The sequence below is a fragment of the Pseudomonas sp. LG1E9 genome, from assembly GCF_003290225.1.
Lineage (GTDB): Bacteria > Pseudomonadota > Gammaproteobacteria > Pseudomonadales > Pseudomonadaceae > Aquipseudomonas > Aquipseudomonas cyclaminis.
In genome coordinates this window covers 3254578-3312248 of the sequence record NZ_CP029983.1, presented here as the reverse complement: position 1 = coordinate 3312248, position 57671 = coordinate 3254578, and the positions used below count along the sequence as shown (strand labels likewise).

Here is a 57671-nt window from a genome sequence, read left to right as displayed (position 1 = left end):
TCCGCTGGCGGCGCCCGCTGCGACACTGGCGCCGGCTTTCACACCACCGCTCACGACACTGCTGACCGAGCCGACCACCAGCACTGCGGTAATCAACGTCGCGACCGCCCAGGCCAGGAAGCCATGGGCCGTGTCACGAAAGTACACCTCGTCGCCATGCATTCCGGACCACTTCACCCGCAAGCGTCCGGCGATATAACCGCCCAACCCGGATGCGACGATCTGGGTAAACGCCAGCCAGACAATAGTGGAAATGCCAAGCCCCTTGGCGCTGATACCGCTATCGGCCCACGGCGACACCGCCGAAAAACCCAGGCCGAAACCCAGCAGTACCAGGATCAACGACAGTGCAGCCGCCGCAGCGGCCCCGGCAAAGATCGCTCCCCAGGAAACCCCGGAGTGCGTGCTCGACGCTTGCAGCGTGGATGAGGATGTGATCATTGTTGTTGTGCTCCCGGCAGGAAAAATAGTGTTACAAGTCTCAAAAGGGACAGTGCAGGCACCATGCCAGGCGGCATAAAAATAAATACCTATATATTTCAACAATTTAAATAAGTTGAACTTACTCAAGCCATGCAAGTTGCAAGAGCGGCGGCAGGAAGGCGTGCGTTATGCATTCCCCTGGAAAAAGTATCGGTTTTGCCAACATGAAGTTTTATTTAGGAAGCGTTCAGCCATTTCTTGGCAAAATGCCCCCACTTCTAGTGTGAATCGCTCACCAGGTAATCCTATGACCCGCATTTTGACCATCGAGGATGACGCCGTAACGGCCCGCGAGATCGTCGCCGAGCTGAGTAGCCATGGACTGGACGTAGACTGGGTGGACAACGGCCGCGAAGGCCTGGTCCGCGCCGTGAGTGGTGATTACGATCTGATCACCCTCGACCGCATGCTGCCCGAACTGGATGGGCTGGCCATCGTCACCACCTTGCGCACCATCGGGGTGTCGACGCCGATCCTGATGATCAGCGCCCTCTCCGACGTGGACGAGCGCGTGCGCGGCCTGCGCGCCGGCGGTGATGACTACCTGACCAAGCCATTCGCCTCCGATGAAATGGCCGCCCGCGTCGAAGTGCTGCTGCGGCGCAAAAGCACGGTCAAGGAATTCGAAACTGCCCTGCGCGTGGCCGACCTCGAACTCAACCTGATCAGCCGCGAAGCCAGCCGCGCCGATCAGCCTCTGAGCCTGTTGCCCACCGAGTACAAACTGCTGGAGTTCCTGATGCGCAACACCGGGCAGATCCTGTCGCGGATGATGATCTTCGAGGAAGTCTGGGGCTATCACTTCGACCCGGGCACCAACCTGATCGACGTGCACATCGGTCGCCTGCGCAAGAAAATTGATCCACCGGGCCTCACGCCGTTGATCCGCACGGTACGAGGTTCGGGTTATGTCATTGCTGAACCCCTCTAAAGGCTGGCGTTCTTCCAGCAGCCGTTTGCTGGCGCTGTACAGCTCGCTGTTCGTAGCCTGGAGCTGCATCCTCATGGGGGTGCTGTATTACGAAGTGTCCGGTTACCTGAGCGACCTGTCGCGCCATTCGCTGATGCAGCGCCAGCATCTGTTCCAGCGCTTTGACGGCGAAGAGCTGGTGGAAGCGTTGACCACCAGCATGACCTTCGACATGAAGGGCGTGGACGCCTACGGCTTGTTCGACGAGCAATTTCGTCCTTTGAGCGGGCCGATCCGTGCGATCCCGCCGGACCTGCCGCTGGACGGCAAGATCCACGCCCTGTCCAACTGCGTCGACTCCGACGACCCCAAACTGCCCAAGGACAGCTGCGACGCCGTGGCCACCCACACCGACGACGGCCGCTGGCTGGTGCTGGTGCGCGCCAATGGCTCGTTGTTTGGTGTGACGCGGATCATCTGGCATGCCTTGCTGTGGGCGCTGTCACTGACGATCATCCCCGGCGCTGCAGGCTGGCATTTACTGCGCCGACGTCCGCTGCGGCGGATTCGCGGGATCCAGGCCAGTGCCGAAGCGATTGTCGCCGGCGACCTCACCCATCGCTTGCCGCTGTCCAACCGGCGTGACGAGCTCGACATGCTCGCGGCCATCGTCAACGCCATGCTCGACCGCATCGAGAAGCTGATGAACGAGGTCAAGGGCGTGTGCGACAACATCGCCCACGACCTGCGCACCCCGCTCACCCGCCTGCGGGCGCAGTTGTACCGCATCAAGCAGCAGGCCGAAGCCGAGTCGGCCCATGCGCTGCAACTGGACGACGCCATTGCTGAAACCGACACCCTGATGGCGCGTTTTCGCGGGCTGTTGCGTATCTCGGAACTGGAAGATCACCAACGTCGCTCAGGCTTTCTGGTGATGGACCCGCTGCCATTGCTGCGCGAGTTGCACGACTTCTACCTGCCCCTGGCCGAAGAAGGCGAGTTGCAGCTTTTACTGCAAGTACCAGACTCCCTGCCGTGGATCACCGGCGACCGCGCGTTGCTGTTTGAAGCCCTGGCCAACCTGCTGAGCAACTCGATCAAGTTCTCCCCGGCGGGCGGCGAAGTGATTTTGCGCGGGGTCAACGACGGCGGCAGCACACGCATCGAAGTCCATGACTCCGGGCCAGGCATACCGGCGGCGGAACGCAAAGCGGTGTTCCAGCGGTTTTATCGCGTGGATGAGAGCGACCAGCAAGGTGGGTTCGGCTTGGGCTTGTCGATTGTGGCGGCGATTATCAATTTGCACGGGTTCAAGTTGGACGTCGGCACCAGCGAGCAAGGCGGTGCGAGGCTAGTGCTGGAATGTCGCCAGCAACTGATGCCCGAAGCCTAAGGCGACTGGGTTCCAAATGTGGGAGGGGGCTTGCCCCCGATAGCAGTGTGTCAGTCACCTGATCAATAACTGAAAAACTGCCATCGGGGGCAAGCCCCCTCCCACATTGGCCCTGCGGTGCGTAATAGATCTGATCAGCTCAGAAATTCGGCCGCAGCGCCTCAACCCCTCCCTTGTATAACCCAGCGAACAGCTCTTCCACCGCTGCATCCGTAGTGCCGGCCGACGGCGTAAACACACCGGACCATGTCACCTTCGCCGACGATTCGCTCAACGCCTCAACCTGCAACGTCGCCAGGTAGGCCGTCACCGGAAATGGCGATGCCCCCTCAATGGTGTAGCTGTAGGTGCGCGCCACGTTATCAAAGGTCTGCAAACGCTCGACGATCGAACCACCGTCGGCGGTGGTCAGGTGGCGCAAGCGGCCGCCTTCGCCCGGTTCGCTCTTGGCGATCAGCGGCAACCAGTCCGGCAGGCTGTTGAAGCCGCCTACCAATCGCCAGACCGTGTCGGCCGATACCGGGATTTCAATCACTGCAGATGCTGTTGGCACGGTAAATCTCCAAAAGTCGTAGGAAAACGTCGTTCAGCCTGCCACGCAAAGCCGGTCAATGCATCAATTCCCGCAGTCGATACCACAACATCCCCAACGCCAGCAGCGGCGAACGCAGCGCCTTGCCGCCGGGAAAGGTCATATGCGGCACCTGGCTGAAAACATCCAGACCCTGACTGTGACCCGCATGAATCGCCTCGGCCAGCAGTCGCGCGCACCAGTGGGTCACATTCAGCCCGTGGCCGGAATAGCCTTGGGCGTAGAACACATTCGGGTACTGCTGCAACCGCCCGACCTGAGGGAAACGGTTGGCGGTGATGCCGATCTTGCCGCCCCACTGAAACGCGATGGCGGTGTCGGCCAGTTGCGGGAACACCTTGAGCAGCTTGGGCTGCATATACGCGGCAATGTCCGCCGGGTCGCGCCCGGAATAATGGCAGGCACCGCCGAACAGCAGGCGACGGTCGGCCGACAACCGGTAGTAATCCAGGCCGACTTTCTGGTCGCACAGCGCCAGGTTCTGCGGGATGAGTTGGTTGGCCAGCGCCTCCGACAGCGGCTCGGTGGCGATGATATAGCTGCCCGCCGGCAACACCTTGCCGCTCAGGCGCGGTTCCAGTTCTTCGAGGTGCGCATTGCAGGCCAGCACCAGGCTGGCGGCGCGCACCGTGCCAGCGGCGCAGCGCACGTGCACGGTGTCGCCGTGGATCAGCTCCAGCACTTCGGTGTGCTCGAAGATTTTCACGCCGAGGGACTCAGCCATCTGCGCTTCACCCAGCACCAGGTTCAATGGGTGCAAATGCCCGGAGCCCATGTCCACCAGGCCGCCGGCATACACGGTCGAGCCCACTACCTGCGGCATATCCTGCGGCCCAACCAGGCGGGTTTCATGGGTGTAACCCAATCGCCCAAGGCCCTCCTGCTCCGCCTTGAACGCCGCGAACTGCGCCGGGGTGTTGGCCAGCTCGCAGAAACCCCAGCGCAGATCACAGTCGATGCCATGCTCACGAATGCGCTCGCCCACCAGCGCCACCGAGTCGATGCCGGCGCGCTGCAGGTAATGCACACCCTCCTCCCCCACGTATTTGGCGAACCCCGACACATCGTGGCCGATCCCGCGGATCAACTGCCCGCCATTGCGCCCGCTGGCGCCCCAACCGACGCGCCGGGCCTCCAGCACAATCACCGAGAGCCCGCGCTGAGCCAGTTCGATGGCGGTGTTGATGCCAGTAAAACCGGCGCCGATTACGCACACATCGGCACTCAGGTCGGCGTCCAGGCTCGGCCGCTCAGGCATGGCATTGGCTGTGGCCCGGTAATAGGAGCGGGCGTGGTCGTTGGACTGGATCATTTATGGGCCTTCACTTTGCTCCAGGCGCGGTCATCAGGCGCATGGTTGCCGGGGTCGGTGGAATCGCCAGCAGCTCGAACCACAGGTTGGAGCCTTCCTTGGGAATCGAATAGGCGATATTCAAGGGCCAGCGGGAGAAGCTTGTTCACAAGACGCATTGAGGTCTATCTTGGGCCAGCCTTCGAACGGCATCTATCCACTTTGCACGCAGCACAACGCACCAATAGAGTGCGCACGGATTCTTCATGACACTGGCAACCGCTTCGCGCGTACAGGCCTTCGCCACTGGTGATGTGGCCGCCCAATGCAATGCAACACCTGGCTGGGTGCAGCAGTACCAGCAGATGTCCCCGGGGCACTTTGCCGGGCGCATCCGCTACCTCGATCTGCAGGGCGTGCAGGTGTACGAAGAGTGCATGAATACTCGCGTCGAGCAGCATTTCAATGCGCCCCCGGGCTCGCTGGCGTTCTGTTTCGATGGCAGTGACAACGCGCTGTACCTGCTCAATGGCGAAAGCCGCAATACCTGGATCACCCCGGAAAACTACCGCGAAGTGGCGGTGGTGTTCGGCCCGCAATTCGTGCAGCGCCATGGCTTGGATGTGACGAAGCTGGAAGGCCTGTTCATGGCCCCGCTGACCTGCCAGCAGAACGCGCTGTTCAGCCGCTGGCTCAGTGGCACGCTGACGCGCTTGTCCACAGTCGCCGACCCGGTCTCCCTCACCCGGCAACTGCTTGACGACTGCCTGTTCATCCTCGACAACGCCTGTGTCTGCCTGGATCGCAGCTCATTGCGAAGACGCAGTGAAGAACGCCAGTTGATGGCGCGCATCGGTGAGTGGGCGGCGGATGCGCCGGATGCAACCGTCAACCTGCTGGAACTGGCACAGATCGCCGGCGTGTCCTTGCGCCAGCTGCAGCAAGGCTTCAAGACTTACACCGGGATGAGCCCGGCGCAGTGGATGAGGTTGCGCCGCTTGAATGGCGCACGGCGGGACTTGCTGACCGCAGTCGACCGCACCGTGGCTGAAGTGGCGATGAACTGGTCGTTCTGGCATTTGGGGCGGTTCTCGCACAGCTACCGTGCGCTGTTCAACGAGCTGCCAAGCGAGACCCTCAAGCGCTCCTGAGGACATCAGGTTTTGATGGTGAGCGGACTTCTGTGATGTCTGTGCGGCCATTCTCAATAACTTGTAAAACCGCGCCGTTATGCCTAGCTTATGCGCCCCACGCCCTGCGCTTTAAGGCCTTGCCCCCATGGTTTTGCGTTTTCGTCCCGTCGTCACTTCCCGTTTCGCCCTCGGCCTGCTGCTCAGCGGCGGTATCGGCAACAGCCTCGCGGCAGAGATCGAACTGCCGGCGGTGAAGGTCCAGGGCCAGGATGAGGCCGGTTATCGTGCCGATACCGCCTCGGTCGGTGGCTTCAGCGAAACACCGCTGCTGGACACCCCAGCCTCGATCACCGTGCTCAACGCCGCCCTGATCAAGGACCAGCAAGCGCGCCTGCTCAGTGAAGTGCTGCGCAACGACGCCTCGGTGGGCGACAGCTATGCGCCGATTGGCTACTACGAAAACTTTGTGGTGCGCGGCTTTTCGCTGAACGCGGCCAGCAGCTACAAGATCAACGGGCGCACCATCACCGGCGAGCAAAACGTCGCCCTGGAAAACAAGCAGCAGGTCGAAGTGCTCAAGGGCCTGGCGGGCCTGCAAAGCGGGATTTCCGAACCCAGCGGCGTGATCAACTACGTGACCAAGCGCCCGGAGGATGTACGTTCGGTCACGGTCTCCACCGATGATCGTGGCAGCGGCTACATCGCCACCGATGTCGGCGGTTGGTTTGGCACTGAGCAGCAATTCGGCCTGCGCGCGAACGTGGCCCACGAAGACCTCAACTCCTATGTCGAGCACGCCAATGGCCAGCGCGACTTTGTGTCCCTGGCCTTCGACTGGAACATCAGCCCCGACGCCGTGCTGCAACTCGACGCCGAGTACCAGAACAAGCAACAACGTTCGGTACCGGGTTATCAATTGCTCGGCGGCACCGAGGTGCCCCACGACGCCTCGCCGAAAAAACTGCTCGGCCATCAGAGCGGTTCCAGGCAGGTCGGCATCGACTCGCTGAACCTCAACGGCAAGTTTGAATACCGCTTCAGCGACCAGTGGCAAGGCAGCGTCAGCGCGGCGCGCAGCAAGGTGGTGATCGACGACTACAGTTCGTTTGCCTGGGGCTGCTACGGCTCGACCAGTTGCACGGCCAAGGTGCCAAACACCTTCAGCCCCGAGGGCAGCTACGACGTCTACGACTACCGCAGCCCCGACGACACCCGCCGCGACGATGAAGTCCAGGCGGCCATGACCGGGCTGTTCGACACCGCAGGTATCGGCCATGAGCTGACCGTCGGCACCAGTGCGTTCCGCCGGGTGGTCGACAAGCGCAAGCCGGTCAACGAGTACATCGGCACCAGCAACATCGACGAAGACACGCCGACATTCACCCCCACCGACAAACCGCTGAATGACAGCCACCGCAACCTCGACAGCCGCCAATACGGCGTGTTCGTCACCGACCGCATCCGCTTCAACGAGCAATGGCAAACCATCCTCGGTGGTCGCGAGGTGCGCCTGGATGAAAAGGCCTTCGACGGCGAAACTGGCAACCAGACCCGCCATACCCAGCAATACGTGTTCCTGCCCCAGGCGTCGCTGATCTACAAACCGATTGAAAACGTCTCGCTCTACACCAGCTACAGCAAGGGCCTGTCCCTGGGCGGTACGGCGCCGTGGTTCGCCACCAACGCCGATGAAACCCTCGCCCCCACCACCTCCCGCCAGATCGAAGCCGGCGTGAAATACGACTGGCGCCGCATCAGCTTCGCCGCCGCCGTGTTCCAGACCCGCCAGGCCTATCAGTACGCCAAGCCCGACGCTGCCGGCGACTTCACCTATGTGCAGCAGGGCGAGCAGAAAAACACCGGCGTGGAACTCTCGGCCAACGGCTGGGCCACTGAGCGCCTGCAAATCTCCAGCAGCGTGGCAGCCATTCGCGCGCGGGTGACCGGCAGCGGCACGCCGGAATACGAAGCGCACCAGGCGATCAACGTGCCGAAGCTGCGCGCCAGTGTCTACGCCGACTATGCGTTGCCGTGGGTGAATGGGTTGGCGGTGCTGGGCGGTGTGCAATACAGCGCCAAGAAGTACGCCAACCGCAGCGGCAATGTGGAGGTGGGGGATTACGCGGTGGTCAACGTCGGCAGCCACTACACCACCAAGGTGGACGGCTATGAAACGGTGTTTCGCCTGAGCGTCGACAACCTGTTCGACAAGCGCTACTGGCGCGACGCGGGCGAGTACATGGGCGATGACTACCTGTTCCAGGGCGCGCCTCTGACGGCGCGGCTGAGTGCGTCGGTCAACTTCTGAGGCTTACTTGGGCATCTTGCGAAAACCCACTGCCAACCGGTTCCAGCTGTTGATGGTGGCAATCGCGACGCTCAGGTCGATCTGTTCCTGGGCGCTGAACTCGGCCGCCAGTGCATTGAAATCTTCATCCGGGGCGTGGGTCTGGCTGATCAGCGTCAGGCTTTCGGCCCAGGCCAGCGCCGCACGTTCGCGCGGGGTGAAGAACGGCGTTTCACGCCAAGCCGACAGGGTGTACAGGCGCCGCTCGGTCTCGCCGCCCTTGCGGGCATCGGCGGTGTGCATGTCGAGGCAGAAGGCACAGCCGTTGATCTGCGACACGCGCAGGCGGATCAGCTCCAGCAACGGCAACTCGATGGAGAGTTTGCCGACCGCCGCTTCCAGGGCAAGCATGGCTTTCATGGCGTCTGGGGATGCGGTGTAGAAATCGGTACGGGCTTGCATGGTGGAACTCCAGGACGGTGGGATTGGTGGCTAGGTTAGTCACCGTCGCAGCCGCGAGAAATATCCAATTGTGGAGAAGATCAGGTAGCCAATGCGTCAGCCCGGCAATGGAATCACCCGCAACGGCCGCACCGACTTATAGGAAAAACTCGAATAGATCTCCTTGACGCACGGCAGCGTCTGCAACACCTCCCGCGCAAACTCGCCAAACGACTCCAGGTCCTTGGCCACCACTTCGAGCAAAAAGTCATAGCGCCCGGACACGTTGTGACACGCCACGATTTCCGGAATCTCCAACAAGCGCTGCTCGAACGCCCGGGCGATGTCCTGGGTGTGGCTCTCCATCATGATGCTGACAAACGCCGTCACCCCATACCCCAGCGCCTTGGGCGAAAGAATCGCCTGGTAACCGCTGATCACCCCGCTCTCTTCCAAGTTACGTACGCGACGCCAGCACGGTGAGGTGGTCAGGGACACGCGGTCGGCCAGTTCGGCCACGGTGAGACGGGCATTGCCTTGCAGGGCGTTTAACAACGCCTTGTCGGTGCGGTCCAGAGTGACGGGCATGATGTGCCTCTGTTTGTTGTTTTTAGGGGTTTTTCATCCCTTAAAGCGGGATTTGTCGGCAAAGTTTGCAAAATCCATCTGTGGTTATGAGCATAGCATTGTAGGAAATAAGGAGCGCCCGACATGAACAATAAACACCATGCATTCGGCTTTTCCACCCGCGCCATCCACCACGGCTACGACCCCAAGGACCACCATGGCGCGCTCGTGCCACCGGTCTACCTCTCGGCTACCTTTGCCTTCCCGACTGCCGAATATGGCGCCGCGTGTTTTGCCGGCGAAGCCAGCGGCCACTTCTACACACGCATTTCCAACCCGACCCTGGCGCTGCTGGAGTCGCGCATGGCCACCCTGGAAAACGGCGAGGCGGCGGTAGCGTTCAGTTCCGGCATGGGCGCGATTGCCGCGACATTCTGGACCTTGCTGCGGCCAGGCGATGAAGTGATCGTCAGCCAGACCCTCTACGGCTGCACCTTCGCCCTGTTGCACCACGGCATTGGTGAGTTCGGCATCAAGGTGCGCCATGTGGACCTCACCGACCTGGCCGCCCTGCAAGCGGCGCTCAGCCCCGCCACCCGCATGATCTACTGTGAAACCCCGGCCAACCCCACCCTGCAATTGGTGGACATCGCCGCCGTGGCCGCCCTCGCCCATCAACAGCCGAATGTCACGGTCGTGATCGACAACACCTACTGCACGCCGTACCTGCAACGCCCGCTGGAACTGGGCGCGGATGTGGTGGTGCACTCGGCCACCAAATACCTCAGCGGCCACGGCGATATCACCGCCGGCATCGCCGTGAGCAACCTGGCCACGGCCCAGCGCATTCGCTTGCAAGGCCTCAAGGATCTGACCGGCGCGGTAATGTCGCCCCAGGACGCCGCGCTGCTGATGCGCGGCCTCAAGACCCTGGCCCTGCGCATGGACCGCCATTGCAGCAACGCCCAGGCGGTGGCCGACGCCTTGCAGGCGCACCCGGCGGTGGAGTGGGTCACGTATCCGGGGCTGCGCACTTTCGCGCAGTACGAGCTGGCAGCGCGGCAAATGAGCCAGGCGGGCGGCATGATTGCGTTCGAACTCAAGGGGGGGATCGACAGCGGTCGGCGCTTTATGAACGCCCTCAAGCTGTTCACCCGTGCGGTCAGCCTCGGGGACGCCGAATCCCTGGCCCAGCACCCGGCGAGCATGACCCACTCCACCTACACCCCCGAAGAGCGTGCGCACCATGGCATCAGCGAGGGGTTGGTGCGTTTATCGGTCGGGCTGGAGGATGTGGCCGACCTGCTGGCGGATGTGCAACAAGCGCTGGCCAAATGTGCTCGCGCCGTGCCACGCCAAACGCTGATGGCGGCGCATGCCGTGAGATAAGTGCCGTGCTCCCCTCGCGGCGGTCGGACAGCTCCGGCCGCCGTTGGCCGTGGTTAATCTGGTTTTTTTGGCAATTGGATCCCCATGCGGCCGCCAGGCTGTACTAGCATACGTCCTGCACTCGACATTCATGGACGAACTGATGAACTCACACCTGTTCCCACATATAGGCAAGGTCATCGCCAGCACCGGCAGTCGCCATTTCCCACGCATGCTGCATGACCTGATCCTCACCCAACTGGCAGTGGACGCCACCCATATCACCCAATTGCACGTGAGCCCCGACGGGCACACCCGCCGCAAGATCAGCCCGGTCTACACCGACTCGGTGGCGGCCCTGGGCGAAGCACAGCCCGCCGCACAACTGCACCTCACGCGCCGCAAAGACGACGTGCGCTATGTGCTGTCGGTGTACCGCTCGCACCAGTCCGAAAGCTTTTCGCCTCAGGAACGCAGCATGCTGCAGGACTTCTCCACCCTGCTGCTGCCCATGGTGGAAAAACACATCACCGCGATTCAACCCTGCTGCCAGGACAGCGACCCGAAGGCGCCGCAAAACCAGGGCATCGACACCCTGCGCCGGCGCATTGAAGAGCGCCTGGTGCAATCGGGCCTGACCCTGTCCAACCGCGAGCTGGAAGTGTGCGTGGGCCTGCTGGCCGGGCGCACCGCGCCAGAGTTGGCGGAGCAACTGGCGTTGAAGGTCAACACGATTGAAAGCTACCTCAAGCGAGCGGCGATCAAGTTGGGGATCAGCGGGCGGCATTCGCTGTTGCGGTGGATGTACGCCACGGACGACATCGCCAGCTAAGCCTCCCGTCGCCCCGTAGCAGCTGTCGAGCGCAAGCGAGGCTGCGTTGGCGCCCCGCAGATCGCGGGGTGTCAATACGTCCGCTACGCAGCCTCGCCAAGGCTCGGCAGCTGCTACGACCCGAAGCTTGCACTTGCCCGTGAGCGTCAATCCCTCGCCAGTGCCTCGATCGGGTCCAGCCGCGCGGCGTTCCGCGCCGGCACAAAGCCAAACACAATGCCGATCAGCGTCGAACAGGCAAAGGCCGTGACGATTGAGCCGACCGAAAACACCATCTCCCATTCCTTCACAAACAGCGAAAACAGAAACCCCAGCGCGTAGGACAGTGAGATACCAATCAAACCGCCGATCAGGCACACCATCACCGCTTCCACCAGAAACTGCTGGCGAATGTCCGACTGCCGCGCGCCCACCGCCATGCGGATGCCAATCTCGCGGGTACGCTCGGTGACCGACACCAGCATGATATTCATCACCCCAATCCCCCCACCAGCAATGAAATTACGGCAATCAACGACAACAGCAGCGCCAGGGAGCGGCTGGTTTTCTGCACCGTCTGCATGATGCTGTCGAGGTTGTTGGTGAAAAAATCCTTGGTGCCGTGGCGTTGCAGCATGAGTTTGTTGACGTTGTCTTCGACCACCTTGCTCGGCTGGCCGTCCTTGATGCGCACGGTGATGCTGTCCAGATGACGCTGGCCCAACAGGCGCCCCGCCGCTGTTTCGTAAGGCACCCACACGTTGAGCGCCTTGCTGGCGGCGAACATGTTTTTGTTGTCAGCCGTCACGCCGATCACCGTGCACGGCAGGTTGCCCACCAGGATCACCTGGCCCAGCGGGTCCACGTTCGGGCCGAACAGGCGGTGGCGGGTGTTGTGGTCGATCACCACCACCTGGGCCTGGCGCCGGGCATCGCTTTCGCTGAAGGCAATACCGGCTTCGAGCTTCAGGCCCTTGACCTTGAAATAGCGGTCGCTGACACCGTTGACCTGGGCGTCCAGGTCGATATTGCCGTAGCGCAGCAACAGACTGCGGCCCACCACCGGCGTGGCGCTGTCCACGTAGTACAGCTGGTTCAGCGCGTCCACATCCGATGGCATCAGGGTTTCGATGGCCGAGGCGCGGCTGTCGCCGAAACTGGTGCCGGAAAAGATATCGATGGTGTTGCTGCCGATCGCCTGGATGTCCTTGAGCACATAGCGCTTGGCGCCTTCGCCAATCGCCGAGATCGACACCACCGAGGTGATGCCGATGACGATGCCAAGCATGGTCAGCAAGGTACGCATGCGATGGGACACCAGCGCGACCCAGGCCATGTTGAACGCTTCCTTGAACAGCCCCAGGCTCGCCACCAGACGCCGTGCGCCGCTGCGCCGCGGCTCTATCGGCGTCTCGGCCGGCACGTCCAGGCCACTGCTGGCGTTGGCCTTGTCACTGATGATCTCGCCGTCGCAGACCTCGACAATGCGCTGGGCATTCGCCGCCACTTTCGGGTCGTGGGTGACGATGATCACCGTGTGCCCCGCCGCGTGCAGTTCAGCGAGGATGCGCATCACCTCCTTGCCGCTGTGGGTGTCGAGGGCGCCGGTGGGTTCGTCGGCGAGGATCACTTCACCGCCGTTCATCAAGGCCCGCGCGATACTCACCCGCTGCTGCTGGCCGCCGGAGAGCTGGCTGGGCCGGTGCGTGGTGTGGCTGGCCAGGCCCAGCCGTTCGAGCAATTCCCGTGCGCGACTGTGGCGTTGGGTCTCAGGAGTGCCGGCATAGATCGCCGGCATTTCCACGTTGTGCAAGGCGCTGAGGTGCGCCAGCAAGTGGTAGCGCTGGAAGATGAACCCGAAGTAATCGCGACGCAGCTCCGCCAGTTGCTCATCGCCCAACGAGCGGGTTTCGATGCCATTGATTTTGTAGCTGCCGGCGGTGGCGTAATCCAGGCCGCCGAGGATGTTCATCAAGGTGGATTTGCCGGACCCGGACGCACCGATAATCGCGACCATTTCCCCGGCCTGAATCGTCAGGTCGATACCCTTGAGCGCAATGAATTCGCGCTCGCCGGCCATGAAACTGCGGGTGATGCCCTTGAGTTCCAACAGTGGCTGGCTCATCCGTCAGTTCCCCGCCACGGCAGGCGACGCATCGCCGATCACCACTTTATCGCCCTCGGCCAGGCCGTCCAGGATCTGCACCTTGACGTTGTTGTTGATGCCGGTCTTCACATCCCGCGACACCGCCTTGCCCTTGGCGTCCAGCACCCGCAGCGCGTAACTGCCGTCCTGGTTGCGCGCCCCGAGTGCGGCCACCGGCACCATCAACGCGGCCTCGGCGGTGTCGAGCACGATGCGCACCTGGGCGGTCATGGCGATGCGCAGGCGGTGGTCGGGGTTGGGCACATCGAACAACGCGTTGTAGAACACCGCCGTGTTCTGCTTGGGCGTGCCGGCGGTCTGGGTTTCGAGGAAGTTCTGCGGCGCCGGCTCGGTACCGCGCAGCTTGGCGTAGTAGCGTTTGTCAGCCTCACCGAGGATGGTGAAATACACCTGCTGGCCGGGGCTGATATGAATCACATCCGCCTCCGACACCTGGGCCTTGACCGTCATTGTGTCGAGGTCCGCCAACTTGAGCAGTACCGGTGCCAACTGGCTGGCGATCACCGTCTGGCCTTCCTGGGTGACGATGCCCACCACATCGCCGTCGATAGGCGCATTGATGCGGGTGTAGTCCAGGTTGATCTTGGCGGTGTCGATCTGGATATGCGCGCTTTTGATCTGTGCATCCAGGGCCAACAGATTGGCCTGCTGTACCTGATAGCTCGATTCGGCGTCTTCGAAATCCTGGCGTGAGACCGACTCGTCATTCTGCAAGCCTTTGTAGCGCTCATACACCGACTTGGCCTGCCTGAGCTGCGCCGCAGTGGCCCGGCGCTGGGCCTGGAGGTTTTCCTCATCCACCTGGGCCTTGCGCAGGGTGTTCTGCAGGATCAGCGGGTCGATTTCCGCCAGCCACTGGCCCTTTTTGACCTTGTCGCCGACCTTGACCTTGAGCGACTTCAACTGCCCAGAGACCTGGGCGCCGACGTCGACCTGCTTGATGCCTTCGAGCAGGCCGGTGGCCAGGACGGCGTTTTCGATATCGCCGCGTTCGGCGGTTGCGGTGAGGTACAGCGGTGCATCGGCTGGGGCCTGGACGGTGTAGATGATCAGGCCGATGGCGACGGCCAGTACGGTGAATATGCCGATTTTGCGAAATTTAGAGTTTTGCATAGGTGACCATTTGATGAGGTTTGATCGGGTACATATCCGTTTCTGGGGTAACGGCGGCTATTGGTTCCGCCCTTACGGCGGGTCACTTTGGAAAAGCCCCAAAGTAACCAAAGGGCTCTTGCCCCAACACTCGGCACCTCGCCTAGGCTCGGTGTGCCCTCACTCCGGCTTGAATCCGTGGGCCGCCGCGATGGGCCATCCATGGCCCAGCGCGGCTAACCCGGCGTCCTGCCGGGTTACCCACGGATTCAAGCCTGCGTTCGGCCAGCGTGTTTGACGGGGCGCTTGAGATCAAAATCAAAATCAAAAGCAGAGCCAGAGCCAGAGCCAACCTGAGGCCCACCTGATGTATGGAGATCAAAATGTGGGAGGGGGCTTGCCCCCGATAACGGTGGCTCAGCCAAAGTTGCATCAACTGACACCCCCTCATCGGGAGCAAGCTCCCTCGCCCCAACAAGCCTTCCCGTCACGACACCACCTCCGCCGCAACGCCTTCCAACCACCACACAGCCAACCCCTGAACATTCGGCGCCTTGAGCAAAGTGAAATGATTCCCCCCGCCATACCAAACCTCCAAGCCACTGCCCTGGCGCTTCCAGCCCTCCACCATCCCGCCTTGCTCGCGCTGATTGCCCGCCGCATCCAACGCCGGATCCTCGGCCAACACCAACCGCACCACGCCGCGATAGCGCTGTGCCGGGCGATACACCGTGCGCAATGCGACCGCGTAAGTGCGCGCCGGCCCCGCCATCGCGTCAACACTGGCACGGGCCGGCAACAACCCCACCCCCACCATCCCGGCATGCAGGCTCTGGCGCTGCGCCACTTCATCGCCAGCCGCGAAGTCCTCACGGTCAATTCCGAGGGGTTTACCCGCCGCCAGCTGCATCGCTTCGATCAACCGCAACAACGCCGCCGTCGTCGTATAAGCCCGACCCGCACCCCCCGGCGCCTCGCTGTCGATCACCGTCAACGACGCCACTTCCCGCCCGGCCGCCTGCAACCGCAGCGCCATCTCCAGGGCGACCCAACCGCCAAACGAATGCCCCACCAGATGCACCGGCCCATGCGGACACTCATGCTCCAGCGCAAGCAGATTACAACGCGCCGCCGCTTCCACCTGGCTGTGGGGCACCGCCTCGCCGTCCAGCCCGCGCGGCTGCAAGCCGAACAACGGCCAGTCTCGCCCTAGCGCTTCGCCAAGGCCGACAAACCCGGTGACGCTGTCCCCTGCCCCCGGCACGCAGAACACCGGCGCATAGCCGGCCCGTCCGCCCTGGATTCGCAGCAACGGTTGATGCGCGGTTTCCAGCACCGCTGAACAACCCGCCAAGGCCTCTGTCATCGCCGCGCCCAATGCACGGATATGCGGCGCCTGCATCATGCTCTGGTGATCACCCGGCACGTCCACCTGGCGCAATTGCCCAGGCACCAGGGCGTCCTCCCAACCGAGCGATACACTGCGCCGCGACAACTCGGTCGGCCGCTCCACAGCACTTAACAGATGCACCGGTATCGGCAACGGGAACAGGCTGTAATGCGCCAGCGCATGCCCGTGGCCGACTTCGCGCTCGATAAAGCTCAAGAGGTCCGCATCCGCAGCCGCCGCCATTTGCGCGTATAGCAAACCTTGATCGCGACAGCGTTGCAGCAGACCTGCAAAGTCCAGCTGTCCAATCTGCGCGTCCAGCTGTTCAATCCTCGCCAGCTCATCCACACCTCCCTGTGCGTTCCAATAGGCGCGGCACTGCAACAGCAAATGCCGCTTGAGCGCATCCGGCCCGCTCCAGCGCGCCTTGCCCTGGTCGGTCAGGCGCGGCACGTAGCTGTCGATCAGGCCGAGGAACGCCACCGGTTCATCCAGCCCCAGCAATTGCATCGCCACTTCATAGGCCAGCACCCCGCCAAATGACCACCCCGCGATGCGATACGGCCCATGGGGTTGCAGGCCGCGAATCAGGCCGACCATGCGTGCCGCCAGGCCTTCCAGGGTGTTGAGGTGCGACTCGCCGAGCGCCAGTCCCGGCAGGCCATAGATCGGGTAGTCACCCGGCAGATGCTGGCCCAGCGCCGGGAAGTACACGTCCATGCCGCTGAATTCATGCACCAGGAACAACGGCGCTTGCTTGCCGCTGCTGCGCACCGTGATCACCGAAGCGTCGCGCACCGGCTCGTCGGTGCGCTGGCGCAGCATGACGGCCACCGAGGCGACGCTGGCGTGTTGGAACAACTCGGCCAGGCTCACCGCCAGCCCTGCGGTTTCCATCAAGTTGACCAGGCGAATCGCCAACAGCGAATGCCCGCCCAACTCAAAGAAACTGTCATGCCGGCCAACCTGTTCCAGCTTCAGCACCTCGGCCCATAACTGCGCCAGGGTCTGTTCCAGAGCATCGATCGGTGCTTCGAACTCGCGACTGACCTGCGCGTCCAGGGCCGGCACCGGCAGGGCTTTGCGGTCAACCTTGCCATTGGCAGTCAACGGCAGCTGGTCCAGCGGCACATAGGCCGAAGGCAGCATGTAGTCCGGCAGTTGCCCTTGCAGATGGGCGCGGATGCCGTCGATACCAACGGGCTGCGCCGCCCAGGTGAAATACGCCACCAGACGCTTATCCCCCGGCGCGTCTTCACGGGCCAACACCACCGCGTCCTGAATGCCCACGCAAGTCATCAGGCGCGCTTCGATCTCGCCCAACTCGATGCGGAAACCCCGGATCTTCACCTGATCGTCATTGCGTCCGATGCATTCGAGCAGGCCATCCACGGTCCAGCGGCCGAGGTCGCCGGTGCGGTACATCAAGGCCTGCGGATTGAAGGGATCCTGCACAAACTTTTCAGCGGTGAGCTCCGGTCGATTCAAATAACCCAGGGCCACGCCGTCACCTCCGATGCAGATTTCACCGGTCACGCCCTGGGGCACCGGCTGCAAGTACGCATCCAGCACATGCACCTGGGTGTTGGAGATCGGTCGCCCCACCGGCACGCTGTCGGCGTCGTCGGCAATCGCGCGCACTTCATGGGTGGTGGCGTAGGTGGTGGTTTCCGTCGGGCCGTAGCAATGCACCAGGCGCAACGCCGGCGCCTGGGCCAACAGGCTGCGAAACGCCGCAGGATCGGCACGCTCGCCGCCGCACAGCAAGATGCGCAAACCAGCCAATGCGTCGGGAATCAGCTGCACGTACTGGTTGAACAACGCCGTGGTGACAAACAGCACCGTCGCGCCACGCAGCGCCGCGCCGAATGCCGCAGGGTCAAGCAAGGTGGCGTGATCGATGACCTGCACCTGCCCACCGTTGAGCAACGGCCCCCAGACATCCATGGTGCTGGCGTCGAACGCCGGGTTGGAGGCGAAGGCCACGCGGTCGCTGGAGTTGAAGTCCGCGTAGCCGTTGTTGAGCACCAACCGCGTGATGCCGCGATGGGGCACCCGCACGCCCTTGGGAATGCCGGTGGAGCCGGAGGTGTACATGATGTACGCCACGCTGTCCGAGGCTTGCGACAGGTCCGGGTTATGGCTCGGCTGTGGATCGAGGGCCAGGGTGTCCAGGTCCAGGCGCTGCGCCGCGTAGTCGATCAGCGCATCACTGCGGGTCAACAACCAGCGCGCATCGCTGTCCTGCACCATGAACGCCTGGCGTTCGGCGGGTGCGTTGATGTCCAGCGGCACATAGGCGGCCGCGCACTTCAACACAGCCAGTTGACCGACCAGCAGCGCGACAGAACGCGGCAGCAGGATCGCCACGTTGTCGCCCGGTTTTACGCCCAGGCCCGCCAGGTGATGGGCCAGGCGGTTGGCGCTGGCATTCAGCTCGCCGTAGCTCACGCGCTGCTCGCCCTGCACCACGGCCACTGCGTCGGGACGTGCCTGGGCCTGGGCTTGGAACAGGCGCTGCACCGTGTGCTCACGGGGGAAGTCGCGGGTGCTGGCGTTGAACGCCAGCCGCAGTTGGTGCTGTTCGGCGACGGGCAGGATCGGCAAGCGGCTGATGGCGGTATCGCTGCCCTGTTCCAGCGCCTGCACCAACTGCTCCAGAGCCACACTCAGGTAATCACACAGCCGCCGGGCGCCCTGCCCCGAGGCTTTGAAGGTAAAGCCATCGCCCAGGTCATCCACGCTCATCGACAGGCCGTAGTTGCTGTGTTCCTCGGCCTTGAGCAGCTCAATGCCCTGCCACGCCTCAGCCACTCCACCGACCTGCGGCGCGCTGTGCCGATAGTTGAACAGCACGCTGAACAGCGGCGTGGTCACCGGCACCCCACTGCAACGCTGGGCCACTGTCAGCGGTGCGTGTTCATGGCTGAGCAGTTGGCTCAGCCGCGCATGGGTGGCGCGAGCGGCGCTGCGTACCGAGTGCTCGCCGAGGTCGACCCGCAACGGCAATGTGTTGATGAACACGCCCATGGCCCGCTCGGCGCCTTCGCCGCCTTGCATGCGGCCGAGCATCACGGTGCCGAACACCACCTGCTCACGGCCCGACACCTTGCCCAGCACCTGGGCCCACCCCAGGTGCATCAGGCTGGCGGCGCTGACGCCGCACTGGCGCGCCTGAGTGCGCAGGCGCTGGCTTAATTGAGGAGCAATCGCCAGGCGTACCTGTTCATCGATGCCCAGGTTGGCCACCTCCGTGGGCTCGTCGATCTGACCAAGCATGTCGCGGAAAAACTCTTCGTGATCGTCCACGCGCGTCTGCGCCACCGTCTGAGCCACCGTCTGTGCCACCGTCTGTGCCACGTAGTTGCGATACGGCACAGGCGTGCCCAAGGTGCGTTGCGTGCCCAGCAGGAACGCCTGCAGCTCGTGTTGCAGGATCTCCAGGGCGATGTGGTCCATGACCAGGTGATGGAACAGCAAGGTGGCGACCACACGCGGGGTTTCTTCGCTGCACACCAGGCGCATCAATGGCGCCTCGGACAGGTCCAGGCGCGGGGGCAACGGACCGCTTTCAACCCGCAGCGACGCCTTGCGCCAGACCACCTGCACCGGTTCTTCCAGGCCGTCCCAGTGGAACGACGAGCGCAGGATGTCATGGCGCTCGATCACCGCCTGCAACGCCAGGGCAAACGCATCCAGGCGCTGGCGGCTGTCAAAGGCAAACTGCGCCTGCAGCACATAGGCATCGCCGGCCTGCACGGCGCGATGGTGATAGAGCATGCCGGCCTGCAACGGCGCCAGCGGGTAGATGTCCTGCACATTCGCCGCGCCACCGGGGATACACGCGACGAGGCGGTCGATGGCGGACTGCTCCAGCGCGATCAGCGGCAACATCGCTGGGGTGATCGAGGTGCAGCCGTCGACGATGCCATTGGCCGGCACCACCACTTCGCGGCCACCGCCCAACGCCGCCGCCAAGGCCGACAGGGTGGGCTGACCGAACAGCACTTTTACGTCCGCCGACAAACCCAGGCCGCGCATGCGCCCCATCAGGCTCACCGCCAGCAACGAATGCCCGCCCAGTTCAAAGAAGTTGTCGTGACGCCCCACACGCTCCACCTTGAGCAACTCGGCCCACAGGCTGGCCAGGGCGATTTCCGTGTCGCCCTCGGGCGCTTCGTATTCGCGTACCACCCTCGACTCCAGGCCCGGCGCGGGCAGCGCCTTGCGGTCGAGCTTGCCGTTGGGGCTCAAGGGCAACGCACCGAGGTGGACGAAGACCGTCGGCACCATGAACTCAGGCAGGTGATGCAGCAGCTGACTGCGCAGCACGTCGATGTCGGTAAAGGCGCCGGTGTAGTACGCCACCAGGCGGTCTTCACGGGCGATCACGGCGGCCTCGTTGACCGCCGGGCACTCGGTCAGGCGCGCCTGGATCTCGCCCAGTTCGATGCGCAAGCCACGGATTTTCACCTGGTCGTCGTTGCGGCCCAGGTATTCAATATTCCCATCGGGCAGGTAGCGTCCGACGTCGCCGGTGCGGTACATCCGCCCGTGGGTAAAGGGATCTTGGAGAAAGCGTTCGGCGGTCAGTTCCGGGCGGTTCAGGTAACCCCGCGCCACTTGCACGCCGCCGATAAACAGCTCGCCGACCACGCCCAGCGGCACCGGCTGCAATTGCCCGTCCAGCAGGTACATGCGGGTGTTGGCGATGGGCTTGCCGATGGGCGTGTTGTCCGGCGTCACCGGGCCTGCGCAGTTCCACGCCGTCACGTCGACAGCAGCTTCGGTCGGGCCATACAGGTTATGCAGGTCGCTGCCTGGCAACTGCTGCTTGAAACGCCGCACCAGGCTGCCCGGCAAGGCTTCGCCGCTGCACATTACGCGCACCAGCCCGGCGGCCTGGCTGACATCGCCATGGGCCAGGAACACGTCGAGCATCGACGGCACAAAGTGCAACGTGGTGATGTGTTCGGCCTCGATCACCTCACACAGGTACGCCGGGTCTTTATGCCCGCCGGGACGCGCCATCACCAGGCAAGCGCCGGTGAACAACGGCCAGAAGAATTCCCAGACCGACACGTCGAAGCTGAACGGGGTTTTCTGCAAGACCCGGTCCTGGGCCGTGAGCCCATATTCGTCCTGCATCCACAGCAGGCGATTGACCACGCCGCCATGGTCATTGATCACGCCCTTGGGCTGGCCGGTGGAGCCGGAGGTGTAGATCACGTAGGCACTCACGCCGGCTAAACCGGGGTTCTCCACGGATTGCCGGTGCCAGCTCGGCTGGTCCAGATCAACCACCGGCACCGCGCCCACCAGCGCACGGGTAGCGTCCTGGATCAGCACGACCGCGGGCGCGCTGTCTTCCAGCATGTAGGCGATGCGTTCCAGCGGATATGCCGGGTCCAGCGGCACATAGGCGGCGCCGGCCTTGAGGATCGCGTACAGGCCGATGACCATGTCCAGGCCACGTTCCACGCAGATCGCCACCCGCGAATCGGGCTGTACGCCCCGGTCCAGCAGGTGATGGGCCAGTTGGTTGGCCCGTGTATTCAGTTCGGCATACGTAAGTTGCTGTTCCCCGGCTTTAAGCGCAATCGCGTCGGGCGTGCGTGCCACCTGGGCCTCGAACATCCCGTGCAAGGTCTGGTCGAGGTTGTAATCCACCTGTGTCGCATTGAAGTCGAACAGCAGGTGCTGGCGCTCGCGCTCGTCCAGCAGCGGCGCGTGCTCCAGCACCGCCTGGTCGTTATCGACCATGGCCTGCAACACGCGGGTGAAGTAGCCGACGTAACGCTGCACCGTCGCTTCATCGAACAGCGCCACGGCGTATTCCAGCGCGCCGAGAATCGTGCCCTGTACTTCGCCCAGGTTCAGCGACAGGTCGAACTTGGCAAAGTGGCTGTTCTCCACAATGCCTTCCAGCGCCAGGTCGCCCAGGGCCAGGGTCGGCGCGCTGCTGTCCTGCCAGGCCAGCAGGGTCTGGAACAACGGGCTGTGGGCCAGGCTGCGCACGGGTCGGGTGAGTTCCACCACTTGCTCGAAGGGCAGGTCCTGATGGGCCTGGGCCGCCAGGGTCAGCGCCTTGACCCGCGCCAGCAGCACTTCGGTACTCAGCCCACCCGAGGTGTCGATGCGCACGGCCAGGGTGTTGACGAACAGGCCGATCAGGCCTTCGACTTCACTGCGCGTACGGTTGGCCACCGGCGAGCCGATCACCACATCCGCCTGCCCCGAAAGCCGTGCGAGCAAGGAGGCCCAGGCGCTCATCACGGTCATGTACAGCGTGCTGCCATGGCGCTGGCTCAAGGCCTTGAGCCCGGCGGTAAGGCGCTCGTCGAGGCGGATGTCCACGCTGCTGCCGGCGTAGTCCTGCTGCGCCGGGCGCGGGCGGTCGGTGGGCAGGCTGAGCAACGCCGGCGCCCCGGCCAGGGCCTGCTGCCAATAGCTGCTCTGGCGCTGCAGGACGTCGCCGCTGAGCCACAAGCGTTGCCACACGGCGAAGTCGCCGTACTGGATTGGCAATGGCGGCAGCGGGTCGGGCTGGCCCTGGCTGAAGGCCTGGTACAGCGCCATCAGCTCGCGGGTGAGCACGCCCATGGACCAGCCGTCGGAGACGATGTGGTGCAGGGTCAGCAACAACACGTGGTGTTCATGCCCCATCACCACCAGGCGCCCGCGCAGCAGCGGGCCGCGCTCCAGGTCGAACGGCGCCGAGGCTTCGCCGTGGATCAACGCATCCAGCGCCTGTTGCGGTTGCGGGTGGAGGCGCAAGTCCTGCACCTGCAGCGGCAGCACGTCGTCGGCCGCGACGATCAGCACCTGGGCGTCGTCGCCGTGCTGGGCGAAGCGGCTGCGCAGGGTTTCATGCCGCGCCACGATCCGCGCCAGCGCCCGTTGCAAGGCCTGCACATGCAACTGCCCACGCAAGCGCAAGCCGATGGGAATGTTGTAGGCGGTGTTGGCGCCTTCCATCAATGCCAGAAACCACAGGCGCTGCTGGGCAAACGACAGCGGCACCGGCTCATCGCGGTTGGCCGGCAGGATCGCCGGCAAGGTGCTGCGACCGGCCTGGGCCAGCACCTCGGCGACGGCGGCCAGTTCGGCGTTGGCAAACAGGTCGCCGAGCAACAGTTCCACACCCAGGCGCTGACGCACTTGGGACACCATGCGCATGGCGAGCAGCGAGTGCCCACCCAGCTCAAAGAAGTGATCGTGACGGCCGACGCGCTCCACCTGCAACACATCGGCCCAGATCTGCGCCAGGCTGTTTTCGATCTCGCCCTCGGGCGCGGCGTATTCGCGGGTAAACAGCGCGGCCATATCCGGCGCCGGCAAGGCCTTGCGGTCGAGTTTGCCGTTGGCGGTCAAGGGCAACGTGTCGAGCTTCATGAAGGCGACCGGCACCATGTAGTCCGGCAGGTGTGCCACCAGATGGGCGCGGATATCGCCCACCGCCAGCGCGTCGAGTTGCGGATTTTCGGTGTAATACGCCACCAGGCGCTCTTCGCGCACCAGCACCACAGCCTCCTGAACGCTTGGCAGGTGGTTGAGCTGGGTTTCGATTTCCCCCAGTTCGATGCGCACGCCACGGATTTTTACCTGATCGTCATTGCGGCCCAGGTAGTCGAGATTGCCATCGGGCAACCAGCGCGCCAGATCGCCGGTGCGGTACATGCGACCGGCGTTGAACGGGTCTTGCAGGAAACGCTCGGCCGTCAGTTCCGCACGGTTCAGGTAACCCCGCGCCACGCCCTTGCCGCCGACATACACCTCACCCGCAACGCCCAGCGGCACCGGGCGTTGTTGCTCGTCCAGCAGGTATACCGTGGCATTGGCGATGGGCTTGCCGATATGCAACGGTTGCCCGGCCTCGACCTTGCCGGAGGTGGCGACCACCGTAGCCTCGGTGGGGCCATAGTTGTTGATCAGTTCAAAACGCTGCGCCCGCCCGAACTGCCGCAGGCGGTCGCCGCCGATCAGCAAGGTGCGCAGGGTTGGGTGCTCGATGTGCTGGCTGAAGGCGTACTCGGCCACGGGCGTGGGCAGGAAACACACATCCAGCGGCTGCGCGCACCACCAGGCCAGCAGTGCGTCGATGTCTTCGGGGCCGTCATGGGCCGGTGGCAGGTGCAGGGTCGCGCCGACACACAACGCCGGCCACACTTCCCAGGCCATGGCATCAAAGCCGAACCCGGCGACGCTGGCGGTGTGGCGCCCGGCGCACAGGTCGAAAGCGCGGCAATGCCAGTCCACCAGGTTGGTCACGGTGTGGTGCTCCACCATCACGCCCTTGGGCAGGCCGGTGGAGCCGGAGGTGTAGATCACATAGGCGAGGTTCGCCGGGGTTACGGCGACGCTGGGATTGCTCGCCGCGTGGTGATGCCAGGTGTAGCGGTCCAGGTAGATCACCGGCACGTCCAGCTCGGGCAGGCGTTCGAGCAAGGCGTGCTGGGTCAGCACCGCCACCGGGGCGCTGTCGCTGAGCAGGTAGGCCAGGCGCTCGGCCGGATGGGACGGGTCTACCGGCACGTAGCAGGCTCCGACTTTAAGGATCGCCAGCAACCCGGCCAGGGTGTCCAGGCCACGACGGGCGACGATGGCCACGCGGTCGTCAGGTTTGACGCCAAGCGCCAGCAGGTGATGGGCCAGCAGGTTGGCTTGCCCGTTGAGTTCGGCGTAGGTCAGTGAGTGCCCCAGTTGCACCGCCGCAATGGCATGCGGCGTAAGCGCGGCCTGGGCTTCGATGCGCCCGTGCACGGTGCTGCCCTGGGGGAAATCGGCCTGGGTGGCGTTGAACTGTTCCAGCAGCAACCGCTGCTCGACGGCGGGCACCACCGGCACGCGATTGAGCGCAGTGTCGGGCGCCTGCTCCAGGGCCGTCACCAGGTTTTCCAGGGCGGTGTGCAGGTAGGCGCAGACCCGCTGCGGGTCCACCTGGGTGCTGGCCAGCAGGCTCAGGCCAAAGCCGTCGCCGAGGTCATCGATGCTCAGGGTCAGCGGGTAGTTGGTGCGCTCTTCGGCACTGAGGGCGGCGATGCCCTGCCACGCCGAGACGGCTTCGGCGCTGGCGGCAGGCGCGCTGTGGCGATAGTTGAGCAGCGCACTGAACAACGGCGTCGGCGCAATCACGCCGCTGCAGCGCTGGGCCAGGGCCAACGGCGCGTGCTCGTGGCGCAGCAACGTGGTGAGTCGGGCATGGGTGGCCTTGACCCCGGCGCGTACGTCCTGGCTATCGACGTCCACGCGAAACGGCAAGGTGTTGATAAAGATGCCCAAGGCGCGATCCGTGGCATGGCTGCCTTGCATGCGGCCCATCAACACCGTGCCGAACACCACCTGTTGCTTGCCCGCCAAGACCCCCAGCACCTGCGCCCAGCCCAGGTGAAACAGGCTCGCCGCGCTCACCCCCAACTGCCGCGCCTGGGTGCGCAAGCGCAAACTCAACGGCGCCGCCAACGGCAGGTGGAGTTCGCTGATGCCGCGCGCATCGCCCTGCACATCCTGCAAGCCAAACGGCAAGGTCGGCTCGCTGATATCGCCAAGCATCTGGCGGAAGAAGCTTTCGTGCTCCTGTTCACTGATGCCCAACCGCGCCTGGGCCACGTAGTTGCGAAACGGCACCGCCTGACCCAACGCCGCGCCCTGCCCCAGCAGGCACGCCTGCATTTCATGGCACACCACTTCCAGGGCGCTGTGGTCCAGGGCCATGTGGTGGAACAACAACGTGGCGACGATGCGCCCATTGGCCGGGTCGTCGGCACGCACCAGGCGCAGCAGCGGCGCCTGGGTCACGTCGAGGCGATAGTGGCGGGCATCGAACAGGGCGTGCAGTTGGGCGGCGATCTCGCCATCCGCCGGATCGAGTTGCAGGGCCTGCACCGGCAGGCGCGCAGTGCGCCACACCACTTGCGACGGCTCCTGCAGGCCATCCCAGACCACGCCGGTGCGCAGGATGTCATGGCGGTCCATCACCGTTTGCAGTGCTTGGGCAAATGCGTCGAAACGCGCCAGGCTGTCGAACGCGAACTGCGACTGCATCACGTACGGGTCGCCCTGCTCGGCGCTGACATGGTGGAACAGGATGCCTTCCTGCAACGGCGCCAGCGGGTAGATGTCCTGGATATTCGCCACGCCGCCGTCGACCGTGGCGACGACGCGATCAATCTCGTCCTGGCTCAGGCTTGAAAGGGTCAGCATGGCCGGTGTGATGCGCTCGGCTCCAGGCGGGATGCCATTGGCCGGCACGTCGAGTTCACCGGCCTTGGTCGCGCAATACTCGCCGGCCTTGATCAACTCGATCAGCCCCGGTTTGTGCTCGCGCAAGGCGGCCAGGATTGCAGGGTCGCTCAAGGCCTGCTTGTTGCCTTGCACCGACAACTGCTCGCCCTTGAGCGCCAGTTGGATGTCCTTGGTTTTCAGGGTTGCCAGCAGCTCAAAGAGGCTCACAGGACGATCTCCATTCGTTCGGTCATTGCGGCGTAGCCGGCCAGGGTCGGCTGTTCGAACAGCCCCCGGACGTCGGCTTCCATGCCTTCCTGGCGCAAGCGCCCAATCAAGCTCACGGCAAGCAGCGAGTGCCCGCCCAGTTCAAAGAAATTGTCCTGGCGCCCGACCCGCTCGACGTTGAGCAACTCGGCCCACAAGCGCGCCAGCAGGATTTCGGTATCGCCTTGCGGTGCCTCGTATTCACGCAGGTTCAGGGCTTGCAGGCCGGGCGCCGGCAAGGCCTTGCGGTCGAGTTTGCCGTTGGGGCTCAGGGGCAGCGCGTCGAGGTGCACAAACAGCGCGGGCACCATGAAGTCCGGCAGGTGGTGCAGCAGATGGGTGCGCAGGTGCTCGATATCGGTGTGCGTACCGGTGTAGTAGGCGACAAGGCGGTCTTCACGGGCGACCACCGCCGCTTCGCTGACCTGGGGATGCTCAAGCAGCCGCGCCTGGATCTCTCCCAACTCGATACGCAGGCCACGGATCTTGACCTGGTCGTCATTGCGGCCCAGGTATTCAATGTTGCCGTCGGGCAGGTAGCGACCAAGGTCGCCGGTGCGGTACATCCGCCCGGCGCGGAACGGGTCCTCAAGGAAACGCTCGGCGGTCAGCTCAGGACGGTTGAGGTAACCCCGCGCCACTTGCACGCCGCCGATAAACAATTCGCCGACCACGCCCAGCGGCACCGGCTGCAACTGCGCGTCCAGCACGTACATGCGCGTATTGGCGATGGGCTTGCCGATGGGCGTGTTGTCCGGCACATCGGGGCGTGCGCAATTCCAGGCCGTCACGTCCACCGCCGCTTCGGTGGGGCCGTACAGGTTGTACAGGCCGATTCCCGGCAACTGCGTCTTGAAGCGGCGCACCAGACTGCCCGGCAGTGCTTCGCCGCTGCACATCACCCGCAGCAGCCCTGCCGCCTGGCTCACGTCGCCATGGGCCAGGAACACATCCAGCATCGACGGTACAAAGTGCAGCGTGGTGATCTGTTCCGCTTCGATGACCTCGCACAGGTAGGCCGGGTCTTTATGCCCGCCGGGGCGCGCCATTACCAGGCGTGCGCCGGTGAACAGCGGCCAGAAGAACTCCCACACCGACACGTCGAAGCTGAACGGGGTTTTCTGCAACACCGCATCCTCGGCCGTGAGGCCATAGGCGTCCTGCATCCACAGCAGCCGGTTGACCACCCCGGCGTGCTCGTTGATCACGCCTTTGGGCTGGCCGGTGGAGCCGGAGGTGTAGATCACGTAGGCATGGTGCCGGGCTTTCAGGCCCGCGACCTCGGGGTTGCTCGGCGGCTGATGCTGCCAGGTGACCTGGTCCAGATTGAGCAGCGGCACGTCGCCCAGCAAGGCCACGGTGGCGTTCTGGGCCAGCACCACCACGGGGGCGCTGTCTTGCAGCATGTAGGCGATCCGCTCCAGCGGGTACGCCGGGTCCAGCGGCACATAACCGCCGCCGGCCTTGAGGATGGCGAACAGGCCGATGACCATGTCCAGGCCACGTTCCAGGCAAATCCCCACCCGCGCATCGGGTTGCACGCCCAGCCCGCGCAGATGATGGGCCAGGCGGTTGGCCCGCTCGTTGAGGTGTTGGTAGGTAAGGTGCTGCTCGCCCGCCTTCACCGCGATGGCGTGGGGCGTGCGCTGGACCTGGGCTTCGAACATCCCGTGCAGGGTCTGGTCGAGGTTGTAGTTCACCTCGGTGGCGTTGAACGCCACCAGCAATTGTTGACGCTCCTCCGCGCTGAGGATGGGCAGGCGATTGAGCGCCTGGTTCGGTGCCTGTTCCAGGGCCTCGACCAAGCCGGCCAGCGCCACGTGCATGTAGCCGCAAACGCGTTGCGCATCGGCCTGGGCCAACGCGGTCACATCGTAGCCATCGCCCAGGTCGTCTACGTTCAGGGTCAGCGGGTAGTTGGTGCGCCCGTCGTTGACCAGGGTCTGCATGCCTTCCCAGGCGTGTTGCGCCTCATGGGAGCGGGTGGCGGCGCCGCGATGGCGGTAATTGAGCATCGCGCTGAACAATGGCGCCGGTGCGGCCACACCGCTGCAACGCTGGGCCAGGGCCAGGGAGGCGTGTTCATGGCCGAGCAACGCGGTGAGTCGGGCATGGGTGGCGCGCACCGCCGAGCGGGCGCCCTGAGCGTCGATATCCAGGCGCAGCGGCAAGGTATTGATGAACACACCCAGCGCCCGGTCGGCGCCTTCGCCGCCTTGCAGGCGGCCCACCAGCACGGTGCCGAACACCACGCTGTGGCGCCCGGAGGTGGCCGCCAGCACTTGGCCCCAGGCCAGGTGGAACAGGCTCGCGGTGCTCACGCCAAGCAAGCGGGCCTGGGCACGCAGGCGCCGGTTGAGGTCGCTGTCCAGGTGCAGGCGGTGCTCCTGGATTGCATTGCCGTCGCCACGCACGTCTTGCAGGCCGAATGGCAGGGTCGGTTCGTCGACATCACCGAGCATTTCGCGGAAGAACACCTCGTGCTCCTGCTCGCTGATACCCAAGCGCGCCTGGGCCACGTAGTTGCGGTACGGCATCGGCGCAGCCGTCGGCGCCGGATGACCCAGCAGGTAACCCTGCATTTCCCGCAGCACCACGTCGAAGGCGGTGTGGTCGAGGGCGATATGGTGATAGAGCAGCACCACGACCACGCGCTGGTTGGCCGGATCTTCGGCATAGGCCAGGCGAATCAACGGCGCCTGACTGATGTCCAGGCGGTAGCGCCGCGCATCAAAACGTTGATGCAGGCCGGCGAGTACATCGCCTTCAAGGTGCAGCTGTTCGAGGGGCAACCGGGCCTTGCGCCACACCACTTGCAGTGGTTGCACCAACCCTTGCCACACCACGCCGGTGCGCAGGATATCGTGGCGATCGATCACCTGTTGCAGCGCCTGGGCAAAGGCGCGCAGGCGCTCGATGCTGTCGAACGCCAGGTGCGATTGCAGCAAATACGGGTCGCCCTGCTCGGCGGTGAGGTAGTGGTAGAGAATGCCTTCCTGCAACGGCGCCAGCGGGTAGATGTCCTGCACATTGGCCGCACCGCCGGGCACTTGGGCAACCACTTGATCCAGGGTGGATTGGTCGAGTTGCACCAGTGACAACAGGTCCGGGGTCAGGCGCTGGCAGTCGACCGGGATGCGGTTGGCGGGCACCTGCACTTCACGCCCGCTGCCCACCGCTGCCGCCAGGGCAGCCAGGGTCGGCTGGCTGAACAACACGCGCACATCGGCACTGAGGCCGACCTGGCGCATGCGTTCGATCAGGCTGACCGCCAGCAACGAATGGCCGCCCAGTTCGAAGAAATGGTCGTGACGCCCCACCTGCTCCACCTGCAACACCTCGGCCCAGATGCCGGCCAGGGTGGTTTCCACTTCACCCTGTGGCGCTTCGTAGTCACGGGTCAGCAGCGCGGCCTGATCCGGTGCCGGCAAGGCCCGGCGGTCGAGTTTGCCGTTGGCGGTCAGGGGCAATGCGTCGAGCTTCACGTAGGCCACCGGCACCAAGGCATCCGGCAAGTGCGCCTGCAATTGCTCGCGCAGGCTTTCGATCAGCAGCGGCTGTTGCTCGGTGAACCACGCGATCAGGCGGCCATCGCGCACCAGCACCACCGCTTCGCCGACGCCGTGCAATGCCGCCAGTTGGCTTTCGATTTCCCCCAGTTCGACGCGCACGCCACGGATTTTCACCTGGTCATCGTTACGCCCCAGGTACTCGATATTACCCTCGGGCAACCAGCGCACCCGGTCGCCGGTGCGGTACATGCGCCCTGCATTGAACGGGTCTTGCAGGAAGCGTTCGGCAGTCAAGTCCGGGCGCTTGAGGTAACCCCGCGCCACGCCGCTGCCGCCTACATACAGCTCACCGGCCACGCCCACCGGCACTGGGCGCAACTGCGCGTCCAGCACGTAGACGCTGGCATTGGCGACAGGCCGGCCGATATGCAGCGCCTGCCCAACACGCACGCGGCCCGAGGTGGCGACCACCGTGGCTTCGGTGGGGCCGTAGTTGTTGATCACCGCAAAGCGCCGCTCCTGGCTGAACTGGCGCAGGCGGTCGCCGCCGATCAGCAGCATGCGCAAGGTGGGGTGCTGCAACTCCTGGCTGAATGCGTATTCGGCCATCGGCGTGGGCAGGAAGCCCACGTCCAGGGGCTGCGCCAGCCACCAGGCGAGCAATGCGTCAATGTTGTCGTTGCCCACATCGACAGGCGGCAGGTGCAGGGTGGCGCCCACGCACAGCGCCGGCCAGACCTCCCAGGCCATGGCATCAAAACCGAAACCGGCGACGCTGCTGGTTTGGCTGACGGCGCTCAGGCCAAAGGCTTCGCAATGCCAATGCACCAGGTTTTCCACGCTGCGGTGTTCCACCATCACGCCCTTGGGCTGGCCGGTGGAGCCGGAGGTGTAGATCACGTAGGCCAGGTGGGCCGGGGTCAGGGCGGCGAGTTGTGGATTGCTGACGGGGTGGCGCCAGGTGGCGTGCACATCGATGCTGGTGACGGCGCCCAGCAGGTCGCGGGTGCTCGCTTCGGCCAGCACCGCCGCTGGCGCGCTGTCTTGCAACAAGTAGGCAATGCGCTCGGCGGGATACGCCGGGTCAATCGGCACGTAGCCGGCGCCGGCCTTGAGAATCCCCAGCATCCCCACCACCATCTGCGGGCCACGGCGGCAGCACAGGGCGACGCGGTCGTCTGGCTGCACACCCTGTGCAATCAGTTGATGGGCCAACTGGTTGGCGCGTTGGTTGAGTTGCTGATAGGTCAGTGATTCGCCGTCCTGCACCAGCGCAATGGCGTGGGGCTGGCGGTCGGCGCGGATCTCGAAAGCGCCGTGAAGCGTGTGACCGCTGGGGAAATCCGCGACGGTGGCGTTGAACTCGCGCAGCAGGGTTTCACGTTCGCCGGCCGGGAGAATGTCGAGCTGATTGAGCGCGGTGCGCACGCTGTGTTCCAGGCTATCGACCAACCGTTCGATGGCATTTGCCATGTACGCGCACAAGCGCTGGGCGCCGATGCGAGGCAAGGCCAGCACCGTCAGGCCGAAGCCATCGCCCAGGTCATCCACGCTCAGGGTCAGCGGGTAGTTGCTGCGTTCTTCACCGCCCAGCAGCTGCACGCCTTCCCAAATGCCGTGGCCGTCACGGGCCAGGGTTTCGGGGCTGCTGTGGCGATAGTTGAGCAGCGCGCTGAACAGTGGCGTCGAGGCCGCCACGCCAGTGCAACGCTGGGCCAGGGCCAGGGACGCGTGTTCATGGCCGAGCAAGGCGCTCAAGCGTGCATGGGTGGCCTTGACGGCGGCGACCGCGCTGACGGCGGTATCCACCCGCAGCGGCAAGGTATTGATGAACATGCCCAAGGCCCGGTCCGCGCCGTCACCGGCCTGCATACGGCCCATCAGTACGGTGCCGAACACCACCTCGTCACGCCCGCTGACCAGCCCCAGCACCTGGGCCCAGGCCAGGTGCATCAGGCTCGCCGCGCTGACGCCCAGGCGCCGTGCCTGTTCACGTATGCGCTGGGCCAGCAGCGTGTCCAGGGCCTGCTCGGCCTCTTCGATCTCGCGGCCGTCGCCCTGCACGTCCTGTACGCCGAAGGGCAAGGTGGGCTCATCGATATCGGCCAGCATCCCGCGGAAGAACCGCTCGTGCTCGTCGACGCTCACCCCCAGGCGCGCCTGGGCCACGTAGTTGCGAAATGGCGCGGCCGCCGGCAAGTCATGAGCCTGGCCGAACAGAAATGCGCCCATCTCCTGGCCGACCACGTCCATGGCGGTGTGGTCCAGTGCCAAATGGTGGAACAGCAGGATCGCCGCCACCTGCCCATTCACGGGGTCCTGGGCGTAGACCATGCGCAGCAGCGGCGCCTGGGTGATGTCCAGGCGGTAATGGCGCGCATCGAACCGGGCGTGCAGTTGCCCGATGAGGTCACCGTCGGCCGGATCAAGGTTCACCGCCTGCACCACCAGCTGCGCCTCGCGCCAGACCACCTGCACCGGGCTGTCCAGGCCTTCCCAGACCACACCGGTGCGCAGGATGTCATGACGGGCGGCGACCTGTTGCAGCGCGCCCATAAAACCGTGCAACCGCTCCAGGCTGTCGAAGGCCATGCGCGATTGCAGCAGGTACGGGTCACCCTGCTCGGCACTGATGTGGTGGTACAGAATGCCCTCCTGCAACGGCGCCAGCGGGTAGATGTCCTGCACATTCGCCGCGCCGCCGGGGACGTTGGCGACGATGCGGTCGATGGCGCCTTGGTCAAGGTCCACCAGCGTCAGCATTGACGGCACAATCCGCGTGCAGCCCGATGGAATGCCATTGGCCGGCACCACAATCTCCCGGCCACTGCCCACCGCCGCCGCCAACGCCGCCAGGCTTGGCTGGTTGAACAGCACCCGCACATCCGCGCTCAAGCCCGCCTGGCGCATGCGTTCGATCAAACTGACCGCCAGCAACGAATGCCCGCCCAACTCAAAGAAATGGTCATGCCGGCCCACGCGGTCGAGCTTGAGCAGGTCCTGCCAGATCTGCGCCAACTGGCGTTCCACCTCACCTTCCGGCGCTTCATAACCGCGGCTGAGCAGCGCGCCTGCATCCGGCACCGGCAGGCCTTTGCGGTCCAGCTTGCCGTTGGCGGTGAGCGGCAGCAGCGCCAGCCAGACATAGGCCGACGGCACCATGTAATCGGGTAACTGGCCTTGCAGATGGGCACGCAGCGCGTCGATCGGCAGCGGCGCGGCGGCGGTGTAGTAGGCCACCAGGCGCTTGTCGCCGGGTTCGTCTTCGCGCACCAGCACCACGGCGTCGTTCACGCCGGCGAAGGCGCCCAGGCAGGCTTCGATTTCACCCGGTTCGATGCGGAACCCGCGAATTTTCACTTGCAGGTCATTGCGTCCCTGGTAGAGCAAAGTGCGGTCGGCCTGCCAGCACGCCAAGTCGCCCGTGCGGTACAGCACGCCTTCGCCAAACGGGTTCGGGATAAATTTTTCGGCGGTCAGTTGCGGCTGGTTCAAATACCCCGTGGCCACGCCCGCGCCACCGATATACAGCTCGCCGACTGCGCCCAATGGCAACAATTGCTGGCGCACATCCAACACATAGACCTGGGCGTTCGCGATTGGCCGGCCAATCGGGATACCGCCCTCGCCCACCTGGATGATTTCATGGGTGGTGGAGAAGGTCGTGGCTTCGGTTGGTCCGTAACCATTGAGCAGGTGCTGGGGCTTGCCATGCTTGAGCACACGGCCGATCACCTGCGGGTCGAGCACATCGCCGCCGACAATCAGGTAACGCAACTGCGCGAACACCGGCAGCAGCGCATCGGCGTACTGGTGGAACAGCCCGGCGGTCATCCACAACACGCTGACGGATTGCTCCTGCAACAGTGCGGCAAACGCGGCCTGGGACAAAAGCACAGCATGCTCGACCACCACCACACAGCCGCCATTGAGCAACGGCGCCCACACGTCGAGGGTGCTGGCGTCGAACGCCGGGTTTGAGGCGAAGGCCACGCGGTCCTGCGGGTTGAACTCGGCATAGCCGTTGTTGAGCACTAGGCGCGAGATCGCACGGTGCGGCACTTGCACGCCTTTGGGCGCGCCCGTGGAGCCGGAGGTGTAGAGGATGTACGCCACGCTTTGCGACGAAAGCTCCACGTCAGGGTTGCGCGGGGACAGCGCGTCCAGGTTCAGGTCGGCCAGGCTGTTGAGCACCCGCTGCGCGCCACTGTCCTGCACGATAAACGCCTGACGCTCCACCGGCGCATTGACGTCCAGCGGCACATACACGGCGCCGCATTTGAGAATCGCCAGTTGGCAGATCAGCAGGTCGAGGCTGCGCGGCAACGCAATCGCCACGCTTTCCCCCGGCTGCACGCCCTGGTTGATCAGGTGATGGGCCAGGCGGTTGGCGCGGCGGTTGAGGTCGCGGTAGCTCAAGGACAGTTGGCCGTGCACGGCCGCCACGGCTTCGGGACGCGCCAGGGCCTGGGCCTCGAATAACTGGTGCACGGTCAGGTGCGATGGGTAATCGCGGGCAGTGGCGTTGAAATCCACCAGCAATTGGTTGCGCTCGGCAGGCGGCACAATCGACACGCCGTGCACCGGCGTGGTCGGTGCCTGTTGCAGCGCAGTCACGAGGTGGCGCAAGGCGGTGAGCATGTAGTCGCCGACGCGCTGCACGTCCAGCGACGCCACGCCTTGCACGGTCAGCGCGAAGCCTGAGCCCAGGTCATCGACATTGAGCACCAGCGGGTAATTGCTGCGCTCTTCGGAACTCAGGATCCGGATGCCGGACGCCGCAAACGGGCTGTCGCCCGGCGCGTCATCCGGCGCGCTGTGGCGATAGTTGAGCAGCGTGCTGAACAACGGCAACGAACCCGGTACCCCGCTGCAACGCTGGGCCAGGGACAGCGATGCGTGTTCATGCCCAAGCAACTGCGCCAGGCGCGCATGGGTGGCGCGTACGGCGGCCTGTACGCCGACCGCGCCAACGCTGACCCGCAGCGGCAAGGTGTTGATGAACATGCCGAGGGCGCGGTCGGCGCCCTCGCCGCCCTGCATGCGGCCCAGCAGCACGGTGCCGAACACCACGTCCTGTTGACCGGAGACTTGCCCCAGCACCTGGGCCCAGGCCAGGTGCACCAGGCTTGCGGTGCTCACGCCCAATTGCCGCGCCTGTTCGCGCAGGCCCTGGCTCAGGGCCGGTTCCAGCGGCAGGTGCGCCTCGACAATGCCGCTGCCGTCGCCATGCACGTCCTGCAACCCGAAGGCCAGGGTCGGCTCGTCGATATCGCCCAGCATCTCGCTGAAGAACGCTTCATGCTGCGCCTGGCTCACGCCAAAGCGCGCCTGGGCCACGTAGTTGCGGTACTGCACCGCGTCGGGCAACTGCGCGCCGCGCCCGGACAGGCTGGCGCTCATCTCCTGCACCAGCACGTGCAGGGCGGTGTGGTCGAGCAGGATATGGTGCAGCAACAGGATGCCGACGAAGCCGCCCGGCGCTTCGGCGTAAGCCAGGCGCATCAGCGAGGCACGGGACAAGTCGAGGCGGTAGTGGCGTGGGTCGAAGCGGTGTTGCAGGTCGGCCATGGGCAGGTCGATGCGCTCGACCACCAGCGGCGCCTCGCGCAGTACGACTTGCACCGGTTCGTCCAGGCCTTCCCAGAGGATCGCGGTGCGCAGGATGTCATTGCGCTCGATCACGCTGTACAGCGCCTGGATAAAAGCGTCCACCGCTGCTTGATCATCAAAGCCCAACTGCACTTGCAACACATAGGGATCGCCCTCAACGGTTGCCAGGTGGTGATACAGGATGCCGGCCTGCAACGGCGCGAGGCCGTAGATGTCCTGCACATTGCCAATGCCGCCGGGCACCTGTTGCAGGATATGGTCGATGGCGGCCTGATCGAGCTCAATCAGCGCCAGCATGTCCGGCGTGATGACGGCGCTGTCCGGGTGGATCCGGTTGACCGGCACCTGCACTTCCCGCTGCCCGCCCACCGCGGCGGCGAGCGCGGCCAGGGTGGGTTGGCCGAACAACACGCGCACATCGGCGCTGAGGTCGGCCTGGCGCATGCGCTCGATCAGCTTGACCGCCAACAGGGAATGGCCGCCCAGTTCGAAGAAGTTGTCGTCGCGGCCAATGCGGTCGAGTTTGAGCAGGTCTTGCCAGATCGTCGCGATGGTTGTTTCGACGGGGCCGTGTGGCGCCTCGTAGCCACGCAGGGCCAGCGCGTCGGCATCCGGCGCGGGCAAGGCCTTGCGGTCGAGTTTGCCGTTGGCGGTCAGCGGGAAGGCGTCCAGCACTACGAAGGCGCTGGGCACCATGTGGTCGGCCAGGCTAAGGCGCAAGTGATCGCGCAGCACCGCGACGCTGACGTCGCCCTCGGCGATCACATAGGCCACCAGGCGCTGATCACCCGGCGCGTCTTCACGGGCGATGACCACCGCGTCGCGCACACCTTGAGCGGTGGTGAGGCGCGCCTGGATTTCGCCGAGTTCGATACGAAACCCACGGATTTTTACCTGGTCGTCGTTGCGTCCCAGATAGTCCACGCTGCCATCGGCCAACAGGCGGCCGAGGTCGCCGGTCTTGTACAGGCGCTGGCCGGTGGTTGGGTCGGTCAGGAAGCGCTCGGCCGTCAGTTCGGCGCGGTTCAGATACCCTCGCGCCACCCCGGCGCCGCCGACGTACAACTCGCCGACCACGCCCAATGGCAGCGGCTCGCGGTGCGCGTCCAGCACATACAGTTGCAGGTCGGGAATGCGCACGCCAATCGGGCTCACGCCCACCAATTGCGCATCCGCCGCTTCCAACGGGCGATAGGTCACGTGCACGGTGGTTTCGGTGATGCCATACATGTTCACCAGTTGCGTGCCGGCATTGATCGCACGGGCGTACCACGGTTTGAGCATGCCCGGTTCCAGGGCTTCGCCGCCGAAAATCACCTGGCGCAGCGAGTGGGCCTGGGGGCTGTTGCCCTGGGCCGCAATCAACTGGCGGAAGGCGCTGGGCGTCTGGTTGAGGATGCTCACACCGGCTTCGCACAGCAGCGTGTAGCACTCGTCCGGCGAGCGGCTGACCAGTTGCGGCACGATTAGCAACTGACCGCCGTGCATCAATGCCCCCCAGATTTCCCACACCGAGAAGTCGAACGCAAAGGAATGAAACAGTGCCCACACATCCGTGTGATTGAAGCCGAACCACTGCTCGGTGGCGCTGAACAGTCGCGCCACCTGGCGATGCTCGATCATCACACCCTTGGGCTGGCCGGTAGAGCCGGAGGTGTAGATCACATAGGCCAGGTGCTGCGGGCTGACCACGACACGCGGATTGACCAGGGACTCGCCGCGCAGGCCATTGAGGTCGATCTGCGCCAGTTCGCCCACCAAGTGACGGGTGTTGGCGTGCACCAGTACCGCCAGCGGTTGGCTGTCGTGCAGGGTGTAGGCGATGCGCTCCAGTGGATACGCCGGGTCGATCGGCACATACCCCGCGCCGGCCTTGAGGATGCCCAGCAGGCCGATGATCATCTCCGGGCCGCGCTCCACGCAGATCGCCACGCGGTCATCGGGGCGCACGCCCTGGGCCAGCAGGCGATGGGCGACCTGGTTGGCGCGTTCGTTGAGTTGGCGATAGGTGAGGCGTTGTTGCTCATAGCGCAGGGCGATGGCTTCGGGGTGGGCGGCGGCGTGGGCTTCGACTTGCTGGTGGATCAGCGCGGTGTCGGCGTAGGTATGCGGGGTGTGGTTGAGGCTGTGCAGCAGGTGATGACGCTCGGTCTCAGGCAGGATATTCAGGCCGCTCAGCGGCATCTCCGGTCGCTGCTCAAGGGCGTCGGCCAGGCTGTGGAGCGCCGTGTGCAGGTAGTTCGCCACGCGCGCTGCGCCGATGGAGGCGTCGACCATCACCGTCAGCGCGAAGCCTTCGCCCAGGTCATCCACATTCACCGTCAGCGGGTAGTTGGTGCGCTCCTCGGCGCCCAGCACCTGGATGCCTTCGGCGACCTCGATCACCTCGGCCATATCCGTGGCGGCACTGTGGCGATAGTTGAGCATCGCGCTGAACAGCGGCGTCGGCGCGGCAACCCCGCTGCACCGCTGGGCCAGCGCCAGGGAGGCATGCTCATGGTTGAGCAACGTGGTGAGCCGCGCGTGGGTGGCCTTGACCCCGGCGCGCACGCCCTGCTCGCCCACGTCCACGCGCAACGGCAAGGTGTTGATGAACATCCCGAGCGCCCGCTCACCGCCCGCGCCCGCGCCCATGCGGCCGAGCATCACCGTGCCGAACACCACCGCCTCACGGCCCGAGACCACGCCCAATACCCGAGCCAGCGCCAGGTGCATCATGCTTGCCACGCTCACCCCCAATGGCCGCGCCAGGCTGCGCAGGCGGCGGCTCAGCTCAGCGTCGACCGGCAGGCGCGCCTCGTCGATCCCCTGGCCATCGCCCTGCACATCCTGCAAGCCAAATGGCAGGGTCGGCTCATCGATATCCGCGAGCATCTCGCGGAAAAACCCTTCATGAACCTGCTCGCTGACGCCATGGCGCACCTGGGCGATATAGCTGCGAAACGCCACCGGCTCAGCGGCCTGGGCTTGCTGGCCGGCCAGGTACAGCTGGATCTCATGACGCACCACATCCAGGGCGGTGTGGTCGAGGATGGTGTGGTGGAACAACAGCATGGCGACGACACGCTGGTTGGCGCGATCGTCGGCAAACACCAGGCGCAACAGCGGCGCCTGGCCCAGGTCCATGCGATAGGTGCGGGCGTCGTAGCGTTGTTGCAACTGTGCAAGTACGTCGCCACCGTCAAAGTGCGCTGCCTCACAGGCCAGGCTTGCCTTGCGCCACACCACTTGCAGCGGCTCGTCCAGGCGCTCCCAGACCATGGACGTGCGCAGAATATCGTGACGGTCGATCACCCATTGCAGCGCCTCGGCAAAGGCATGCAGGCGCACGCGGCTGTCGAACGCAAACTGCGCATGCAGCACGTAAGGATCGCCCTGCCCGGCCGAGAGGTGGTGATACAGCATGCCCTCCTGCAACGGCGCCAACGGGTAAATGTCCTGCACATTCGCCACACCACCGGGGATGGCCGCGACGATACGGTCGATGGCCGCCTGATCGAGGCTCACCAACGGCAACATCTCAGGCTTGATGCGGTAGGCCGGGCTGAGCCAGTCACCGCCATGCTCCGCCACCAGTGCCAGCAGTCGGGGCTTGTGGGCGATCAACTGATCCCACAGCCGATCATCCAATGCCTCGTCGTCACCGAGGATGATCAGGTCGCCCTCCTCCAGTTGCAGACGGATCGCATGGGTGGAAATCGCTGCCAATAATTCGCTGAACTGCATGGGGGTAACCTGCCTGGTAAGTCACGGTGAAGGAGAAAAGTCCGTTTTCAGCTGCCGTTTGCATCGGATGCGCTGGGCGCCTCGCCTTGAAAAAAGCGGGCACAGCCGGGGGCCTGGAGAGGCTTCCGGTAGGGGTGGGAAATTAAGGGATTTGGCGGGTGGGGGGTGACATGGGAAGCGGGGACAAGGGGAATCGACGAGGGTTCAGTTTATTCCAGCGCCAACGTGACATCTTCACAGGCCCTCTGCGGCACCAGATGAATATCGACACGCCGGTTGGCAGCACGCCCGACCTCGGTGCCGTTGCTGGCGATTGGCTGACTGGCCCCAACGCCCTGCACGGCAAAGCAGCTGTCGGCAATGCTCCCCATGCGTTGCATCCAGTCACGCACAGCGGATGCGCGCGCCTGGGACAGGGCCTGGTTCTGCTCGACAGAACCGGTTGCATCGGTGTGCCCGGCAATCACGATCAGCCAGCCCGGCCGGGCTTTGATGCCGACCAAGGCGTTGATCAACACGTTGGTGGAATCCGGTTTCAGCGTTGCACTGCCGGCATCGAACAGCGCCAGGCTGTCCAGCCGCACCGGTTCGGGCACGTGGGTTTCAGGCTCAGGCACCACCAGCCACGTCTGCCAGGCGAACACCGTAAACAAGGCAAGGATAAGCCCCGATACCAATAGCCAGGGCAGCAGTGGGTGGCGCCGCAGCGGCGCTTCAGGAGGCGGCAGGATCACGACAGGTGTCATCAATGCCGGACGTATCACCCTCAATGGCACCGGTAGCGCTTCACTGGATGAGCCGAGCTGTTCCAAGCGCTGGCCGACCTGTTGACGCAGCGCCTGGAGCGACGGCAACGTGCCGTGGGGCGAAAAGCGTGGCTGCAACCGGCCCAGCTCGGCGTGCAGGTGGGCCAGGACAGGCACGCTGTACGACGTAATTGTCGCGCGGCGCAGCAGTACGTGCAGTTGATCGAACAGCCACCCCAACAGGTCGAGCCGGGAGGACTCCATTGGCGGCCATACATGCGGCCACTCGCTGACCAGCGCCTGGATAATTGCAATGCCGTGGGCCATCCCCTCCATACCCTGACGCTGGGCGCACGCCAGGGTGTAGTTGCACGCGGTTTGCAGGTCTGCGCCGTTGCGCTCGAACAGCCTCAGGCACCACCGCTCGATCTTCACCCAATCCACATCCGGACAGGCGGGATGGCCGAGCTTGGCCAGCTCATCGCGCACGTCCGTGAATTCGCTGAAACTGCGCGGATCACCGCCCACTTGAATACCCATCCCAAACACTGTCGTCATCGAGTTACCCTTGCGTTATCGCTTCAAGACCTGGACAGGTACTGCTCGCGCGTCAAGTGACGCACCAGCACTTTGCCCTCGGGGCCCAGGGTGGTGCCGAAGCTCACGCGGTGCCCGTCTTTCAATTGCAGGTCCAGGGCATATTCAAGATGCCCCGGCAACGTCTGAGGCAGCAGTTCGACCGCCACCGCCGCCAGACGCGGTTCGTACTTCAGCAAAGTGGCGGTCATGGTGTTGATCAATCCATGGGCGGTGGCGGGCAACCCTTGCAGGATCAGGCCCATGTCCGGCAACCCGTAATCCGGCAGATGGCTGAGCGCACCCGCGCGGCTGTTTAGGATGCGTTGCACGTTATCCAGTACGGACAGGGTGTGCTGGTCCTGCTCGCTCACGCGATGCAGTTCAAGTTCACCCTCGAAATTTTGCAGCAGCAGTTCGTAAAGCGAAGGGTTGGGCTCGGTCATGGCTCAGTCCTTCCCCAGGGCCCGCAGCATCAGGCGGTTGTCTCCCAGCTCGATCACCCGCGCCCGATCCGGGTCCAGGTCGTCGCGCGCCAAGGTCAGACGCCACGTGTTGAGCCGGGTATCGGGGTCTCGGAACAAGGCCACTACCGTGACGAACCGTGTGTCCGCATCCATAGGCACATTCAGTTGCGTCCCCTCCTCCGGCCTCAGCACTACCGAGCGTTTGTCCAGCAACGCGCTCGCCAGAAGTTGATCATCATCGGCCAGCAAACCCTCGTAGGTGGCCAGCTCCACCGCCTTGTTGTCGCGCAGTTGGTAAACCCGTATCAGAGTCGGCACCGACAACCCACTCATGTCGCGGGTCTGGGTGTTCAACGCGGTGCGCGCGCTGAAATCCAGGTGCAGGGTTTTGACCTGCTTGTAGAAGATCGCCCTGGCAGTCGACGCCGTGCCGTCCGACACCGTCTGCGCCAGGCCACACCCCGCGAGCGCCAGCGCAGTCGCCGCCAGCATCAATGACTTAAAAACGGTACGCGACATGCTGCGTCTCCCTATTGCACGGGTTAATCGAAAGGCCCTGGTAGCGGCCAAGGTTGATCGAAAGGCTGTCATCAACCGGCGCCTGCCAGGCATCGCCGCGCCACCCGAGCACACCGGTCATGCCTAGCCGGATCGGCGCGTGCCCCAGCACCGGTAAAGGCAGGCTGCGCACCGGCAGTGACAACTGCAATTTCACCGTGCATCGCCAACCCAGGTAGACACGTAGCAGTACCAGCAAATCGCGATACAACTCGCCATCCGGCAACCAACCACGGGCTTGCAGGGGGTCGTCGGTATAGAGCGCCAGGCGCAACTGGCTGTTGGCGTCCTGGCCGACGCTGCCCAGCGGCATACCCTGGGACAAGCTCACCGGACGTTGTCGGGAAAGGCTGGCCGGGTGCGCCAACGTAATGCGTTGCGCCCAGTGCGCAGTCACCTGCGCCTGGGTGTCGGGGGCCAGCAGCTTGACCAATGCCATGATGCCTTCGGCATTGCGCGTGGGCAGGCGCATCACACTGAGCAATGCCAGGAAACGCGAGACCGGCGTAGCGATCTGTCGCGCAGTGCCGGGAATGCCCAGGCCGATCAGGCCCAACAGGCATTGCGAAGTTGCATCGGTGCCGCCGGCTTCGAACGTTGCCGGGTAGGAATACTTGCGCCAGATCCGGTAGAGCTGGGTGAACAGCCGGTGATTGAACATGTCCAGGAACGCTTGCAGCGCAGCATGACCTTCCCGGCGTTGCGCGATGTCATCCAGAAATGCCGTCGGCATCGGCGAGTCGACCCCGTACAAACCGAGCAAGCGTGTGCGTACCGTCGCTGGCCGCTCAGGGCATACGTCATCGATTTCGATCGCCTTCAACTCGCTGGCCGCAAATCCCATGCCCGGATCAGGCCGAAAGCGCACGGCATCGTCGGCGGGATGCGCGGTGCTGCCCAAAGGTGGTTGCCCCGGTAACGCCTGCTCCAACAACTGGCAAAACCGATACAGATTGGCCTCGGCCACTCGCGGTTGCAGGGCGTCCAGCAAACCGACGGCTTTCAGCCGGGAATACGCTGACTGTGATTCTCGTTCCATCGCAGGCACTTTCCAGTAGGTTGCAGGATCAGCGTGAGCTGGGTGAACACATGAATATCGGCATACAGAGCAAAGAAACGGTTGAGCATTTCGCCGAACAGGCTGATGTCGCCCTCCCCCGAAAAGCCATGGGCGTCCAGGGTGATTTCGATATCAACCCCGCGCAGCAAAAAGCCTTTCTCGAACCGCTGCACCAGGTGATGCCTGACCTCGACAATCGCGGCCAGGCGACGCCGATTCAGCTCGCTGCCAGTCCAGTCATAGAGCGCGAGCGTGCCCCTCAGTACCTCGGCATCGCCCAGCATCGGCAGGAAGTTCGACCCCAGGTGGCTCAGCACCCGCCAGTGAAAGCGGTCACGATTCGGCGGATAGCACGGCAAGGTCGGCGCACACAGGTTGCGCACGCGTAAAGCAGTTTGAGTGGACTGCACCGCAGTATCGAGCAGCGTGCTTTGCAGGGCCTTGCGCGGTAACTGACCGTGAGTCCCGGTCAGGCGCAACGAGAGATTTTCCTGCTCAAGCAGGCGGTCTTTGTCGAAGCCTTCGCCACCCAGGACCAACCAGGTGTCGTGCAGGCCATTCGCCGCGCGCTTGAGACGCGTATGGAAGTAGCGCTCCGGCGCTTCATCGCGCAGCATGCCGCCCTTGTGCCGAAAACTGGTGAACGGCACATAGTCCTGGCGCTCGCCGTTTCTCGACGCGGTCACGCGGTCCACTGAATAAATCTCCATATGGCCATCCTGCAAGCGCATGGGGCGCAGCAGGTAGTCGGTTTGCAACGGCGCCAGGGTCAGCGGGTCGGCCTCCAGCGGGAACAGGTTGATCACCGGCACGGCGTGCAGGCGGATGTGCTCGCGGGTCAGCTCGAAGGTCGAGGGCCAGGGTTCACGCAGCACCACCTCAAGCTCGAACCACTCGGTGTCGGGGGCAAGCTGCAAGTGCTCCAGACCACACAGGGTCACGAACATGAACTTTTCGCGGAAGCTGAAATACTCCAGCAATAACTGATAGCCGCTGAAGGCGCTGTCACCCTTGGGCCACAGCCGGTCCTCTTCAGCAAAGCCCTTGGGCGCAAAATGCGCGGTGACGGGCTGGCGCTCGGTGTGGCCGGCCCAGCGCACATGCATCGCCTGGGTGTTGAGGGTGAGCGCCTGATGCAACGCACTGGCCAGGGGCGCATCGGCGTTGAGGTACAGAGGCAGTCGGCTGAGGTCGATCTGGCTCCAGTCGGTCAACGCTCCGCAGGAAAAACGTAGGCGCAACACTGAGCGGCCGTCCGGCTCAAAGCCCCGCCCAACCGAGACCAGAGCCAGTGGCCGCAGGGTCAGGTCCTGGGTGGTGGTGTAGCGGCAGCGTGTACGGTGTGGCCCGATGGGTTGTGACAGCACTTCGAAACCCTGGGCGATCAACTCGCTGCCTTTCATCTGCGCCAGTTCCGGCACCAGCTCGACCACCGACAGCGACGCAATGGTGCGCAGGTAATGCGGCCACAGCAGGCTGACCAACCCTTCGGTCAGCTCCGGCAGGTCATCGTCGAGTTTCTCCCGCAGGCGGCCCATCAGGAACGCAAAACCTTCGAACAGGCGCTCCACGTAAGGGTCCTGCGCGCCTGGTTTGTCGAGGTTGAGCTGTGCGGCCCGATCCGGGAACGCCTCTGCGAACTCCTTGCCAGCCTCGCGCAGGTAGCGCATTTCGGCGTCGAAGTAGTGCAGCGTCAGATTGTCCATGCTCACAGAAAAACTCCTGGTGTATGAGGGTCAGCCGCAGAGCACTGCGGCGCGTACCGGGTCGATGGCCACGAGCGCCGCCAGCAATGTTTCCATGCGCCGCGCCAGGGTGGGTTTGTCGGCGTCGTTGCGCTGGGCTTTCACGCGCAAGAGCTTGAGCAGGCGCGCCTTGACCTCGAAATTCAGCTCGGGCTCCCACTCGCCCAACGCCTGGCGTTGCGCGGTGGCGTCCAACTCCCCGAGCAGGTGGACGGCCAAGTCGCTCTTGCCATACTGTTCGGCCACCCGCGCCATCAGCAGGCGCAGCAGCCAGCGCTGGCGACCGGTGTGGATACCAGGGCGCGCGGCCAGCCAGGCGAGCGCATGATCCACGCCGTCACTGTCAGCCTGGGCGATGGCCTCGCCTTCCAGCGACAGGACGTCGCCGTTGTCTGCCGCCGCAGCCACCGAGGTAACGGGCAGCCACGGCTGGGGGCGGTTGCCGCTGACATGCTGGACGATCCATTCGCGGGTGGTTTCGTCCGCGAAGGGACTCCCGTCGCTCCAGCACAACACCTCCAGCCCCGGCAGGCGTTCGAGAAACATGCCCAGGTCGCGCTTGGTGATATCGCCCCAACCGTTCTCGGGCGCAGGTTGTTTGCTCAAGGCTTGGTACAGGTACCACTGCAGATCGAGCCAGAAATGGTTCACACCCTCGGCATAAATCCGCTCGACCTGATCGATCAACTCCGCCCAGTTTTGTTGCAGGTACAAGCGCTTGAGCTGTGCCCGATAGTCCCCTCTCGGCGGTGTCAGCCGCGTGTGGTTGTTCTCCTCTTGAGGCGGCGCCTGATGCACCGTGTCCCAGCGCAGGCTCTTCATCAGGCGATGAGCGGCCAGCCATCCCAAGGGTTGCTCGCGCAGGTAAACAGCCAGGGCCCGACCGCTGTCGAGCAGGTCGCGTCCGGACTTGATCGACGTGACGGGCAAGGCATTGGCTTGCGCCGAGGACTCGTGGCTGGCGGTGTTCTGCGGCACCAGCGCCTCCGTCCCGCCGGACTGTGCCAACCGCGCGGACAAGGCGGTATACAGCGGTTCCAGGTTTGGCCTTTGCCCCTGCGGCCATGTACTCAAACCACGCTCAAGCCAGGCAAGCGCCGCCGCGGTACGCTCGGCTTCGGCCTTGACCACCTCCGGGTACAGCAGCAGTGTGTCCAGCACCTTGCTGCTGGCCAACCATTCCAGGGCCATCCTGCGGCTTTGGGGCCGGGCTGGCAGCACCGTTTCGGCAAAGCGCTCAATCAACGCGGCCAACAGGCTGAGGCCGTCGGCCAACCCAACTTCGCCCTCCTTGTGCAAGCGCGCCCATAGGTAGTAAGTGGCGACGCGCAGATCTTTGCAGCTCTGGTGCAGCAGCTTTTGCGCCAGTTGGGCGACCTGCCCGGCATCGGCACCGGAGAGCTTGCTGACTTCGTCGCGCATGCGCTGGAAGTCATCGTCGTAGCCAGGGTCTTTGCCGACGGGAAACTCGGCGCTGATGGGTTGCAGCCAGGGTTGCCAGTGGTCGGCCTGTTCGTGGGCGACGCAGAGGGCATCGCGGGTGCCCAGGCAGCGGGTGATCAAGGTGCGAAGGCTCATGGGAAACTCCCGTTTTGTGCGTAGGCTGCCTGGCTGTCGGGCTCGCTGAGAAATATCTGCGCGGGCAACGTGAAGCCTCTCAACGTGAGCAACGCCAACGGCCCTGCGTCAAATTCGGTGCGCAGGTGCCAGGTCAGGCTTACGCCATCGGGCGCCTTGAGCAGCAGGCGATAACGACTGTCAGCGTCGTCCAGCGGCGTGACCTGGGCGTTTTCCAGCCAGCGGATCAGGCCCCAGGTGCCGGGGTAATCGCCGAACAGGCGCTCGCCGGCATGCACGCTGGTCCAGCTCAGGCTTACGCCGGGATAGTCGCTGTGGCCAGGCCATTGAAAACGCTGCCAGCTTTCCTTCTGGTTGAAGTACTGATGCCGGTCGCCGTTGAGGATGAACGTGGTCTGCACCACATCGCGCACGGCTTTGCCTTGCAGCTCGAAGCTCAGCCCCATGCCGCCGTCGGTGTAGAGCAAATCGGCGAGGTTGCTGAGGTGGTTGATGGCGCCGAGAAACTGCGGATTGAAACGCAGCCCCTGGCTGTGGCGTGGATCGGCGACCCACTGGCTGCCCTCCTTGCGCAATACACCGCTCAGTTGCCGCTGTAGAAACTGCTCGATGCGCCCCGAATCCGCGCGGATCATCTGCCCCAGCATCGGCAACGAGGCATCGCTGGCCGTGGCCGCAAACGGGTAGCGACTGGCGAAGGCCGCGTTCCACGGATTGACAATGGAGCGCTGCCATTGGCTGTTCAGGCCGGCGGCCGACGGTTGCAAGACCCGCTGCCAGGCCTGCTCCAGCGGCTGCACGAACAGCGTCTGCGCCGCCCCGCTCCACTGCGCGCCCAGGCTGGCGGCGAGCAGGCTGCCGTAGGCCTGGGTGTCGGTCAGGTCTACACGGCGGCCTTGAAACACGGTTTGCGCCAGCGCCTGCGTCATTTCCAACGGGTCGGGCGCGGTGCTGACTTGCTGGAGTTTCAAGCGCACCCGCGTCACCTGGGTCAGGAACGCCTGGAGGCTCAGGCCGTCCGTGTTGTTCTTGTCCAGCAGCGCCAACAACGGGCCGAAGGTCGCCGACAGCGGGTCCTTGATTTCGCGCACAGGGACCTTGTCCTGGCCAATCAGCCTGTGTGCGGATGCCGCCAGCGAATCGACCAAGGCCTCGGTGCGAGTGCCAGCCTGCGCGTGATAGGCCACGGTATTCATCAGCGCAATCAGCGGTGACTGGCGCACATCGCTCATCAGCGTCAACTGGTCGATGGACTCGTCAAGGCTCGCTGCCGGTTGCCAGCGCAGGCTGTTGAGCAGGTCCAGCCAGGCGCTGGCATAGTCCTGGAAGTAGCGCTCGGCAAGGCGCTCGCGCAATTGGTCGGGGCGCAATCGGGTGTCGACGTCGGCGGGTTTGTCGCTGAGTACCCAGTCGATTTCCTCACGACGGGCGTCGGCGATGTCATCGATGGCTTGGCGCACCTGCCCCTCCCACGCCTGCCGGGTGAAGACGCCGGGCACGCTGGCGTCGCTGGAAAACAGCGCAAAGGCATCGGTGTCGCCGACCAGTTGGTGCAGGTCAAGGGCCGGATAGTGAGTGGCGGCGTCATCGAGCAGTTGCTGGTACAGGTTGGCCTCGGCATTACGCTGGCCCAGTTGGCCCAGCAGGATCTGTCGTACGTGCGCGATCAGCCGCGCGTCAGGTTCGATGCGCCAGGTCGGGTTGGCGGCCAGGTGCTCGGCATAGAATCGCCAAAGCGCGGGCGACAAGGTTTGCAAAAGACCTGGCGTAACTCCTGGGCGGGAGGGCTCAACGCTGCCCAGGGTTTTGACCAACAAGTCGGCATCAGCTTTGTCCGGACGCGCCATCATCAGGTAGGCCTTGAGCGGGTCATAGGCCTCGCGGGCGCGCTCGGCACGCTCTGGGTTATCCGCTTGCAGCCGGACCAGCGCGCTGAGTTGCTGACGAAGGCTTGCGGCGGCCGGGTCGCGGATCAGGCGGTTGTTGGCCTCGACGTAGCGCGGCCACACCGTTTCCAGCAGCGCCGGGTTTTGATTCAGGCCGAAGCGCTGGTACCACGGTGCACCGTGTTGAACGCGATCATCCAAGCGCGCCAATTCGCGGACCAGTTCGTTGAGGGCCTGGAGCTGTTCGTCAGCCTGGGAAGCGTGCTGCAAGGCCTCAACCGAGGCTCGAACCTGCTGGATCTGGGCGCGATTGCTGATAAAGGACAACAGCAGCCCTGCGCTCCACAGCATGGCCACGCCGAGGGCCAGCACATACCCGATTCGCGGCACACTCCAGCCGAATCGACGGTGATTGAGGGGCTTGTCATCGAGCACACCCTGCCAGGCGCCATCCACCGGCCAGAAATGTTCGGGCATGTTGTTGATCGGCAACACCGGCAGACTGAACCACACCCCACGCAACGACACACCGGCGGCCAACTCGCCAGCCAGGGGCGCCAGGGTGTGACACCAACGCGCAATGCCCTCGTCTTGCAGATCCCGCGACAGGCGCAGCAGGAAGTCATGGTTCATGACCGCGTTCATCTGCGCCAGGCCCTCGCGGCGCAAGGGCTCCACCAGACGTGTCAACGCATTTTCCAACACCGCCGGCGTAAAGCGAGCAGGCAAATGACAGCCGACCGGTTGCGCCATGCGCCCGGCTTGACGCCATTGGCTGTCGCAGACCTGCCACAAGTACAGCGGCAACTGCCAGCCAACGCGTTTGGCCAGGCGTTGCAACTGCCGCACACCCGCGCCCATTGCCGCATCGTCGGCGGCCTGGTTTTTATCCAGCGCCCAGACCACCCCGTCCAGCGCCCGCCCGCGGCTCAGGCCTTTCCAGCGCTCGGAGAATGATTGATCCAACGCCGCCTGGGCGCTGCCGCCCCAGAGCAGAACGGTACGTTGGCCTTCCAGCCAGAAGTGCTTGGTCAGGGTTGGGGCGAGGGCTTCGATTTCGGCGGGCTCGCCGATGACCAGTAGCAGGCGGGTTTTTTGGCGCCAGAAGAGGCCGTATTGAGTGCGCAGGCGGGCGCGCAACTCTGAAAAATGAAGATTCTTTTGGCGAGGCGCCATCATCGGTGCATCTGACGGGGCATAGACATTGTTCGCTTGCCCATATCGCCGGCGATTCTGACGTTCTAAAAATGCCACTAGCCTTGGTAGGTTATAACCCGCCAGCGCGAGGAGGATGATCAATAAAAAAGCCAATACCTTGTGCGCATGTTCAATCAACCCGACCCGCTCACCGAACGTCCAGATCAGCCAGCCCAGCAGTAGCAAAAACGCGGTGCCCCATATTGCTGCGCCCACGTATCGCCACGAGTGACTCCAAGCGTTCATGCCAACTCTCCCGTAGTAACGGTACTAACCCAGTGCCCTGATTGTTCCCGGGCCAATACCAACAAAGGCGCGCGCTGATGCTGGGCCACCTCCACCGCAAGCGCGCTCACCAGCCAGTGACCGAGCGGCCCCGGCAGCCCGCTTAAATCCTCCTGAATCCATTGCTGCTCGACGCTCAGCGAAGCGCCATGGGCGCCAGCGACAGCAAGTATTTCACCAGTCAATGGTTGCCAGGCCGCGCTGTCGGCCAGCAGACCGGATGCCTTGCAGGCAGTTGCCTGGGTTTGCAGCAACAGCGGTAGCTCGCTGTCCAGCGCACCGATATCCAATGGCATAGGCCTTGACAGACCCGCCGTGATGGGAAGTTCAAGAGCGATTGCCAGCCTGTCCGGACATAGGAGCAAGGCTGCGAGCCCGTCGGAGTAAGCACCTTTGCCATGCACCTGTAGCACCAGAATGAGCTCGATGACCGTGCTGCCGGTCTTTAGGGTTTCGTCGATCCAGCTGTACGACAATTCATCAGCCGTGCAGATGATCGCGGGAGGCGTTCGGTTTATCGCGTCACTCCAGACCCGCCGTAACCTATCGCTCAGGCCATCGTAATGACCGGGATCGACATCGCTGAGCAGTGTCACCCGCAACTTCTGCCCTGAAGGCAGCGCTTTAATTGCCGACGCCACAGCGTGGATCAGCATCTGTAACCCGGCCTGGGCTCGCTCCGTTTCCACAGGCAAGACAGCAATACGCCGTGCTTGCCCGGTACGGGAAGGCAAGCCGGAAGGAGCTTGAGTCAATACACGCGCAGACACCTGATCCGGCAGCAGTACACAACTGGCGCAAATCGCCATGTGACGCCGGGCCCAGCCTTGCCAGGATTGCTGCGCTTCGTGTGCGCTTTCCTCAAGAAGCTGGTGATGGCTTAGCGCTCTGCCATAGACATGGGCACGGGCACCGAACGCCAAGAGCCACACCAACAACGGCATACCGGACAGTACCCGGACATCGAGCGCATGCAGCAACGACACACGTTCGGAGGAGTGCAAAAAAAACAACAGCACACACGCCAGCAACGCGACGACGGCCGCCCATAACCAACGCCCCAACAAGGGTGGCTTCGGCACATCCGCCAACGCGGATGGCTGACGATTCCAGCCCATGACTAACCCACCCCGCAATCGGGAGCGCTGGAAATCAGTTGGCAACCGCACTCACAACGACAGCCATTGACCACCATCGCCCGCCCCCCCTCAGACCAATCCGGGCTGCCGTCAACAATCCGGTTGACGCCATGCCCCGGCAGCGGGCAGCGCACCTCATCGCCTACCAATGCAACCCGTTTGCCATTAACGATGGTCGTAGATGAGGCCGATATGACCTCACCACCATGGGTGGTTTGATCACCTAATAAAACAAAGCCTTGGGACATCAACATTTCGCTCCATGGGTCATGTGTTCAAGTGCCCCATGCACTCAAACTTTCTTCAACGCTTGACTCGGTGAACGTCGCCACCAATTAAAAAGCAATGGGCCAACTTCTTATAACGAAGCAAACACAACTTGAATGCGTAATCGTCGATACCGAAAGCGCGTGAAAAAGATCACGGCTTCCATACAGGGAACTCAACTTCGCGCAAGGGATGAACGCTGCTCGGCAAGGGTTGCGTGAGCCCCTTATTCGTTGTTCTTTCACGGGAAATTCGCCCGTCAGCGCCGACCAGTCGATAGTCATATATCGGCAGCGCATTACCCCACTCATCCACAATAAGGTACTGCCCGAAACCAGGCTTTTCAGGGGACGGAATCCACTCGGGTAATAACCGTGGGCGACGGTCTGGACATCTTTCGTATTGCCAAACCGATAAACATTCACGTGCGCGTCCTGTGCGCAGGCTTTGTAGTTTCCAGAAGTCTGGCTTCGATTGGCCGTCGGCTACGACGCTGCCGTCGGGATAGGTGAAAACGGTGTAGTTTCCCTCTTTTTTTTCCTTTGGCCCCGCCGAATAGACGACGAAATCCGGGTGTATGACCGGTTCGAAATATACTTGCCGCGCCTGTAAAGCCCGATAACTAAGGTAGATGCTGCCCTCGCCGGTCAAGCCCACAGTTTTTTTATAAGGTCCCAAAAACTCTTCATCGACCCAAGGGTAGTAATCCTTCTTGATCGTCAGATCACCATCAACTTTGAAATCAGCTCCTCCCCGTGGTGAGTCGTTGTAATCAAATATCACGACCACACCGCCGCCGCCTCCAGCGGTCACGTTCTCGCCAAAACGCGTTGGATCGGCATACTCCACACCGAAGGTCACATTCGCCAAATGCCAGCGACACGCCCCTCCACCATCTTTTGGCAGCTCCACCTGGTAAAGATCGCTCTCTCCCTGACGCTCCAGTTCCTTGTAAACCGACTGATGCCCATCCCGTTCCATACGTTGGCCGCTGGGGCCGCGTCTGATGCTCTTACAGATGGGCGAGCGATACATCACCCACATGGTTTCGGTTTTCAGTTCCTTGGGCAGTTTCACGGTGACGGTTATTGTTTCGCTGTTGGCCGGCGGTGCCAGGCTGTAGTCCTGGCGGCAGCCGCTGACGCTGAAAAACATCACGCACAAAACCATTAACCGGCGCTGCAATATGGGCCTGCGCTTGGCGGCATCCACGGACTCGATAATCGAACTTGGCATGGTCGACCTCATCACTTCCATACAACAGGGAAAACAACTTCGCGCAAGGGATGAACACTGCTCGGCAAGGGTTGCGTGAGCCCCTTATTCGTTGTCCTTTCACGGGAAATCCGCCCGTCAGCACCGACCAGTCGATAGTCATATATCGGCAGCGCATTACCCCACTCATCCACAATAAGGTACTGCCCGAAACCAGGCTTTTCAGGGGACGGAATCCACTCGGGTAATAACCGTGGGCGACGGTCTGGACATCTTTCGTATTGCCAAACCGATAAACATTCACGGGCGCGTCCTGTGCGCAGGCTTTGTAGTTTCCAGAAGTCTGGTTGCGACTGACGTTCCTCCACTACGCTCCCGTCGGGATAGGTGAATTGGGTGTGGTTACCCTCTTTTTTCTCTTTTGGCTCAGTGGAGTAAACAGCAAAGCCCGAATGCAGAATGGGTTCAAAATGGACACGCCGAGCTTGTAACGCTTGATACTTGAGATATATATGTCCCTCACCAGCCAAGCTGATGTATTTCTTATAGCCACCAAGAAAAGACTCACTTATCCACGGGTAGTAATCCTTCTTGATCGTCAGATCACCATCAACTTTGAAATCAGCTCCTCCCCGTGGTGAGTCGTTGTAATCAAATATCACGACCACACCGCCGCCGCCTCCAGCGGTCACGTTCTCGCCAAAACGCGTTGGATCGGCATACTCCACACCGAAGGTCACATTCGCCAAATGCCAGCGACACGCCCCTCCACCATCTTTTGGCAGCTTTACCTGGTAAAGATCGCTCTCTCCCTGACGCTCCAGTTCCTTGTAAACCGACTGATGCCCATCCCGTTCCATGCGTTGGCCGCTGGGGCCGCGTCTGATGCTCTTACAGATGGGCGAGCGATACATCACCCACATGGTTTCGGTTTTCAGTTCCTTGGGCAGTTTCACCGTGACGGTTATTGTTTCGCTGTTGGCCGGCGGTGCCAGGCTGTAGTCCTGGCGGCAGCCGCTGACGCTGAAAAACATCACGCACAAAACCATTAACCGGCGCTGCAATATGGGCCTGCGCTTGGCGGCATCCACGGACTCGACAATCGAACTTGGCATGGTCGACCTCATCACTTCCATACAACAGGGAAAACAACTTCGCGCAAGGGATGAACGCTGCTCGGCAAGGGTTGCGTGAGCCCCTTATTCGTTGTTCTTTCGCGGGAAATCCGCCCGTCAGCGCCGACCAGTCGATAGTCATATATCGGCAGCGCATTACCCCACTCATCCACAATGAGGTACTGCCCGAAACCAGGCTTTTCAGGGGACGGAATCCACTCGGGTAATAACCGTGGGCGACGGTCTGGACATCTTTCGTATTGCCAAACCGATAAACATTCACGGGCGCGTCCTGTGCGCAGGCTTTGTAGTTTCCAGAAGTCTGGCTTCGATTGGCCGTCGGCTACGACACTGCCGTCGGGGTAGGTGAATTTAATGAAATTGCCAACTTTGTGTACCTTTGACCCTTCCGAACGAACCAGTACCGAAGAGTGAAAAACAGGTTCGAAATACACTGTTCGCGCCTGCAATGCCTGATAGTTAATGTAGATGCCACCTTCACTCGCCAAATTTATAGTCTTGCTGTACCCGCCTATAAAACTTTCATGTATCCAAGGGTAATAGTCCTTTTTGATTGTTAAATCTCCGTCAACCTTGATATCGGCTCCTCCTTGTGGAGAGTCGTTGTAGTCAAATATCGCGATCACGCCTCCACCAGCGCCATAAGTCACGTTCTCGCCAAACCGCGTCGGGTCGGCATACTCCACACCAAACGTCACATTCGCCAAATGCCAGCGGCACGCTCCTCCTCCATCTTTTGGCAGTTTCACCTGGTAAAGATCGCTCTCTCCTTGGCGCTCCAGTTCCTTGTAAACCGACTGATGCCCATCCCGTTCCATGCGTTGGCCGCTGGGGCCGCGTCTGATGCTCTTACAGATGGGCGAGCGATACATCACCCACATGGTTTCGGTTTTCAGTTCCTTGGGCAGTTTCACCGTGACGGTTATTGTTTCGCTGTTGGCCGGCGGTGCCAGGCTGTAATCCTGGCGACAGCCGCTGAGGCTGAAAAACATCACGCACGCGAAACTGAGCAGTCGGGTAAACCCGGTTTCGACCTTTAGCGAACTGATAGGCTTAACCATAAATTTTCTCGTAATACGCTTTGGGGTCGGCAATGGCATTAAAGCGTTGCAGCGCTTCCGCTCCGCCCTCCATTTGCTGGGTGACATGCAGGGCCTGGTCTACCAGGGCCTGCAAGTCGAGAAAAATGCGACTGCGGGCCAATTCGTCTTCATGAATGCTCCCGTAGTAGTCCTTTATCTGCTGTTCGAACTTGTGCCTCTCTATCTGCCGCTCCAGTAACGGATCGCGCTCGGCGTCAATCGATTCCAGTAATTGGTTGTGGATATAGGGTTGGTATTGCGACATGTAATGATCGCCAATACGCGGCATTCGCCACGTCGTCGGGAGGCTGTAGCGCGGGAAGAACCGGGCCCGGCTTTCTGCAGTCAGGGAGGTATTGAGGCGCTGCGTGGCCTGCTCAGCCTGCTGATCACTGTCCTCGCTCAAGCTTGGCACCAAATACAACTTGGCTTTTATCGGCAGTTCATAAGTGAGCGTGCTGCGATAAGGCGAGCCGTCAGGTCTGCGGTAAGCGGGGTATGGGGTGAATTCTTGTTGCTGGTGTTGTTCGGTACGGAGAAACAGGGCGATCTCACCGTGATGGCTGTATGGGTCTTCATGCTTGAACAGGGCGCTGGTAACAGCTTGACGTAGCGACCAACTAAACCCGGCCAGCAGGCCCATAGGGCCGTAGATGTCATACAGGTAGTTGTCCAGCGCGGCCTCGGGGGGCACGCGAGGAATGGCGTCCATGTCGTTGACATGGCGAAAGTGCCTGAGGTCGCCTAAAAATTGCACGGCGTGGAGGGTAAAGGTTCGGGGCATCCCGTAGGTATAGAGCAAGGGGTTATGGTCTTTCAGCGAGGCCGCGTGGATGAGGCCGAGGGCGCCGCCCAGGCTATGGCCGCAGATGAACAGCTTTTTACCATCAATCCCCTTAAAAATCGTCTGCCCCAAATGTTGGGTATAAACCCGTCTCGCCACCTCAAATGCATCTCGAAAGCCAAGGTGCACACTGCCCACAGCGGTGAGGTCGGGGCAAGGAACCTTGGGCTCGCAAACCGCCGCGACCTCAGATTTCACGGGACGAAAGGTCGCATCGGTAATTAAATCAGCGAGCCCTTCCATCTCAGTGCCGCGCCACGCCACCAAAACCTGGGATGCACTGATAACGTAAAAGAGCTGGGTATGACCTTCCGGTGGCTTTTCTTTGGCAGTGTCCAACGCCTTGACTGTTGTATAGCGATCACCGAAGGGCACATCTACCACCACACAGGGCCAAACCTGGCCGTTATCCCAGACCCTAGGTGTACGCGACAGATCCAGGCATTGCTGCTCGAAGAACTGATTCACGGAACCCAGTTCGTGCTCATCCCGATTGCTATACGACAAAATACTCATCAAGCCCAAGTTGTAGGCATTGACCAGGCTGTACTCAGGCTGGTGATGCAACACCAGAGACCAGGCGCGAAAAGGGCAGACTTCCAGCACATGGCGACGGTCCAGTTCCTCATCGCTGACGGTGAAGCCGCGCCAGCCTGGATCAGGAAAGTGAAAGGCCGGGGGCCGCTCGGGATCTGGCACAGGCGGGTCAAGAGTCGGCAACTTGTCGCAGAGTTGGCCGATACGCAAATAGTGATAGCCATGCCCGGCAGCGAGCGCCTGCTTCTCGACGGGCGAGAAGCCCGAGCGTTGCGGGCCGTACATCGGTGTGCGATCCCCAATATCCGGCCGGGGCGGCTCGGCACGTTCGGCACGCAAGCGACGGTTTTTCAGTTGCTCGGCCAGCGGGTTGGCCTGCATCAGAAGCGTAATGGCCAGCGGATGCAGGCCTTCAATGCGAATCACGCCCTCGGCATCGCTGTAGCCAACGAACTCGGGTACAAAACCCTCGCGAGTGGCTTCATTCCTCGCGTAATAGGGCAGGTTTGCCAAGGGCTCGCCCTGCTCGTCCAGCAACTGGAACTCAATCCAATGCTTTATCTGTTCACCGCCAATGAAATCCTTGTACGGATTAAGGGTATCTGTACGGTGCATTGGATCGTTCATGTCATGCCTCAATAAAAAATTATATTTTCAGGTCATTATCAGATTGATCGAGTTGAACCGGCTCTAGCCGTGTCTCTTGGCCGACTCAATTTCAGCCTTTAGTTCAGACCAGACGCTGGCGCTGACAAGTCGTATCAAGCGGCCGGCCATGGCGGATAAACATTTACCCGCCAACCCCTGCCTGGCTCTCTTCTTGATCAGGCATTCAATATCCTCGACTAACTGCTCTTCATCGAAGTACCACCACACCGGTGGTACTGGCGCCAACATGTTACTGATACATACCGGCGCCACTCTCTCAAACAGAGCAAACTCCACGTCGCTGATGGAGTAGTTTTTTGCAACCCTCGCAACGTACTCATAGTCAACCTCACTGCCTACAAACAAACTAGAGAGCGCCGACCAGAGCTGGTGTTGTTCTAGTTGATTTGCCACTGGGTAAATTCCTCAATCTCATCATCCAGAGAGTCTGCAAGTTTCGATGCAACCCAGCCCGAAGCAGCCCCGCCCGCGAGCATTAAGCCGATTGCACAAAACGGTGCGCCCGGCCCGCAGACGGCAGAGACGGCCAGGCTGGCCAGCGCAGTACCGGCGACCCCGCCGCTTATCGTAATGCCCTGCTTGATAGCCTCTTTCTTCTTATTCTCGGCATTGGCGATTTCGTAAGTTGCATAAACGATCGTTACCACGATCAACACCTTGCCTGACACCTTCAGCACTTTGTTTAACGTATTGAATCCGGCATTAGGCCTGGCCGAAGACTCTACAATCTCGTAATACATGGCATTCTTTTGCTCAGGATTTAGCGCAACGAAGGTCTTGCCGAACTTCCTGGCGGCTTTTTCATCCAGCAGTTTTTCCAAACCGGGAGAAACAATCTTTCTTTTTTCGGCAATCGCCCGTCCGGGCACCGAGGTTTTCTTCCGAGTTTCCGCCATGATTTTATTGCGTGCTTCATAGCAAAACTCAGCGGCCTCCTTTACTGAGATATTCCCCGCAGTTACTTGCGACAGCACCTGGGCTTTTACCCGCTTGACATTACTGTTGTAGTTATCACGCAGCCTCGCATCACTTATAAAGTCCGAAGAGAATTTGAGCGCCGCCCCCTCAAAACTCTCAAGAGCACGCTCCAACGTATCATCATCAATCTGATGGCTTTGTCGGGCCAGGTAGTTCCGATAAAAAGCATCCATACCGGTTACTCCGCCAATTCGCTTAATAGTTGTTCTGCGCCGCTGGGTAATTCTTCCTGAAGTTCCAGGTTCTGCACGTTGAACCCGACACAGGAGTTACCCGTAAAAGCATAAAAACTGACTTTGCTTTCGCGATCGAACTCACCCTGCAAGACCTCGCCATCGTCCATCGTCGCGGTGCATTTCATGCCTTGGTAATTTGATCCCGGAGGGGCACAGAAGCTGATCCACTTCTCGGTCTGCTGCAGTTCGATTTTCAAGCTACC

At 62.9% G+C, this 57671-nt stretch carries 30 protein-coding genes and 1 pseudogene (2 of these 31 only partly in view); 6 read left to right on the top strand and 25 right to left on the bottom strand.

All coding sequences use genetic code 11. The features are described 5' to 3' along the window. Nucleotides 1-441 carry the beginning of a hypothetical protein gene (locus tag DNK50_RS15335; protein WP_112194933.1) on the bottom strand. The gene continues 465 nt to the left of window position 1, outside the view, so only the first 441 of its 906 coding nucleotides appear in the window; it begins with the start codon at nt 439-441; its stop codon lies beyond the left edge, outside the window. 289 nt (nt 442-730) lie between these two features. On the opposite strand from DNK50_RS15335, the gene DNK50_RS15330 reads away from it, so the two are divergent. Then, nucleotides 731-1414, top strand: coding sequence for a response regulator transcription factor (locus DNK50_RS15330; protein ID WP_010564812.1), 684 nt, complete (start codon nt 731-733; stop codon nt 1412-1414). Further along, nucleotides 1392-2786 carry a HAMP domain-containing sensor histidine kinase gene (locus DNK50_RS15325; protein WP_099585122.1) on the top strand — a complete coding sequence of 465 codons (1395 nt, stop codon included), beginning with the start codon at nt 1392-1394 and terminating at the stop codon, nt 2784-2786. The genes DNK50_RS15330 and DNK50_RS15325 overlap by 23 nt, the downstream gene beginning before the upstream one ends. Before the next feature lie 139 nt (nt 2787-2925). Here DNK50_RS15325 and DNK50_RS15320 read toward each other — a convergent pair whose 3' ends face one another. Beyond that, on the bottom strand, nt 2926-3339 hold the full coding sequence (locus DNK50_RS15320) for an SRPBCC family protein (protein WP_112194931.1): 414 nt from the start codon (nt 3337-3339) through the stop codon (nt 2926-2928). Nucleotides 3340-3394: 55 nt separating this feature from the next. After that, nucleotides 3395-4690: an FAD-binding oxidoreductase gene (locus DNK50_RS15315; protein WP_112194929.1), complete on the bottom strand. Its 1296-nt coding sequence runs from the start codon at nt 4688-4690 to the stop codon at nt 3395-3397. 245 nt (nt 4691-4935) lie between these two features. Between DNK50_RS15315 and DNK50_RS15310 the strand changes: the two genes are divergently transcribed. Together DNK50_RS15310 and DNK50_RS15305 are read left to right on the top strand one after the other, a co-directional pair. After that, nucleotides 4936-5820 (top strand): helix-turn-helix domain-containing protein, encoded by an 885-nt coding sequence (locus tag DNK50_RS15310; protein ID WP_112194927.1) that lies wholly within the window; start codon nt 4936-4938, stop codon nt 5818-5820. Nucleotides 5821-5947: 127 nt separating this feature from the next. Continuing rightward, nucleotides 5948-8110 carry a TonB-dependent siderophore receptor gene (locus DNK50_RS15305; RefSeq protein ID WP_112194925.1) on the top strand — a complete coding sequence of 721 codons (2163 nt, stop codon included), beginning with the start codon at nt 5948-5950 and terminating at the stop codon, nt 8108-8110. Nucleotides 8111-8113: 3 nt separating this feature from the next. On the opposite strand, the gene DNK50_RS15300 is transcribed toward DNK50_RS15305, so the two are convergent. Together DNK50_RS15300 and DNK50_RS15295 are read right to left on the bottom strand one after the other, a co-directional pair. Further along, nucleotides 8114-8551, bottom strand: a complete 438-nt coding sequence (locus DNK50_RS15300) for a carboxymuconolactone decarboxylase family protein (RefSeq protein WP_099585127.1) — start codon at nt 8549-8551, stop codon at nt 8114-8116. Between the two features lie 96 nt (nt 8552-8647). Next, nucleotides 8648-9118, bottom strand: coding sequence for an Lrp/AsnC family transcriptional regulator (locus DNK50_RS15295; RefSeq protein WP_099585128.1), 471 nt, complete (start codon nt 9116-9118; stop codon nt 8648-8650). Nucleotides 9119-9241: 123 nt separating this feature from the next. Here DNK50_RS15295 and DNK50_RS15290 point away from each other — a divergent pair, with 123 nt between their 5' ends. Together DNK50_RS15290 and DNK50_RS15285 are read left to right on the top strand one after the other, a co-directional pair. After that, on the top strand, nt 9242-10486 hold the full coding sequence (locus DNK50_RS15290; protein WP_112194923.1) for a methionine gamma-lyase: 1245 nt from the start codon (nt 9242-9244) through the stop codon (nt 10484-10486). A gap of 142 nt (nt 10487-10628) precedes the next feature. Beyond that, nucleotides 10629-11297 carry a helix-turn-helix transcriptional regulator gene (locus tag DNK50_RS15285; RefSeq protein WP_177411529.1) on the top strand — a complete coding sequence of 223 codons (669 nt, stop codon included), beginning with the start codon at nt 10629-10631 and terminating at the stop codon, nt 11295-11297. A 146-nt stretch (nt 11298-11443) separates the two neighbouring features. Here DNK50_RS15285 and DNK50_RS15280 read toward each other — a convergent pair. The 20 genes and pseudogenes from DNK50_RS15280 to DNK50_RS15180 form a co-directional block, all read right to left on the bottom strand. Next, nucleotides 11444-13401, bottom strand: a pseudogene (locus DNK50_RS15280) (MacB family efflux pump subunit). Nucleotides 13402-13404: 3 nt separating this feature from the next. Further along, a complete protein-coding gene (gene macA / locus DNK50_RS15275) occupies nt 13405-14556 on the bottom strand; it encodes a macrolide transporter subunit MacA (protein WP_112194921.1) in 1152 nt (383 codons plus the stop codon). 466 nt (nt 14557-15022) lie between these two features. Next, complete coding sequence (locus DNK50_RS15265) at nt 15023-26377, bottom strand: non-ribosomal peptide synthetase (RefSeq protein ID WP_112194919.1); 11355 nt, start codon at nt 26375-26377, stop codon at nt 15023-15025. Further along, nucleotides 26374-39267, bottom strand: coding sequence for a non-ribosomal peptide synthetase (locus tag DNK50_RS15260; protein WP_112194918.1), 12894 nt, complete (start codon nt 39265-39267; stop codon nt 26374-26376). The genes DNK50_RS15265 and DNK50_RS15260 overlap by 4 nt, the downstream gene beginning before the upstream one ends. 209 nt (nt 39268-39476) lie before the next feature. Beyond that, nucleotides 39477-40571 (bottom strand): OmpA family protein, encoded by a 1095-nt coding sequence (locus DNK50_RS15255; RefSeq protein WP_112194916.1) that lies wholly within the window; start codon nt 40569-40571, stop codon nt 39477-39479. Between the two features lie 23 nt (nt 40572-40594). Beyond that, nucleotides 40595-41035, bottom strand: a complete 441-nt coding sequence (tssE, locus tag DNK50_RS15250) for a type VI secretion system baseplate subunit TssE (RefSeq protein ID WP_112194914.1) — start codon at nt 41033-41035, stop codon at nt 40595-40597. A gap of 3 nt (nt 41036-41038) precedes the next feature. After that, on the bottom strand, nt 41039-41575 hold the full coding sequence (gene tssJ / locus DNK50_RS15245; RefSeq protein ID WP_112194912.1) for a type VI secretion system lipoprotein TssJ: 537 nt from the start codon (nt 41573-41575) through the stop codon (nt 41039-41041). Continuing rightward, nucleotides 41556-42653, bottom strand: coding sequence for a type VI secretion system baseplate subunit TssG (tssG, locus tag DNK50_RS15240; RefSeq protein ID WP_112194910.1), 1098 nt, complete (start codon nt 42651-42653; stop codon nt 41556-41558). Before tssG ends, tssJ begins: the two co-directional genes overlap by 20 nt. Next, complete coding sequence (gene tssF / locus DNK50_RS15235; protein WP_112194908.1) at nt 42617-44386, bottom strand: type VI secretion system baseplate subunit TssF; 1770 nt, start codon at nt 44384-44386, stop codon at nt 42617-42619. The genes tssG and tssF overlap by 37 nt, the downstream gene beginning before the upstream one ends. Nucleotides 44387-44410: 24 nt before the next feature. Further along, nucleotides 44411-45997: a type VI secretion system protein TssA gene (gene tssA, locus DNK50_RS15230; protein ID WP_112194906.1), complete on the bottom strand. Its 1587-nt coding sequence runs from the start codon at nt 45995-45997 to the stop codon at nt 44411-44413. Further along, complete coding sequence (locus tag DNK50_RS15225) at nt 45994-49326, bottom strand: ImcF-related family protein (RefSeq protein WP_112194904.1); 3333 nt, start codon at nt 49324-49326, stop codon at nt 45994-45996. Before DNK50_RS15225 ends, tssA begins: the two co-directional genes overlap by 4 nt. Then, the gene (locus DNK50_RS15220; protein ID WP_256595274.1) at nt 49323-50483 is read right to left on the bottom strand and encodes a hypothetical protein; all 1161 of its coding nucleotides are present in this window, start codon (nt 50481-50483) and stop codon (nt 49323-49325) included. Before DNK50_RS15220 ends, DNK50_RS15225 begins: the two co-directional genes overlap by 4 nt. A gap of 2 nt (nt 50484-50485) precedes the next feature. Further along, on the bottom strand, nt 50486-50752 hold the full coding sequence (locus DNK50_RS15215; RefSeq protein WP_112196948.1) for a PAAR domain-containing protein: 267 nt from the start codon (nt 50750-50752) through the stop codon (nt 50486-50488). A gap of 172 nt (nt 50753-50924) precedes the next feature. Beyond that, on the bottom strand, nt 50925-52007 hold the full coding sequence (locus DNK50_RS15210) for a hypothetical protein (RefSeq protein WP_256595273.1): 1083 nt from the start codon (nt 52005-52007) through the stop codon (nt 50925-50927). A gap of 11 nt (nt 52008-52018) precedes the next feature. After that, nucleotides 52019-53101 carry a hypothetical protein gene (locus tag DNK50_RS15205; RefSeq protein ID WP_256595272.1) on the bottom strand — a complete coding sequence of 361 codons (1083 nt, stop codon included), beginning with the start codon at nt 53099-53101 and terminating at the stop codon, nt 52019-52021. A gap of 11 nt (nt 53102-53112) precedes the next feature. Then, nucleotides 53113-54183 carry a hypothetical protein gene (locus DNK50_RS15200; RefSeq protein WP_112194902.1) on the bottom strand — a complete coding sequence of 357 codons (1071 nt, stop codon included), beginning with the start codon at nt 54181-54183 and terminating at the stop codon, nt 53113-53115. Continuing rightward, nucleotides 54176-56212, bottom strand: a complete 2037-nt coding sequence (locus DNK50_RS15195; RefSeq protein ID WP_112194900.1) for a lipase family protein — start codon at nt 56210-56212, stop codon at nt 54176-54178. Before DNK50_RS15195 ends, DNK50_RS15200 begins: the two co-directional genes overlap by 8 nt. Nucleotides 56213-56275: 63 nt before the next feature. Next, nucleotides 56276-56647 carry a hypothetical protein gene (locus DNK50_RS15190; protein WP_112194898.1) on the bottom strand — a complete coding sequence of 124 codons (372 nt, stop codon included), beginning with the start codon at nt 56645-56647 and terminating at the stop codon, nt 56276-56278. After that, complete coding sequence (locus DNK50_RS15185; RefSeq protein WP_112194897.1) at nt 56632-57405, bottom strand: hypothetical protein; 774 nt, start codon at nt 57403-57405, stop codon at nt 56632-56634. Before DNK50_RS15185 ends, DNK50_RS15190 begins: the two co-directional genes overlap by 16 nt. Before the next feature lie 5 nt (nt 57406-57410). Then, nucleotides 57411-57671, bottom strand: partial view of a type VI secretion system Vgr family protein gene (locus tag DNK50_RS15180; RefSeq protein WP_112194895.1) — the 3' end only. It continues 2460 nt past the right edge of the window; only the last 261 of its 2721 coding nucleotides appear in the window; its start codon lies beyond the right edge, outside the window; it ends in the stop codon at nt 57411-57413.

Coding starts and splice junctions, on each gene's coding strand:
- DNK50_RS15330 (WP_010564812.1), top strand. CDS start 731: ATGACCCGCATTTTGACCATCGAGGATGACGCCGTAACGGCCCGCGAG.
- DNK50_RS15325 (WP_099585122.1), top strand. CDS start 1,392: ATGTCATTGCTGAACCCCTCTAAAGGCTGGCGTTCTTCCAGCAGCCGT.
- DNK50_RS15315 (WP_112194929.1), bottom strand. CDS start 4,690: ATGATCCAGTCCAACGACCACGCCCGCTCCTATTACCGGGCCACAGCC.
- DNK50_RS15310 (WP_112194927.1), top strand. CDS start 4,936: ATGACACTGGCAACCGCTTCGCGCGTACAGGCCTTCGCCACTGGTGAT.
- DNK50_RS15305 (WP_112194925.1), top strand. CDS start 5,948: ATGGTTTTGCGTTTTCGTCCCGTCGTCACTTCCCGTTTCGCCCTCGGC.
- DNK50_RS15300 (WP_099585127.1), bottom strand. CDS start 8,551: ATGCAAGCCCGTACCGATTTCTACACCGCATCCCCAGACGCCATGAAA.
- DNK50_RS15295 (WP_099585128.1), bottom strand. CDS start 9,118: ATGCCCGTCACTCTGGACCGCACCGACAAGGCGTTGTTAAACGCCCTG.
- DNK50_RS15290 (WP_112194923.1), top strand. CDS start 9,242: ATGAACAATAAACACCATGCATTCGGCTTTTCCACCCGCGCCATCCAC.
- DNK50_RS15285 (WP_177411529.1), top strand. CDS start 10,629: ATGAACTCACACCTGTTCCCACATATAGGCAAGGTCATCGCCAGCACC.
- macA (WP_112194921.1), bottom strand. CDS start 14,556: ATGCAAAACTCTAAATTTCGCAAAATCGGCATATTCACCGTACTGGCC.
- DNK50_RS15260 (WP_112194918.1), bottom strand. CDS start 39,267: ATGCAGTTCAGCGAATTATTGGCAGCGATTTCCACCCATGCGATCCGT.
- DNK50_RS15255 (WP_112194916.1), bottom strand. CDS start 40,571: ATGACGACAGTGTTTGGGATGGGTATTCAAGTGGGCGGTGATCCGCGC.
- tssE (WP_112194914.1), bottom strand. CDS start 41,035: ATGACCGAGCCCAACCCTTCGCTTTACGAACTGCTGCTGCAAAATTTC.
- tssJ (WP_112194912.1), bottom strand. CDS start 41,575: ATGTCGCGTACCGTTTTTAAGTCATTGATGCTGGCGGCGACTGCGCTG.
- tssG (WP_112194910.1), bottom strand. CDS start 42,653: ATGGAACGAGAATCACAGTCAGCGTATTCCCGGCTGAAAGCCGTCGGT.
- tssA (WP_112194906.1), bottom strand. CDS start 45,997: ATGAGCCTTCGCACCTTGATCACCCGCTGCCTGGGCACCCGCGATGCC.
- DNK50_RS15225 (WP_112194904.1), bottom strand. CDS start 49,326: ATGAACGCTTGGAGTCACTCGTGGCGATACGTGGGCGCAGCAATATGG.
- DNK50_RS15220 (WP_256595274.1), bottom strand. CDS start 50,483: ATGGGCTGGAATCGTCAGCCATCCGCGTTGGCGGATGTGCCGAAGCCA.
- DNK50_RS15215 (WP_112196948.1), bottom strand. CDS start 50,752: ATGTCCCAAGGCTTTGTTTTATTAGGTGATCAAACCACCCATGGTGGT.
- DNK50_RS15210 (WP_256595273.1), bottom strand. CDS start 52,007: ATGCCAAGTTCGATTATCGAGTCCGTGGATGCCGCCAAGCGCAGGCCC.
- DNK50_RS15205 (WP_256595272.1), bottom strand. CDS start 53,101: ATGCCAAGTTCGATTGTCGAGTCCGTGGATGCCGCCAAGCGCAGGCCC.
- DNK50_RS15200 (WP_112194902.1), bottom strand. CDS start 54,183: ATGGTTAAGCCTATCAGTTCGCTAAAGGTCGAAACCGGGTTTACCCGA.
- DNK50_RS15195 (WP_112194900.1), bottom strand. CDS start 56,212: ATGAACGATCCAATGCACCGTACAGATACCCTTAATCCGTACAAGGAT.
- DNK50_RS15185 (WP_112194897.1), bottom strand. CDS start 57,405: ATGGATGCTTTTTATCGGAACTACCTGGCCCGACAAAGCCATCAGATT.